The 57,155-nt window shown below is 42.4% G+C and carries 64 protein-coding genes and 1 riboswitch (2 of these 65 running past the window's edge); of the genes, 50 read left to right on the top strand and 14 right to left on the bottom strand.

The genetic code is table 11. From position 1 onward, the window contains the following. Positions 1-1,012, bottom strand: partial view of a HAMP domain-containing sensor histidine kinase gene (locus tag NSS78_RS15315; protein ID WP_106032222.1) — the 5' portion only. It extends 320 nt beyond the left edge of the window; the window shows 1,012 of its 1,332 coding nt (coding positions 1-1,012); the start codon lies at positions 1,010-1,012; its stop codon lies off the left edge, out of view. Then, the gene (locus NSS78_RS15310; RefSeq protein WP_212045524.1) at positions 1,009-1,686 is read right to left on the bottom strand and encodes a response regulator transcription factor; all 678 of its coding nucleotides are present in this window, start codon (positions 1,684-1,686) and stop codon (positions 1,009-1,011) included. Before NSS78_RS15310 ends, NSS78_RS15315 begins: the two co-directional genes overlap by 4 nt. A gap of 336 nt (positions 1,687-2,022) precedes the next feature. Between NSS78_RS15310 and NSS78_RS15305 the strand changes: the two genes are divergently transcribed. Next, on the top strand, positions 2,023-3,393 hold the full coding sequence (locus NSS78_RS15305; RefSeq protein WP_342468153.1) for a trypsin-like peptidase domain-containing protein: 1,371 nt from the start codon (positions 2,023-2,025) through the stop codon (positions 3,391-3,393). Positions 3,394-3,438: 45 nt separating this feature from the next. On the opposite strand, the gene NSS78_RS15300 is transcribed toward NSS78_RS15305, so the two are convergent. Then, positions 3,439-4,284, bottom strand: coding sequence for an oxidoreductase (locus NSS78_RS15300; RefSeq protein ID WP_212045523.1), 846 nt, complete (start codon positions 4,282-4,284; stop codon positions 3,439-3,441). A gap of 111 nt (positions 4,285-4,395) precedes the next feature. On the opposite strand from NSS78_RS15300, the gene NSS78_RS15295 reads away from it, so the two are divergent. The 3 genes from NSS78_RS15295 to NSS78_RS15285 all read left to right on the top strand — a co-directional run bounded on the left by NSS78_RS15295 (position 4,396) and on the right by NSS78_RS15285 (position 6,144). Continuing rightward, positions 4,396-4,842, top strand: coding sequence for a YusW family protein (locus NSS78_RS15295; RefSeq protein ID WP_212045522.1), 447 nt, complete (start codon positions 4,396-4,398; stop codon positions 4,840-4,842). Between the two features lie 148 nt (positions 4,843-4,990). Continuing rightward, positions 4,991-5,821, top strand: a complete 831-nt coding sequence (locus NSS78_RS15290) for an ABC transporter ATP-binding protein (RefSeq protein WP_003213584.1) — start codon at positions 4,991-4,993, stop codon at positions 5,819-5,821. Between the two features lie 71 nt (positions 5,822-5,892). After that, the gene (locus tag NSS78_RS15285) at positions 5,893-6,144 is read left to right on the top strand and encodes a YusU family protein (protein WP_003213733.1); all 252 of its coding nucleotides are present in this window, start codon (positions 5,893-5,895) and stop codon (positions 6,142-6,144) included. Positions 6,145-6,177: 33 nt separating this feature from the next. Here the strand turns inward: NSS78_RS15285 and NSS78_RS15280 are convergent, their stop codons facing one another. From NSS78_RS15280 to NSS78_RS15270, 3 genes are read right to left on the bottom strand one after another with little or no spacing between them, the layout of a single operon-like run. Then, on the bottom strand, positions 6,178-6,525 hold the full coding sequence (locus tag NSS78_RS15280; RefSeq protein ID WP_058013724.1) for a spore coat protein: 348 nt from the start codon (positions 6,523-6,525) through the stop codon (positions 6,178-6,180). Positions 6,526-6,536: 11 nt separating this feature from the next. Next, entirely contained in the window at positions 6,537-6,770 is a 234-nt protein-coding gene (locus NSS78_RS15275; protein ID WP_223250686.1) for a hypothetical protein, read from the bottom strand. A gap of 44 nt (positions 6,771-6,814) precedes the next feature. Continuing rightward, complete coding sequence (locus NSS78_RS15270) at positions 6,815-6,952, bottom strand: YuzL family protein (protein WP_003212904.1); 138 nt, start codon at positions 6,950-6,952, stop codon at positions 6,815-6,817. Between the two features lie 199 nt (positions 6,953-7,151). On the opposite strand from NSS78_RS15270, the gene NSS78_RS15265 reads away from it, so the two are divergent. From NSS78_RS15265 to sufB, 19 genes are all read left to right on the top strand, one after another. After that, positions 7,152-9,539: a 3-hydroxyacyl-CoA dehydrogenase NAD-binding domain-containing protein gene (locus NSS78_RS15265; protein WP_327839844.1), complete on the top strand. Its 2,388-nt coding sequence runs from the start codon at positions 7,152-7,154 to the stop codon at positions 9,537-9,539. Positions 9,540-9,551: 12 nt separating this feature from the next. Then, positions 9,552-10,727 carry an acetyl-CoA C-acetyltransferase gene (locus NSS78_RS15260; protein WP_050944090.1) on the top strand — a complete coding sequence of 392 codons (1,176 nt, stop codon included), beginning with the start codon at positions 9,552-9,554 and terminating at the stop codon, positions 10,725-10,727. A 14-nt stretch (positions 10,728-10,741) separates the two neighbouring features. After that, the gene (locus NSS78_RS15255) at positions 10,742-12,523 is read left to right on the top strand and encodes an acyl-CoA dehydrogenase family protein (RefSeq protein ID WP_003213312.1); all 1,782 of its coding nucleotides are present in this window, start codon (positions 10,742-10,744) and stop codon (positions 12,521-12,523) included. 109 nt (positions 12,524-12,632) lie between these two features. After that, a complete protein-coding gene (locus NSS78_RS15250; RefSeq protein ID WP_003213086.1) occupies positions 12,633-12,989 on the top strand; it encodes an arsenate reductase family protein in 357 nt (118 codons plus the stop codon). Positions 12,990-13,055: 66 nt separating this feature from the next. Continuing rightward, a complete protein-coding gene (gcvH, locus tag NSS78_RS15245; protein ID WP_003213614.1) occupies positions 13,056-13,439 on the top strand; it encodes a glycine cleavage system protein GcvH in 384 nt (127 codons plus the stop codon). Between the two features lie 44 nt (positions 13,440-13,483). Next, positions 13,484-13,720: a YusG family protein gene (locus NSS78_RS15240; RefSeq protein ID WP_003212882.1), complete on the top strand. Its 237-nt coding sequence runs from the start codon at positions 13,484-13,486 to the stop codon at positions 13,718-13,720. Positions 13,721-13,848: 128 nt separating this feature from the next. Then, positions 13,849-14,193 carry a toprim domain-containing protein gene (locus tag NSS78_RS15235; protein WP_003213068.1) on the top strand — a complete coding sequence of 115 codons (345 nt, stop codon included), beginning with the start codon at positions 13,849-13,851 and terminating at the stop codon, positions 14,191-14,193. A gap of 12 nt (positions 14,194-14,205) precedes the next feature. Beyond that, entirely contained in the window at positions 14,206-14,508 is a 303-nt protein-coding gene (locus NSS78_RS15230; RefSeq protein ID WP_003213095.1) for a thioredoxin family protein, read from the top strand. A 120-nt stretch (positions 14,509-14,628) separates the two neighbouring features. Beyond that, positions 14,629-14,970 carry an SCP2 sterol-binding domain-containing protein gene (locus NSS78_RS15225; protein WP_003212918.1) on the top strand — a complete coding sequence of 114 codons (342 nt, stop codon included), beginning with the start codon at positions 14,629-14,631 and terminating at the stop codon, positions 14,968-14,970. Positions 14,971-15,072: 102 nt separating this feature from the next. Continuing rightward, positions 15,073-15,181: riboswitch (SAM riboswitch) on the top strand. A gap of 154 nt (positions 15,182-15,335) precedes the next feature. Continuing rightward, positions 15,336-16,361, top strand: coding sequence for a methionine ABC transporter ATP-binding protein (locus tag NSS78_RS15220; RefSeq protein WP_212045520.1), 1,026 nt, complete (start codon positions 15,336-15,338; stop codon positions 16,359-16,361). Continuing rightward, the gene (locus tag NSS78_RS15215) at positions 16,354-17,022 is read left to right on the top strand and encodes a methionine ABC transporter permease (RefSeq protein WP_024423401.1); all 669 of its coding nucleotides are present in this window, start codon (positions 16,354-16,356) and stop codon (positions 17,020-17,022) included. The genes NSS78_RS15220 and NSS78_RS15215 overlap by 8 nt, the downstream gene beginning before the upstream one ends. A 14-nt stretch (positions 17,023-17,036) precedes the next feature. Continuing rightward, a complete protein-coding gene (gene metQ / locus NSS78_RS15210; RefSeq protein WP_003212678.1) occupies positions 17,037-17,858 on the top strand; it encodes a methionine ABC transporter substrate-binding lipoprotein MetQ in 822 nt (273 codons plus the stop codon). Between the two features lie 104 nt (positions 17,859-17,962). Next, entirely contained in the window at positions 17,963-18,331 is a 369-nt protein-coding gene (locus NSS78_RS15205; protein ID WP_003212803.1) for a carboxymuconolactone decarboxylase family protein, read from the top strand. 215 nt (positions 18,332-18,546) lie between these two features. Then, positions 18,547-18,684 (top strand): hypothetical protein, encoded by a 138-nt coding sequence (locus tag NSS78_RS15200; protein WP_162839378.1) that lies wholly within the window; start codon positions 18,547-18,549, stop codon positions 18,682-18,684. Between the two features lie 211 nt (positions 18,685-18,895). Continuing rightward, positions 18,896-19,681, top strand: coding sequence for a Fe-S cluster assembly ATPase SufC (sufC, locus tag NSS78_RS15195; protein WP_003213654.1), 786 nt, complete (start codon positions 18,896-18,898; stop codon positions 19,679-19,681). 18 nt (positions 19,682-19,699) lie between these two features. Further along, on the top strand, positions 19,700-21,013 hold the full coding sequence (sufD, locus tag NSS78_RS15190; protein ID WP_050944088.1) for a Fe-S cluster assembly protein SufD: 1,314 nt from the start codon (positions 19,700-19,702) through the stop codon (positions 21,011-21,013). Beyond that, a complete protein-coding gene (locus NSS78_RS15185) occupies positions 21,013-22,233 on the top strand; it encodes a cysteine desulfurase (protein ID WP_212045519.1) in 1,221 nt (406 codons plus the stop codon). The genes sufD and NSS78_RS15185 overlap by 1 nt, the downstream gene beginning before the upstream one ends. Beyond that, complete coding sequence (gene sufU / locus NSS78_RS15180) at positions 22,223-22,669, top strand: Fe-S cluster assembly sulfur transfer protein SufU (protein ID WP_003212941.1); 447 nt, start codon at positions 22,223-22,225, stop codon at positions 22,667-22,669. Before NSS78_RS15185 ends, sufU begins: the two co-directional genes overlap by 11 nt. 17 nt (positions 22,670-22,686) lie before the next feature. Beyond that, positions 22,687-24,084, top strand: a complete 1,398-nt coding sequence (gene sufB, locus NSS78_RS15175) for a Fe-S cluster assembly protein SufB (protein ID WP_003213112.1) — start codon at positions 22,687-22,689, stop codon at positions 24,082-24,084. A gap of 63 nt (positions 24,085-24,147) precedes the next feature. On the opposite strand, the gene NSS78_RS15170 is transcribed toward sufB, so the two are convergent. Further along, positions 24,148-24,798: an NAD(P)H-dependent oxidoreductase gene (locus NSS78_RS15170; protein ID WP_309215918.1), complete on the bottom strand. Its 651-nt coding sequence runs from the start codon at positions 24,796-24,798 to the stop codon at positions 24,148-24,150. Between the two features lie 83 nt (positions 24,799-24,881). Here NSS78_RS15170 and NSS78_RS15165 point away from each other — a divergent pair, with 83 nt between their 5' ends. Beyond that, entirely contained in the window at positions 24,882-25,814 is a 933-nt protein-coding gene (locus NSS78_RS15165; RefSeq protein ID WP_327839850.1) for a WYL domain-containing protein, read from the top strand. A 76-nt stretch (positions 25,815-25,890) separates the two neighbouring features. On the opposite strand, the gene NSS78_RS15160 is transcribed toward NSS78_RS15165, so the two are convergent. Next, on the bottom strand, positions 25,891-27,090 hold the full coding sequence (locus tag NSS78_RS15160) for a DUF418 domain-containing protein (RefSeq protein ID WP_251191398.1): 1,200 nt from the start codon (positions 27,088-27,090) through the stop codon (positions 25,891-25,893). 252 nt (positions 27,091-27,342) lie between these two features. Between NSS78_RS15160 and NSS78_RS15155 the strand changes: the two genes are divergently transcribed. The 10 genes from NSS78_RS15155 (at position 27,343) to NSS78_RS15110 (ending at position 36,768) form a co-directional block, all read left to right on the top strand. Next, entirely contained in the window at positions 27,343-28,038 is a 696-nt protein-coding gene (locus NSS78_RS15155) for a response regulator transcription factor (RefSeq protein WP_050944081.1), read from the top strand. Then, the gene (locus tag NSS78_RS15150) at positions 28,025-29,332 is read left to right on the top strand and encodes a HAMP domain-containing sensor histidine kinase (protein ID WP_309215914.1); all 1,308 of its coding nucleotides are present in this window, start codon (positions 28,025-28,027) and stop codon (positions 29,330-29,332) included. The genes NSS78_RS15155 and NSS78_RS15150 overlap by 14 nt, the downstream gene beginning before the upstream one ends. 37 nt (positions 29,333-29,369) lie before the next feature. Continuing rightward, positions 29,370-29,798 (top strand): phosphate-starvation-inducible protein PsiE, encoded by a 429-nt coding sequence (gene psiE / locus NSS78_RS15145; protein WP_003212694.1) that lies wholly within the window; start codon positions 29,370-29,372, stop codon positions 29,796-29,798. Between the two features lie 220 nt (positions 29,799-30,018). Beyond that, positions 30,019-30,564 (top strand): PadR family transcriptional regulator, encoded by a 546-nt coding sequence (locus NSS78_RS15140; protein WP_212045517.1) that lies wholly within the window; start codon positions 30,019-30,021, stop codon positions 30,562-30,564. Continuing rightward, on the top strand, positions 30,557-31,303 hold the full coding sequence (locus NSS78_RS15135; RefSeq protein WP_212045516.1) for a transporter: 747 nt from the start codon (positions 30,557-30,559) through the stop codon (positions 31,301-31,303). Before NSS78_RS15140 ends, NSS78_RS15135 begins: the two co-directional genes overlap by 8 nt. 581 nt (positions 31,304-31,884) lie before the next feature. Further along, on the top strand, positions 31,885-32,793 hold the full coding sequence (locus NSS78_RS15130; RefSeq protein ID WP_240792621.1) for an alpha/beta fold hydrolase: 909 nt from the start codon (positions 31,885-31,887) through the stop codon (positions 32,791-32,793). A 139-nt stretch (positions 32,794-32,932) separates the two neighbouring features. Continuing rightward, entirely contained in the window at positions 32,933-33,886 is a 954-nt protein-coding gene (locus NSS78_RS15125; protein ID WP_050944077.1) for an iron-siderophore ABC transporter substrate-binding protein, read from the top strand. 70 nt (positions 33,887-33,956) lie between these two features. Beyond that, complete coding sequence (locus NSS78_RS15120) at positions 33,957-34,973, top strand: iron ABC transporter permease (protein ID WP_003213394.1); 1,017 nt, start codon at positions 33,957-33,959, stop codon at positions 34,971-34,973. Next, a complete protein-coding gene (locus NSS78_RS15115) occupies positions 34,966-36,003 on the top strand; it encodes an iron ABC transporter permease (RefSeq protein ID WP_003212627.1) in 1,038 nt (345 codons plus the stop codon). Before NSS78_RS15120 ends, NSS78_RS15115 begins: the two co-directional genes overlap by 8 nt. Positions 36,004-36,024: 21 nt before the next feature. Then, on the top strand, positions 36,025-36,768 hold the full coding sequence (locus NSS78_RS15110; RefSeq protein ID WP_327839860.1) for an IucA/IucC family C-terminal-domain containing protein: 744 nt from the start codon (positions 36,025-36,027) through the stop codon (positions 36,766-36,768). A 15-nt stretch (positions 36,769-36,783) separates the two neighbouring features. Here NSS78_RS15110 and NSS78_RS15105 read toward each other — a convergent pair whose 3' ends face one another. Continuing rightward, positions 36,784-37,662, bottom strand: coding sequence for an endonuclease (locus NSS78_RS15105; protein ID WP_137054439.1), 879 nt, complete (start codon positions 37,660-37,662; stop codon positions 36,784-36,786). Positions 37,663-37,831: 169 nt separating this feature from the next. Here NSS78_RS15105 and NSS78_RS15100 point away from each other — a divergent pair, with 169 nt between their 5' ends. Together NSS78_RS15100 and NSS78_RS15095 are read left to right on the top strand one after the other, a co-directional pair. Then, entirely contained in the window at positions 37,832-39,067 is a 1,236-nt protein-coding gene (locus tag NSS78_RS15100; RefSeq protein WP_327839863.1) for an alanine--glyoxylate aminotransferase family protein, read from the top strand. 159 nt (positions 39,068-39,226) lie between these two features. Further along, a complete protein-coding gene (locus NSS78_RS15095; protein WP_342468152.1) occupies positions 39,227-40,417 on the top strand; it encodes an MFS transporter in 1,191 nt (396 codons plus the stop codon). Positions 40,418-40,471: 54 nt separating this feature from the next. Here the strand turns inward: NSS78_RS15095 and NSS78_RS15090 are convergent, their stop codons facing one another. Both NSS78_RS15090 and NSS78_RS15085 read right to left on the bottom strand, forming a co-directional pair. Continuing rightward, positions 40,472-41,629, bottom strand: a complete 1,158-nt coding sequence (locus NSS78_RS15090; protein ID WP_212045511.1) for an oxalate decarboxylase family bicupin — start codon at positions 41,627-41,629, stop codon at positions 40,472-40,474. A 64-nt stretch (positions 41,630-41,693) separates the two neighbouring features. Beyond that, the gene (locus NSS78_RS15085; RefSeq protein ID WP_212045510.1) at positions 41,694-42,854 is read right to left on the bottom strand and encodes a helix-turn-helix domain-containing protein; all 1,161 of its coding nucleotides are present in this window, start codon (positions 42,852-42,854) and stop codon (positions 41,694-41,696) included. A 320-nt stretch (positions 42,855-43,174) separates the two neighbouring features. Here NSS78_RS15085 and NSS78_RS15080 point away from each other — a divergent pair, with 320 nt between their 5' ends. From NSS78_RS15080 to NSS78_RS15060, 5 genes are all read left to right on the top strand, one after another. Further along, positions 43,175-44,026, top strand: a complete 852-nt coding sequence (locus NSS78_RS15080; protein WP_003212748.1) for a DUF72 domain-containing protein — start codon at positions 43,175-43,177, stop codon at positions 44,024-44,026. Between the two features lie 63 nt (positions 44,027-44,089). Continuing rightward, positions 44,090-45,463: a bifunctional UDP-sugar hydrolase/5'-nucleotidase gene (locus NSS78_RS15075; protein ID WP_342468151.1), complete on the top strand. Its 1,374-nt coding sequence runs from the start codon at positions 44,090-44,092 to the stop codon at positions 45,461-45,463. A gap of 67 nt (positions 45,464-45,530) precedes the next feature. Next, positions 45,531-45,836 carry a YunC family protein gene (locus tag NSS78_RS15070; protein ID WP_050944071.1) on the top strand — a complete coding sequence of 102 codons (306 nt, stop codon included), beginning with the start codon at positions 45,531-45,533 and terminating at the stop codon, positions 45,834-45,836. A gap of 69 nt (positions 45,837-45,905) precedes the next feature. Next, positions 45,906-46,676, top strand: coding sequence for a sporulation protein YunB (yunB, locus tag NSS78_RS15065; RefSeq protein WP_080772989.1), 771 nt, complete (start codon positions 45,906-45,908; stop codon positions 46,674-46,676). Between the two features lie 126 nt (positions 46,677-46,802). Next, the gene (locus NSS78_RS15060) at positions 46,803-47,033 is read left to right on the top strand and encodes a hypothetical protein (protein WP_212045508.1); all 231 of its coding nucleotides are present in this window, start codon (positions 46,803-46,805) and stop codon (positions 47,031-47,033) included. A gap of 56 nt (positions 47,034-47,089) precedes the next feature. Here NSS78_RS15060 and NSS78_RS15055 read toward each other — a convergent pair whose 3' ends face one another. Further along, entirely contained in the window at positions 47,090-48,034 is a 945-nt protein-coding gene (locus NSS78_RS15055; RefSeq protein WP_249118194.1) for a M23 family metallopeptidase, read from the bottom strand. 327 nt (positions 48,035-48,361) lie between these two features. Here NSS78_RS15055 and lipA point away from each other — a divergent pair, with 327 nt between their 5' ends. Continuing rightward, positions 48,362-49,258 (top strand): lipoyl synthase, encoded by an 897-nt coding sequence (gene lipA / locus NSS78_RS15050; protein ID WP_034317455.1) that lies wholly within the window; start codon positions 48,362-48,364, stop codon positions 49,256-49,258. Positions 49,259-49,296: 38 nt separating this feature from the next. Here lipA and NSS78_RS15045 read toward each other — a convergent pair whose 3' ends face one another. Beyond that, positions 49,297-49,932, bottom strand: coding sequence for a YhcN/YlaJ family sporulation lipoprotein (locus NSS78_RS15045; protein ID WP_050944070.1), 636 nt, complete (start codon positions 49,930-49,932; stop codon positions 49,297-49,299). A gap of 120 nt (positions 49,933-50,052) precedes the next feature. Between NSS78_RS15045 and NSS78_RS15040 the strand changes: the two genes are divergently transcribed. Genes NSS78_RS15040 through NSS78_RS15030 form a run of 3 tightly spaced genes read left to right on the top strand, consistent with a single transcriptional unit; the run spans position 50,053 to position 51,574 of the window. Continuing rightward, a complete protein-coding gene (locus NSS78_RS15040) occupies positions 50,053-50,328 on the top strand; it encodes a YutD family protein (RefSeq protein ID WP_003213192.1) in 276 nt (91 codons plus the stop codon). A 19-nt stretch (positions 50,329-50,347) separates the two neighbouring features. Continuing rightward, complete coding sequence (locus tag NSS78_RS15035; protein WP_212045767.1) at positions 50,348-50,782, top strand: DUF86 domain-containing protein; 435 nt, start codon at positions 50,348-50,350, stop codon at positions 50,780-50,782. An 18-nt stretch (positions 50,783-50,800) separates the two neighbouring features. After that, positions 50,801-51,574, top strand: coding sequence for a TIGR01457 family HAD-type hydrolase (locus NSS78_RS15030; RefSeq protein WP_212045766.1), 774 nt, complete (start codon positions 50,801-50,803; stop codon positions 51,572-51,574). Positions 51,575-51,616: 42 nt separating this feature from the next. Here NSS78_RS15030 and NSS78_RS15025 read toward each other — a convergent pair whose 3' ends face one another. Continuing rightward, positions 51,617-52,117 (bottom strand): phosphatidylglycerophosphatase A, encoded by a 501-nt coding sequence (locus NSS78_RS15025; protein WP_003213652.1) that lies wholly within the window; start codon positions 52,115-52,117, stop codon positions 51,617-51,619. A 132-nt stretch (positions 52,118-52,249) separates the two neighbouring features. On the opposite strand from NSS78_RS15025, the gene yutH reads away from it, so the two are divergent. The 5 genes from yutH to thrB all read left to right on the top strand — a co-directional run. Beyond that, a complete protein-coding gene (gene yutH, locus NSS78_RS15020; RefSeq protein ID WP_034620180.1) occupies positions 52,250-53,260 on the top strand; it encodes a spore coat putative kinase YutH in 1,011 nt (336 codons plus the stop codon). A gap of 85 nt (positions 53,261-53,345) precedes the next feature. After that, the gene (locus NSS78_RS15015) at positions 53,346-54,329 is read left to right on the top strand and encodes a D-glycerate dehydrogenase (protein ID WP_212045506.1); all 984 of its coding nucleotides are present in this window, start codon (positions 53,346-53,348) and stop codon (positions 54,327-54,329) included. A 208-nt stretch (positions 54,330-54,537) separates the two neighbouring features. After that, positions 54,538-55,839, top strand: coding sequence for a homoserine dehydrogenase (locus NSS78_RS15010; protein ID WP_003213524.1), 1,302 nt, complete (start codon positions 54,538-54,540; stop codon positions 55,837-55,839). Next, complete coding sequence (gene thrC, locus NSS78_RS15005) at positions 55,839-56,900, top strand: threonine synthase (RefSeq protein WP_044140848.1); 1,062 nt, start codon at positions 55,839-55,841, stop codon at positions 56,898-56,900. The genes NSS78_RS15010 and thrC overlap by 1 nt, the downstream gene beginning before the upstream one ends. After that, positions 56,897-57,155, top strand: partial view of a homoserine kinase gene (gene thrB, locus NSS78_RS15000; RefSeq protein ID WP_034620114.1) — the 5' portion only. The gene runs 674 nt beyond the window's last position; the window shows 259 of its 933 coding nt (coding positions 1-259); its start codon is at positions 56,897-56,899; the stop codon falls past the right edge of the window. Before thrC ends, thrB begins: the two co-directional genes overlap by 4 nt.

Genomic DNA, 57,155 nt, shown 5'->3' with positions numbered 1-57,155 from the left:
CAAGAGCAGCCTCATCATCTAAGTCCACGTTCCACTGTAATTCATTTTTCGACCAGCGTATTCGGTCGACCACTTCCAGCATCGTATTACTGAGTAGGAAGGAAGCATGTGCAGGGTGTTGATTTGATAAATAATCAAGCTTTGTTAAGTACAGCAAATCCTTGATTTTCTTCTCAAGCTTTTCCGCTTCACCTTCAATGACTTCCACTGTTTGTTCAAGATCCCCCTTAGGAAAAATACCATCTTTAATCGACTGCGTATAGCCGCGGATGACCATGACAGGTGTCTTTAAGTCATGTGATATATTTTGCAAAAGAGTCCGTTCTGTTTCATCCTTTTGAATGAGTTTTTGTCTCATTTCTTCAATGGTATGACCAAGCTTTCCGATTTCATCTTGCCGGTCAACGATGACAGGATCGTCCCAGTCCTCTTGTGCAATCCGCTTCACGTGCTTTTCAAACGCAACGATTGGACGGGATAAGTAGCGGGCAAGCCAAATCGATGGAATCCAGCTTAATAAAATAACGGTGCCCAAGATAAAGATCAGCTGTTTAAACAGCGTAAAGGACAGGTCATCTCGATAAGAGTCTGGCGCATAAGACAAAAGAATATATTGTGTATTGCCTGTTGATACTTTTTTGATGACAAAAAAGATGTGCTGGCCATTCACCTCTTCAGAATAGCGTTTCGTTGCGCTTTTTTGTTTTTTCACAAAGGCTTGGATTTTCTCAATAAAGGCGTGCGGGAAAAACTGCCCCATTTGGTTTAATTCATCTGACGGAATCAGAATGTGTTGCACCGAGCGGTTTTCCGGTGTCGACTTTGGCGAGCCGTCTCGGTTCAACGGATATTCTGTGAGCACCTGCTGTTCATTTTCGATATTTTTATAAATCTCATTCGTGAAAAAATTTCGTAATGTATTGGAAAATAGGATGATCAGAACAATCGAGATGGTGAGTAAAATACCAGAGATGACGATCCAAATTTGAAAAGCGAGTGGTTTGTTCTTCATCCTTTTAGCATCCTATAGCCAAATCCATAGATGGTCTCGACCTTTAAGTCGGGCATTTTTTTGCGCAATCGTCTGACAAGGTCATCCACCACACGATCTGTCCCAAAGTAATCGTGTCCCCAAATTTTGACGAGAATATCTTCACGAGAAAAAGCATGTCCTTGATGATGTGTAAATAAAAGCAGCAAGTCAAATTCCTTAGAAGTTAAGTTAATCAGCTGATCTCCTTCATACACCTCTCTTACATCCTCATGAATGACATAAGAGGAAACGGGTGTAACACTTTGTTGCTGCGGAGTATCGCTGTTTTTGTACACAAGCTCAAGCAGCTTTTGCACCCGAATGATCAGCTCGCGCGGAAGAAATGGCTTCGCAATATAGTCACTGCTTCCTAGCTCTAAACCGAGGACACGATCGATATCTGCGTCGCGTGCTGAAATGAAAATGACCGGTACGTTAGGTGATGCGGCTTTGATTTCTTTAATCAGTGTGTAGCCATCTGTATCAGGCAGCATGATATCTAAAATCCATAGATGCGGCGGCTTATTCATTGCTTCGCGTGCCGCTTCTCCGGTTAAAAAAGAGGAGACATTCCAATTTTCACTTTCTAAATATTTGGTTAAAAGTTCGTTTAAGTTTTGTTCATCTTCCACTAAATAAATGGTGTACGACAAAGTCTTCCACATCCTCTCAACGTCATTATAACGGGATACAAAGGCGGCATGTCAACAATCATATGCTTTTTTCACAATTTCACATATTCTTCTCATTATTATCCCATAATGTTTGTTTATGATAAGCTCAAGGGAAAAAAGGGCATAGACAAAAGGCAGATCAATAGGTGCTTTTCACGAATGTGCGCACCTTGCTTTTTTTCTATGAATAAGTATTATATAATTTGACATATTGTCATGTAGTATCTTCAATGATGTTGCCATTAAGAGGACATGAGTCCGATCTACACATATGAATCAAGCAAGTCATGAACATGATGTAAAGGAGTGTAAGCGATGGATTTCCGAAGAGAAGATGAAGAGAAGAAGTTGAATCAACAAGAAGATGTACATCAAGAGAATGAGAAACAAATAGACGAACCTGAAAAAGAAAAGGAACTCGTTTTTCAACCTCATGAAAACGAAGCTTCTGCCACTCAGGAGAGTGTGACAAACCATTCTCCTCAAATGGGGGATGACCGTGTGTCGAAAAAGGAGAAAAAGCGGAAAGCAGCATGGCTCAGTCCGATCCTTGGAGGAATTATTGGCGGAGGCCTTGTGCTTGGCATTACACCGCTTTTGCCGCAGTCACAGAACACAGCAGCAAACACTCAAACGCAAACAGCGTCAAGTGAACCGGCAGCCTCTGAAAATTTCTCAACAAAACAAATCACCAATGCCACGAATGTTTCTGATATGGTAGAAGATTTAGAGCCAACCATTGTGGGAGTCTCAAACTATCAATCTACCCAAAATTCGTTTGGCCTTAGCGGTGATTCAACAGAAGCTGAAGCTGGAACGGGTTCTGGTGTCATCTTTAAAAAAGATGGCAAAAAAACGTACATTATTACAAATAACCACGTAGTCGAGGGTGCCAATAAATTGAAGGTCACACTTTATGACGGAAAAACAAAAGACGCGAAGCTTGTCGGCAGTGACGTGATGACAGATTTAGCTGTTGTCGAAATCAATGCAGACGGCATTGATAAAGTGGCGAGCTTTGGTGATTCTTCTAAGCTCCGTGCTGGAGACAAAGTGATTGCAATTGGGAACCCGCTTGGTGCCCAGTTCTCTGGTACTGTGACAGAAGGGATTATTAGTGGTCTTGATCGTACAGTTGAAGCGAACACATCATCTGGTACGGTGGAAATGAATGTACTGCAAACAGATGCAGCGATCAATCCAGGAAACAGCGGTGGACCGCTTATCAATACAGATGGTCAAGTCATTGGTATCAATAGCTTAAAAATTAGCGAAAGCGGTGTGGAATCACTCGGCTTTGCGATTCCAAGTAACGATGTCAAACCGATTGTAGATGAGCTGTTGAAAAACGGAAAGGTTGAACGTCCTTATCTTGGCGTACAAATGATTGACCTTGAGCAAGTGCCTGAAACGTATCAAGAAAATACGCTCGGCCTATTTGATAAACAAATCGGCAAAGGGATTTACGTAAAGGATGTATCAAAAGGATCACCTGCACAAAAAGCAGGCTTGAAGTCTGGAGATGTCATCATCAAGTTTAAAGGGAAAAACGTGGCGAACAGCTCTCAGCTGAAAGAAATTTTGTACAAAGAAACAAAAGTCGGCGATAAAACGACAATGACTGTTATTCGTGAAGGGAAAAACAAGAACCTAGACATTACCCTCGGACAGTCTGAAACTGAATAAATGAAAAAACAGGTGGACGTTAAAGGTCTACCTGTTTTTTTATGCTTATTTTCTTGAAGAGAGTGTACGTAATATGATCTTTTCCCACATGCTCCAAGGTAGGAGCTGCTTTGCTGTGAATGAAAGCCGCACTCCTTTCCCAATCGGATATCTCAGCTTTTTCAGCCGCTTCTTCTCGGCTAATCGAATCACAAGCTCTGCGACTTCACGCGGGTCCCCGTAGTTTGATTTCTGGGCATTGATATGAGCCATCATTTTTTGATAGAGGTGTATGTATTTCGAGCCTTCCTCTGGCTGCAACATGTGCTCGTTCATAGACGTGTTCCAAATATTCGTTTGGAAAGAGCCTGGCTCGATCAAGGCTGCCTGTATACCGAACGATGCCAGTTCAATGCGCAAGCTCTCTGTGTAGCCCTCTAAAGCAAACTTGGAGGATACATAAGGAGAAAGTGCGGGCATTCCCATTAATCCGCTGATGCTGCTCATATTGAATATCTTTGCACCATTTGTCATCAGCGGAAGGACGGCTTGTGTCACTTCCATGACTCCGAAAACATTGACATCAAATTGCTGGCGGTACGTGTCAACAGGAACCTCTTCAGCAAAACCCGCATAGGCTGTTCCAGCATTGTTGACAAGCAAGGTAATGGGGGCGTAAGTATGCAACTTTTTCTGAAATGCTTGAATTGACTGCGTGTCTGTCACATCTAATGCTTCAATATGTATCGCTTCGGCTAACGAGGCTTGCTCGATTTCTTCAGCAAGCTTTTTCGCATTGGCTTCCTGCCTGACACCTGCAATCACTGTATAGCCTTGCTTGGCGAGCCCTATCGTGATGAGCTTGCCAAAGCCGCTATTGGCACCAGTTACAATGGCTGTCCTTTTCATCATCTCGTACCTCCTTTTTGTTTCAATTTACCATAGACCGCTCTTTTATTGAATAACGAAAAGAAGGATGGAGAAGAATAAAAAGCGATGATAAGAAATAGGAGGAAGCGCATGATGTGTTGGAAGAAGGCGGGACAAATAGGAGTGCTGCTTTTTATGCTGTCTGGCTGCCAATCGATTGAGCCGCTCCAGCAAACAAAGGAAGCGGAAGCAGAGAGTCTCTCAGCGGTTCAAATGAAGGAACTTCCATTTGAGCATCTCCACCTGCATGTTCAATACGGGCAGAAAAGCGAATTATACGAAGCCACCTATCGTCAGGCGAAAGGAAAAGAAGAAGCACTGATTCGTGATCATATGAACGGTGTCCGCTATGAAGGTGAAGAAGCTTTACGCGAGATGAAGATGAAGCTAAATGATATGTCGATTCCTAGTACGAAGATCAATGAAACGTATGTCAATGAGCTATTAGCTGCTTTTAATTTAGACGATGATTATCAGCGAATTCAGGTCGATATGAAGCTTGAAGATGGGACCAAACGTACATTCCAAAAGAAGAAGTAAAACGGAACTTTCTCATTTTTTAATTGAAAATGATTTTCAAAATCACTTAAATCTGATACACTAAATTGAGATAAGTGATCTTTTGCGTCTATATATAGACGATATTTCATATAAAAAATTTGCATGAGAAAAGGAGCGTTTGAGCGGAATGAGTGCCATTTCTACTGAAGGTTTAAGCTTAGGCTACGGAGAAACAATGATCATAGATGAACTAAATGTATCGATCCCTAAGGGTGAAATCACAGTATTTATTGGCAGCAATGGATGCGGTAAATCCACGCTACTTCGCTCTTTGGCCCGTCTCATGAAGCCAATGGGTGGGTCTGTCCTGCTTGAAGGTCATTCCATTGCCAAATTACCAACAAAGGAAGTAGCGAAACAGCTCGCTATTCTTCCGCAAGGACCAGAAGCGCCAGAAGGATTAACCGTGCATCAGCTAGTGAAGCAAGGCAGATATCCTTATCAAAATTGGCTGAAGCAGTGGTCAAAGCAAGACGAAGAAGCGGTGAATCGTGCACTGAAGTCAACAAAGATGGAAGACCTCGCTGATCGAACGGTCGATTCATTATCAGGTGGACAAAGGCAGCGTGCATGGATTGCGATGACGTTAGCGCAGGAGACGGATATCATTTTGTTAGATGAGCCGACGACGTATTTAGATATGACGCATCAAATTGAAATTCTCGACCTTCTGTTTGACTTAAATGAAAAAGAGCAGCGCACGATTGTCATGGTTCTTCATGACCTGAATCTCGCATGTAGATATGCTCATCACCTTGTAGCGATTAAAGACAAGACGATTTATGCAGAAGGAAGACCAGAAACGGTCATTAATTGTGATCTTGTGAAAAATGTTTTCGATATGAACTGCCAAGTGACAACAGATCCTTTATTCGGAACTCCATTATGTATTCCGCACGGCAGAGGACGCTGTATTGTGCAGCAAGCGCAAGCGGAGACATTTCTCGCTGCAAGATAATTGTATGTCAAAAGCCTGACATCTGTTACGTACAGAGTCAGGCTTTTTTCTGAAAAAGGAGCGGAAGATCAATGGGAAATGAACTAGATGAAAAGCTGGAAGGCTTGCTTGAGAAATATACTGAGCTACTCCTTGGCGAATCAACAGACGCACTGAAACAAGATGTGAAACAATGGGTGATCTACTCTCATATCGCAAAAAGCATGCCGCCTCTAGCAAAGCATTTTAATGAATCGTATCCAGAGGCTAAGGAAGAAATCAAAGAAACCATTCAGCGAATCAAACAAATGAACGAAGCTCATCGAGCGAATCAAGATCGTTAAAAAAACTGCCAGCTACATACTGGCAGTTTTTCTTTATGACATCTGTGATGGTCCGTATGGAGATTGTTCTGTCAGTGTTTGCTGAAATTTCTGGTGCGCCTGCTGGAGCTTTTGCTGTTCAGCGGCTTCAACAGAATACCAGCCATATCGGAACATGACATCATATAAATGTCTTTGTGTTTTCTGAGTTTCTAGCGCAATTCGCTGAATATCCTGATAAAGAGATTCATGACTGAATTCATTGAGCGCTGTGTTGTATCCGCTTGTCATATATTTTTCAGTCGACAAGAGATCTGTGACAAAATCACGATCATTCATGTTTGTTGTCGTGGGAACCGGAGTTTGAGGATTCCCGATTTTTTGTTGGTTTTGTTGTTCCATGTTTTTTCCTCCTATTGCATAAAGCCAGTAGACTGGCCTTGCCCTGAGCTGCCTAAATGCTGAAGAATTTGTGTGTAATGCTGATGGTGCATTTGGCCCACTTGATTTAATTCTTGTTTCAATGTTTGATCCTGGCAATGCTCGGCCATAAAGTGAGCCTTTTTCATAGCGATCAAGTTCCAATTCAGCATATCCTCTAAGTACAAGGAATCTTTCACTGAAATGACTTGCGGGGGCATATTCATTTGCTGATTGTTCAAGGTGTGTTCCTCCTTACAATTTTGTTTCCTTACTGATTTTTTTTATATTGTTGATTTTGACTAGTCTTTTTGCCGCCTAGGTCTGCTTCCTGTGATGGACCTGCGTTTCCTTTTACACTTGCAGCACTTACGCCTGCTTTCGATGGGTTTTTCTTCAAACGAGACATGTGGACATCACCTCCATTCTTACAATGCCCTCTCATCTTTAATTCATACGCCGCAAAGTAAGGCACATGAGAATGTGTAAATTTTTGAAATCCGCTCTTGAACTGTTTCGGAAAATCTTTTAAGATAAAGAAAGAGGCATCGCTTTTTTTTGGACAAAAAATGAATGACTGTTCATTCAAAATGTTTAGGGGGATATTTATGGGCAAACATATTCGTAAGGCGGCTGTCATTGGTTCAGGTGTCATGGGCTCAGGCATTGCTGCGCATCTAGCCAATATCGGGATACCAGTAACATTGCTAGATATTGTGCCAAACGAACTGACAAAGGAAGAAACGGCAAAAAAGCGAACGCTTGATCACCCTAGTGTTCGGAATAGATTAAGTCAAGAAGCGATGAAAAAATTGTTAAAGCAAAAGCCAGCACCTCTTACTTCAGCAAAAAACCTATCATACATCACACCGGGAAATCTCACAGATCACCTTTCCTTATTACATGATGCTGACTGGATCATTGAAGTCGTCACTGAAAAGCTCAGCATCAAACAACATGTATTCTCTCTCATCGACGAACACCGCAAAGAAGGCAGTATCGTATCAAGTAACACATCTGGAATTTCGGTTGAAAAAATGGCAGAAGGCCGATCAGAGGATTTTAAACGCCACTTTTTAGGTACACATTTTTTTAACCCAGCTCGTTATTTAAAGCTTTTAGAAATCATTCCTATTCAAGAAACAGATCCAGAAGTACTCCAATTTATGAAAACGTTTGGCGAGGATGTACTTGGTAAAGGCGTCGTTGAAGCGAAAGATACGCCGAATTTTATTGCCAATCGTATTGGTACTTATGGACTCCTTGTGACAGTGCGTGAAATGCTTGAAAACAAATACACCATCGGAGAGGTGGATTCGGTCACAGGACCCCTCATTGGAAGACCGAAAAGTGCGACTTTCCGTACACTTGATGTCGTAGGGCTCGACACGTTTTTCCATGTAGCCCGCAACGTATATGACCAAGTAGAAGGAAAAGAAAAAGATATTTTCCAGTTGCCTGAGTTTATTGAAAGAATGCTTGAAAAGGGATGGATTGGCAGCAAGGCAGGGCAAGGATTTTATCAAAAAAATGGAAAGACCATTTTAGAACTTGATCCTGTGACGCTCACATACGGAGAACGAACGAAGCTGCAAGATCCAGGCATTGAGATGGCGAAGCAGCAAAAGGGAACGAAAGCGAAATTGAAAGCGCTTATTTATCAAGATGGTCGTGCAGGACAATTGCTCTGGAACATGACGGCACCTGTGCTCCTTTACTCAGCTCAGTTAACAGGCGAAATTGCGGATGATATTCAGTCCATCGATAACGCAATGAAGTGGGGATTTGGCTGGCAGCACGGTCCATTTGAGCTCTGGGATGCAATTGGTGTGAAAAAAGCAGTCGAGCGTATGGAAGCAGAAGGTCACAGCATCCCGCAGTGGGTGCAAGACATGCTGTCAGAAGGACACGACACATTCTATCAAGAAAATGCTGATGGAGAGCGTGCATTTTATCACAATGGGGCTTACGAACAGGAAAAAGGAAACGACAAGAATATTTCCTTAGCGAAATTGAAAAAGAAGAACGGCGTGATTTTCAAAAATGCTGGTGCGAGCTTGATTGATATCGGTGATGATGTCGCCTTGCTCGAATTTCACTCCAAAAGCAATGCCATTGGACTAGATGTCATTGACATGATCAATCGCGCTGTCGATGAGGTGGAACAGAATTATAGAGGGCTTGTCATCGGAAACCAAGGGAAGAACTTCTGTGTTGGTGCCAACCTTGCTCTCATTTTAATGGAGGCTCAGGACGATAATTTCTTTGAAATTGACTTTGTGATCCGCCGCTTCCAGCAGGCAATGATGAAGGTGAAATATAGCGACCGTCCAGTCGTTGCTGCTCCGTTTGGTATGACACTTGGAGGCGGAACAGAGGTTTGTCTGCCGGCAGCAGCTATTCAGGCGTCGAGTGAAGCATACATGGGTCTTGTCGAAGCGGGAGTTGGACTGATTCCAGGCGGCGGTGGAAACAAAGAATTATACCTTCGCCATCTGCAAGGATCAGCGAAGCCATCGCAGACCGCTATACAAGACGCCACGATGAAAACATTTGAAACAATTGCAATGGCGAAAGTATCCACTTCGGCAGAGGAAGCGCGGGATATGAACATGCTGCGCGCGAGTGACCGAATCAGTATGAACGGTGATCACCTGATCTATGATGCGAAACAACTTGTGCTCTCTCTTGATGAAGCAGGTTATCGTGCGCCTCTCAAGCAAAAGGTACCCGTCATGGGAGAAACAGGCTATGCAGCGATGATATTGGCGGCTGAAAATATGAGATTATCTGGATACATTTCAGAGCATGACATGACCATTGTTAAAAAATTAGCTCATGTTATTTCCGGCGGAAAACTGCCATTTGGAACAGAGGTAGAGGAGCAATACTTATTAGAGCTTGAAAGGGAAGCCTTTTTAAGTCTTGTAGGAGAAGTGAAATCACAAGCACGCATGCAGCACATGCTCGTCAAAGGAAAACCTTTACGTAACTAAGGGGGAGTCAAAATGAGAGAAGCAGTCATTGTCGCTGGCGCGAGAACACCAGTAGGGAAGGCGAAAAAAGGATCGTTAAAACATGTTCGGCCTGATGATATGGGCGCATTGTGTGTAAAAGAAACATTAAAGCGTGCCGGTGATTACGACGGACAGATAGATGATTTGATCATCGGATGTGCAACACCAGAAGCAGAGCAGGGGTTAAATGTGGCTCGGAATATTGGGGCGTTAGCAGGACTTCCGTATACAGTCCCTGCCATCACCATCAACCGCTACTGCTCATCTGGTCTTCAGTCAATCGCTTATGCAGGTGAGCGGATTATGCTCGGTCAGGCAGAAACGATCTTAGCTGGAGGAGTCGAATCGATGTCACAGGTGCCGATGATGGGTCATTCCATTCGTCCGAATGCTCAATTGGCAGAACAAGCGCCTGAATACTATATGAGCATGGGGCACACGGCAGAGCAGGTGGCGCAAAAGTATCAGGTCACACGTCAAGATCAGGACGCCTTTGCGGTAAGAAGTCATCAAAAGGCAGCCAAAGCATTACAGGAAGGAAAATTTTCAGATGAAATTGTCTCCGTTGATGTAACAGAGCGGCGGGTAGGAGAGCAATATCAATTAGAAGAACATCAATTCACGTTCTCACAGGATGAAGGCGTAAGAGCAGGGACAACGGAGGAGATTCTTTCCAATTTGCGTCCGGCTTTTTCAACAAAGGGCACGGTAACCGCAGGAAACTCTTCACAAACAAGTGACGGCGCTGCGTGTGTGATGATGATGGATCGTGAGAAAGCATCCTCACTTTCCCTTCAGCCGCTCGCCAAGTTCCGGGCGTTTGCTGTTGGCGGTGTACCACCTGAAGTGATGGGAATTGGTCCAATTGAAGCCATTCCGCGTGCGCTGAAAATCGCTGGACTTGAGCTGAAGGATATCGGGCTGTTTGAATTAAACGAAGCGTTTGCCTCTCAGGCCATTCAAGTTATTCGTCATTTAGGGATTGATGAAGAGAAAGTGAATGTCAATGGCGGGGCAATCGCGCTAGGACATCCGCTCGGCTGTACAGGAACGAAACTGACACTGTCACTCATTCATGAAATGAAGCGGCGAAACGAGCAATTTGGCATCGTCACAATGTGTATCGGCGGGGGCATGGGAGCAGCAGGAATTTTTGAATTGATCTAAAGGGGGAAAACAGAATGAAAGCAATGGAAGAGGTAAAAAAGGGTGGAAGCTTCTTAATTGATGAGACGAATTATGAGCATATCTTTACACCAGAGGATTTCTCTGATGAGCATCAAATGATTGGAAAGACAACAGAGGATTATATTTTACAAGACGTTGTTCCATATATAGATCAAATTGAAAACCATGAATTTGAGCATTCCGTCAGGCTTCTCAAAAAGGCTGGAGAGCTTGGGCTGCTAGGAGCTGACGTGCCTGAAGAATTCGGCGGGCTCGGATTAGATAAAATCAGTTCAGCCATTATTACCGAGAAATTTTCCAGAGCAGGGAGCTTCTCGCTTTCATATGGCGCCCATGTCGGCATTGGGTCTCTGCCAATCGTGCTGTTTGGAAATCAAGCGCAAAAGGAAACATATCTTCCTGGACTCGCTTCTGGAGAAACAATTGCAGCGTACGCCCTCACTGAGCCAGGATCAGGCTCTGACGCCCTTGGAGCAAAGACAACTGCGGTCTTAAATGAAGCCGGAACTCATTATGTGCTGAATGGGGAAAAACAGTGGATCACAAACTCCGCATTTGCCGACGTCTTTGTCGTATATGCGAAAATTGATGGTGAACACTTCTCTGCTTTTATCGTAGAAAAGGATTTTCCAGGTGTCAAAACGGGACCTGAAGAGAAAAAGATGGGCATAAAAGGTTCATCGACAAGAACGTTAATTCTCGAAGATGCTCAAGTGCCGAAGGAGAATTTACTAGGTGAGGCTGGCAGAGGTCATGTCATTGCCTTTAACATTTTGAATATCGGACGCTACAAGCTGGCTGTCGGAACAGTTGGTGCGTCAAAACGTGTCATTCAATTATCGGCAGAATATGCAAACCAACGTAAGCAATTCCAAACGCCAATTTCTCGATTTAGCTTAATTGGTGAAAAAGTAGCCAACATGTCGGCAAAGCTCTATGCGATGGAAAGTGCTGTTTACCGCACAGTCGGATTATTTGAACAGCGCATGGGTCTATTAAGTGAAGAAGAGCAAAAGGATGGCAAACAAATTGCCCAGTCCATTGCAGAATATGCGATTGAATGCTCTCTTTGTAAAGTGCTTGGCTCTGAAACTTTAGACTATATAGCGGATGAGGGCGTGCAGATTCACGGCGGATATGGATTCATGCAAGAATACGAGGTCGAAAGAGCCTATCGTGACTCGCGGATTAACCGTATTTTTGAAGGGACTAACGAAATCAACCGTCTGCTTGTACCAGGCACATTCTTGAAGAAAGCGATGAAGGGAGAGCTTCCGCTGCTTCAAAAGGCGCAAACCTTACAGGAAGAGCTCATGATGATGATGCCGGAAGAGCCAGGTGATCAGCCGCTCGATCAAGAAAAATACTTGCTCGCCCATGCGAAAAAGATCGCCTTAATGGTATCTGGAATGGCGGCGATGAAGTATGGAAAAGCATTAGACAAAGAGCAAGAGATTCTTGTGAACATAGCGGATATCGTCAATGAAATTTTTGCTGCTGAATCGGCGATTCTGCGTACTGAAAAGGCAATCGCTGCATCAGGGCTAGATAAGAATACTCAAAAGCTTGCTTACACACAAATTTTCACGCAGGAAGCCTTCTTAAAAATTGAAGCTCATGCAAAAGAATCCTTGATCGCGATGGAAGAAGGAGATGCACTCCGCATGAGTCTGTCAGCTCTTCGCAAACTGACAAGATTCACCCCGATCAATGTCATCGCCAAAAAGCGCGAAGTGGCGAAACGAATCTTTGAAGCAGAGAAATATATCGTATAAGACGGCTGAAAAGGTGCGGGTATCACTCCGCACCTTTTTTAAGCATACATTTAGGTTTTTAAAATATTTTGTGATAAAATGTTCTCACTACTTGCAGGAGGTGAAAATAGTGGCTTTAGATTTTTATGAATACCCATCTTGCGGTACATGCCGAAAAGCAAAAAAATGGCTGGAAGAACACAATAAAGATATCAACAGCATACATATCGTCGAAGAGACGCCTGATAAAGAAACATTAAAAGCGCTTTACGAAAAAAGTGGCTTAGAGCTGAAGAAGTTCTTTAATACAAGCGGACAGAAATACCGAGAGCTACAGCTGAAAGATCAACTTCCTGCAATGTCAGAAGGCGAGCAGCTAGAATTACTCGCATCTAACGGAATGCTGATCAAGCGCCCGATTACAACAGACGGTAAACGAGTCACAGTTGGATTTAATGAAGATACATTTAAAAGCGTCTGGAAATGATGTAACTTTCATTCAGATTGTGGTATCTTCAATATAGATTGAAAGAAAAGACTGGAGGGGTATTGAATGAGCACACCAAAAGATTTACGTTATTCAGAAGAACATGAATGGGTCAAAGTAGAAGGAGATAAGGTGCGTATCGGTATTACGCATTTTGCTCAATCTGAGCTAGGCGATATCGTGTTCGTTGAGCTTCCTGAAGTAGGAGACAAAATTACAGCGGACGAGCCTTTCGGAAGTGTAGAATCTGTGAAAACAGTTTCTGAGCTTTACGCACCGATCAACGGTACAATCGTCGAAGTGAACGATGAGCTGGATGACAGCCCTGAATTCGTCAACGACTCTCCATACGAAAAAGCATGGATGATCGTGGTAGAGCCAGCTGATACATCTGAAATTGAGAACTTGATGACTGCTGAGCAATATGAAGAAATGACAAAAGAAGACTAATTCACGTGAAATTGGACACTCTACCTTTATGGGGGGTGTCCAATTTGTCTTTTCAAAAAGAACATGTGGATATAACAGATCATGTCACTGGACGATTCAAAGAAAGCGGCATGGTGCTGTATCATCAAAATGAAGAGATTGGCACGATGATTAGTGAAAACCAATATGAGTTAAAATCAGGTTATTCCTATGAGCAAAATCGTTTTTATCGTCTGACGGATACATTGACCCACGGAACAGAAAAATATGTAGACTGTGATGATGAAAATGGCTGGTGCTAATCACAGATGAGGCTGCAGTGAGCATAAGCTGCAGTCTTTTTAGTGCAAGCGCCCAATCTTTACAACCTGAATGAAAAATTGTAATCTAAGGGAGAAGTGAACAACGTCAAAAGGGCCGGGTGATCGTGATGAATGTAGAGGTAGAAAAGGTCATCATTGTAGAAGGTAAAACAGACAAACAAAAGCTAAAAGAAGTCATAAGTGAACCTGTTACCATCATTTGCACCAATGGCACGATCAGTACATCGAAGCTGGATCAGCTCGTAGACGAATTATTGGGGAAAGACGTTTACATATTAGCAGACAGTGACGATGCAGGCGACAAACTGCGGAAGCAATTTCGAAAAGAATTCCCTGAAGCATTTCATCTTTTTGTCGACAGAACGTACCGCGAAGTGGCCGCTTCACCGTCAGCCCACATTGCATCTATCCTATTAGCTGCAAACATTGATGTTCATTCGAAATATTTATGAGGGTGGACGTATATGAAAGAGATTGAAGAACACGAATTCAAGGAGATAAAGGACGATTTATTTCTTTTATACTTATATACACCGTTTTGCGGAACATGTCAGCTGGCAAAGAAAATGCTGGCTGTCGTAGACACCATGCAGCCGGATGTACCTTTTTATGAAAATAACTTAAACTACTCACCAGGCTTTGCGAAGGCTTTTGAGATCGAAAGCGTTCCTTGCTTTCTACTGTTTAAAAAAGGTGAGCTGGTGCAAAAAGGCTATGCCTTTCACTCCGTACCATATCTTCATGAAATGATTGAAACCGCTAAATAAAGCGGTTTTTTGTCATATTTCAAGCAATTCATCTGAAAATTTGTCGAGTTATTTATAAAGGACAAGCGAATGTTTGTAGAGAAATGTTATGTATAACCAAATGACAGGGAGGTTATACATGTGGAAAAAGTGAAAACCCATGGAAACACAGGGCAGCGATTATTGCTGAAACCGCTGCTCTCATCATCATCCTTGAAGATTACATTTGAGGCGGAAACTGACTCTTGTACATTGATTGTGGATGAGCGTGGTGAAGTGAAGAAACTACCTGCAATTGAGTTATCGGATCTCATCTTTTATGGTGAGAGAAAAGAAATACTTCAATTATTAGATGGAGATATGTCCTTACAGCAGTTAATTAGCAGGGGACAAGTGAAAGTAAAAGGGTCATTCCGTGCGCTCCTAAGACTAGAGGCGGTACTTTGGCTGACGAACGGTTTTTTTCGAAAAATGATAACTTAGTCGTTTACTTGGAAATTAGCGATTTACAGCGTTGACATATCTCGGGTAGCATGATATTCTACGTTAGTAAAAACATGAACATCACATAAAACAACATATTTTCTCTTATTAAGAGAGGTGGAGGGACGTGCCCTATGAAACCCGGCAACCGTCAGCATAGCTGAAATTGGTGCCAATTCACTCAAAGCCGCAATGCTTTGAAAGATGAGAGAAAGGCGTATTGAACATAAAAGGCCTTTCTGCTTGCATTGCAGTTAGGTCTTTTTTACTGACCTCACGTCAGGCACGAGGCATGGCAGCAGGAAGAATAAATAACGTATGTGATGGCAACCTATAGATTCAGCAAGAAAGCAGGTGAACAGACTGTGATCCATTTACAGAATGTATCAAAAACGTACCACTCAAAAAGCGGAAATGTTGATGCCGTGAAAGACGTCAACTTGGATATCGATAAAGGTGAAATATTCGGAATTATCGGGTATAGCGGTGCCGGAAAAAGCTCGCTTATTCGCCTATTAAACGGTCTGGAGCTGCCAACAGCAGGAATTGTTGAAGTGGCAGGCAACCGGATCAATGAAGTATCGAATGCGAAACTTCGGAAAGCAAGACAAGAAATCAGCATGATTTTCCAGCACTTTAACCTACTTTGGTCAAGAACAGTGAGACAAAATATTATGTTCCCGCTTGAGATCGCAGGTGTACCTACATCGAAACGGAGAGAGCGTGCGAATGAACTGATTAAATTAGTCGGTTTAGAAGGAAAAGAAAATGCGTATCCGTCTCAGCTTAGCGGCGGACAAAAGCAGCGTGTGGGGATTGCGAGAGCATTAGCAAATGATCCAAAGGTTCTTCTTTGTGACGAAGCGACGTCAGCGCTTGATCCGCAAACAACGGATTCTATCCTTGATCTTTTAGCGGATATCAATAAACGTTTAGGGCTGACAATTGTGCTCATCACACACGAAATGCATGTCATTCGCAAAATTTGTCATCGGGTGGCAGTGATGGAGAATGGACGCATAGTCGAAGAAGGCGAAGTATTACGCGTCTTCAGACAGCCGAAGGAAGAAATGACGAAACGATTTGTCCAGCAGCTGGCTGAACCAGAGGAAGCGAAAGAAACAATCGAGCACGTCTTAGAGCGAGTAAAAGAAGGTCAGGTCGTACGGTTGTCCTTTATCGGAGATTCTGCCGAGCAACCGCTGATCACTGAAATCATTCGATCCTTCAATGTCGATGTAAACATCCTTCAAGGAAAGATTTCTCAAACGCAGGAAGGCGCGTTTGGAACACTCTTTATCCATATAAATGGAGAAGAGACCGAGGTAGAAAAAGCCATCGCCTATATCCAAAGCAAACAGGTTGAAATTGAGGTGATGACACATGTTTGAGAAATGGTTTCCGAACGTTGATCTAGACGTCATCTGGAGTGCAACAGGTGAAACAGTGTATATGACACTCATTTCATTGGCATTTGCTTTTGCAATCGGGATTATCCTAGGACTCCTGCTCTTCCTTACAGGAAAAGGCGGTCTTTGGGAAAATAAACCGATCAATGCTGTCATCGGTGCAGTCGTCAACATTTTCAGATCGATTCCTTTTATCATTTTAATTATTCTTTTATTAGGGTTCACGAAATTCTTAATGCATACAATTCTAGGTCCAAATGCAGCACTCCCTGCCCTTGTCATTGGGTCAGCTCCATTCTATGCACGTCTTGTCGAAATTGCACTGCGTGAGGTAGACAAAGGAGTCATTGAAGCAGCACGGTCAATGGGAGCGAAAACGTCGACCATCATTTTCAAAGTATTGCTGCCAGAATCATTGCCAGCCCTCATTTCAGGTATTACCGTAACAGCGATTGCTTTAATTGGCTCAACTGCGATTGCGGGTGCAATTGGAGCAGGCGGACTTGGTGACCTTGCTTATGTGGAAGGATACCAATCTGGTAATACAGATGTTACACTTGTTGCCACTGTGTTTATTCTCATCATCGTCTTTATTATTCAAATAATCGGTGATTTGATTACAAATAAAATTGATAAACGTTAAGGGAGGATTTATTCATGAAGAAATTGATTTTAAGTGCACTATTTCTAGCATTTGCAGGCATCTTAGCTGCATGCGGTTCATCTAATAACGCAAGTGATAGCAAAACCATTACGGTTGCCGCTTCAAAAACACCCCATGCCGAGATTCTTGAAGAAGCAAAACCACTTCTAAAAGAAAAAGGCTACGATCTAAAAGTGAAAGTACTTAGTGATTATAAAATGTACAACAAAGCGTTAGCTGAAAAAGAAGTGGATGCGAACTTTTTCCAACATATCCCTTACTTAAATGAAGAAAATAAATCAAACAAAGATTACAACCTAGTTAGTGCTGGTGCGGTTCACCTTGAGCCTTTCGGTATCTACTCTAAGAAATACAAATCAGTAAAAGATATTCCAAACGGCGGCACGATCATCATGACAAACAACGTAGCTGAACAAGGCCGTATGCTTGCACTATTGCAAAATGCTGGTGTCATTAAGATTGATCCTAAAGTTGATACAATCAACGCAACAGTAAAGAACATCAAAGAAAACCCGAAGAACCTAAAGTTCAAAAAAATCGCTCCTGAACTAACAGCGAAAGCTTATGAAAACAGTGAAGGCGATGCTGTGTTTATTAACGTCAACTATGCGATTCAAAATAAATTGAATCCGAAAAAAGATTCAATTGAACTTGAGCAAACAAAGAACAACCCATATGCAAACATCGTGGCGGTTCGCAAAGGTGAAGAAAAATCAGATAAGATCAAGACATTAATGGAAGTTCTTCACTCTGATAAAATCAAAGAATTCATCGACAAAAAATATGACGGTGCTGTACTACCGGTATCTGAATAACAATGTGTTAACCTCGCTTTCATCAAAGCGAGGTTTTTTTGTGTATTTTTTCAAATCTCGCTCATAATAAAAATGTACAAATGACTTGAAGGGATGGAATGAAGATGAATGAACAGCATATGAGCGGATCCATGCAACAATCACTGACTGATTATAAAACGGCAATGGGTGAATTTCAGAAGAAAATGCCGGTGTTTGGGAAGAAATTCAATGAATTCACGGAGCAGTGCTTTCAGAGCGATTCATTAACGCAAAAGGAAAAACAAATGATTGCCCTTGGCATCAGTATTCATGCACAGGATGAATACTGCATGATTTATCATACAAAGGGAGCGCTCGACCAAGGCGCGACAGAAGAGAATTTGCTAGAGGTCGTCAGTGTGGCGGCAGCGTTCGGCGGCGGTGCTGCACTAAGTCAAGGCATCACAGTTGTTCAGCAATGTATTGACGAATTTGGAGGACAGACGCATTAAGGGAAGGATAAGATGGCATTTATCCATATCAGGGAGTTGAGTCCTTCTCAGCCGATTGTGTGAGAAAATATGCCAGCATAGCGTGTCATATCCCTTTTGAGTGAAGCCACATGTCTTTGATACAATGAAGCTACACTCAAAGAAGGGAATGGTTTATTATTTGTTCGGACCATAGTACACTGGGATTGGATTATACCGCCGAGATGGAAAAGGCCATGCATAAGGCTCATGGCATGAGCTATGCAGAGTACGAAAGAGACCATGACTTACGGATGAAAGTGGAATATAAACGAGAGCAGTCCTATCGAGATGAGAAAAGACAGCTCGCAAAAATGAATATACGAGGCTATTAAATAGCTAAGGGGCGGGGAGAACAGATTCCCGTCCTTTCTTTATGAAAACAGTCTTTTCGACATAAATCCTTTTATCTACCGGCTTTTTTTGTTAGAATTTTGAGAGCATCCTCTCACGCATATCGTGAATGTGTTGTATTCAGTTTTAATTTGTTATAAAATTAGAATGAGAATAAATTGAGAATAATGATTATTTTGGAGGTATCGATATATGACTGCTTCGACATTAACAATTAAGGACTTGCACGTTGAGATTGAAGGGAAAGAAATCTTAAAGGGTGTAAACCTCGAGATAAAAGGTGGAGAATTCCACGCAGTAATGGGACCAAACGGTACAGGTAAATCAACTTTATCTGCTGCCATTATGGGTCACCCTAAATATGAAGTAACAAAAGGTAGCATTTTGCTTGATGGCGAAGATGTACTTGAAATGGAAGTAGATGAGCGCGCTCAAGCAGGTCTTTTCCTTGCGATGCAATACCCATCTGAAATTAGTGGTGTGACAAATGCGGACTTCCTTCGTTCTGCTATTAACGCTCGCAGAGAAGAAGGCGATGAAATCTCTCTAATGAAATTCATCCGCAAAATGGACGAAAACATGGAGTTCCTTGAAATGGACCCAGACATGGCGCAGCGCTACCTAAACGAAGGTTTCTCAGGCGGAGAGAAAAAACGCAATGAAATTCTTCAATTAATGATGATTGAACCTAAAATTGCGATCCTTGATGAAATCGATTCTGGTCTTGATATCGATGCGTTGAAAGTGGTTTCTAAAGGAATTAACAGAATGCGCGGCGAAAGCTTCGGCTGCCTAATGATCACTCACTATCAGCGTCTACTGAACTACATCACACCAGATCACGTTCATGTCATGATGCAAGGACGTATCGTGAAATCTGGCGGACCAGAGCTTGCACAACGTCTAGAAGCAGAAGGCTATGACTGGATTAAAAAAGAGTTAGGAATTGAAGACGAAACTGTTGGTCAAGAAGCGTAAGCGTTAGGAGGATTATTGATGACATTAGAAACGAAATTATCAGTAGATCAAGATTATGTCAAAAGCTTCTCCGAGAAGCATCAGGAACCGGCATGGATGAGTTCCCTTCGCTTACAGGCTCTTGAAAAAGCAGAAGACCTTCCAATGCCAAAGCCTGACAAAACGAATATTTCTAAATGGAATTTAACCAATTTCAAACAGCATACAGTCGAAAGTGCGCCATTTGGATCATTAGAAGAGCTTCCTGAAGAAGTGAAATCTCTCATTGATTTAGAGGACACGGATAAGACAGTCTACATTCAGCGTGATCAAACGCCAGCATACTTGTCTCTTTCAACGGAAGCGAAAGACAAAGGCGTGATCTTCACTGATCTTCATACAGCGCTTCGCGAACATGGTGATCTAGTGAAGAAATACTTCATGACGGATGCAGTGAAAGTAGATGAGCATAAACTAACAGCTTTACATGCTGCTTTAGTCAATGGCGGAGCTTTCCTCTATGTACCAAAAAATGTAGAACTTGAAGCGCCAATTCAAGCCGTCTACCTGCATGAAAATGACGACACGACTTTGTTCAACCATGTCATCGTCGTAGCAGACGATCATAGTGCAGTGACATATGTAGAAAACTACATTAGTACAGCAAAACCTGAAGAAGCAATCTTCAATATCGTGTCCGAAGTGTTCACGGGAGCTAATGCCCGCGTCACATACGGCGCAGTAGATAACCTTTCAGAAGGTGTCACAGTCTATGTGAACAGACGCGGTATGGCAAATGGCCGTGACAGTAAAATCGAATGGGCGCTTGGCCTTATGAATGATGGAGACGTCGTGTCTGAAAACATCACAAAGCTTATGGGCGACGGGACATTCGGTGATACAAAATCAGTTGTTGTCGGCCGCGGGAATCAAACGGAAAACTTTACAACAAGCATCATCCACTTCGGTAAAAACTCTGAAGGGTATATCTTGAAGCATGGTGTGATGAAGGATCAAGCATCCTCTATCTTTAACGGAATTGGTAAAATCGAGCATGGCGCAACGAAGTCAAATGCCGAGCAGGAATCACGTGTTCTCATGCTGAGTGAAAAAGCACGCGGTGATGCAAACCCAATTCTATTAATTGATGAAGATGATGTAACAGCAGGGCATGCTGCTTCTGTTGGACGTGTCGATCCAATTCAACTCTATTACCTCATGAGCCGCGGGATTTCCAAAGAAGATGCAGAAAGACTTGTGATTTATGGCTTCTTAAATCCAGTCGTCAAAGAACTGCCGATTGAAGGAGTTAAAAAGCAGCTCGTTTCTGTGATTGAAAGGAAAGTAAAATAATGAATATCAAAGACGTTCGTGAGCAATTTCCAATCCTTCATCAGCAAGTGAACGGACATGATTTGGTGTATTTGGACAGTGCAGCGACTTCTCAAAAACCAAGAGTGGTCATTGATGCAATGAATGAGTATTACCGGTCTTACAACTCGAACGTCCACCGGGGTGTTCATACCCTTGGCACAAAAGCAACGGACGCATACGAGGGTGCGAGAGAGAAAGTTCGTGCATTCATCCGTGCTTCATCTGTCCAAGAAATTATTTTTACTAGAGGTACAACAACTGCACTAAACACAGTGGCGATCAGCTATGCTAGAGCAAACCTCAAAGAAGGCGATGAGATTGTCATTACGCACATGGAGCACCATGCAAATATCATCCCTTGGCAGCAAGCAGCAAAAGCAACTGGCGCCACATTGAAATATATTCCGTTACAGGAAGACGGCACGCTATCGCTGGAAGATGTGAAGCAAACAATCACACATCAAACGAAAATCGTCGCTGTCACACATGTTTCAAACGTATTAGGAACCATCAACCCGATTAAAAAAATCGCCAAAATAGCCCATGATCATGGGGCAATCATTGTCGTCGATGGTGCACAAAGCACGCCGCATATGCAAATTGATGTTCAGGATCTAGATTGTGACTTTTTCGCATTCTCCGGGCATAAAATGTGTGGACCGACTGGCATCGGTGTGCTTTACGGGAAGAAGGACCTTTTGAATAATATGGAGCCTGCTGAGTTTGGCGGTGAAATGATCGACTTTGTGGATCTGTATGATTCTACTTGGAAAGAGCTCCCGTGGAAATTTGAAGCGGGAACACCGATTATTGCCGGAGCAGTTGGACTAGGAAAAGCGATTGATTTCTTAAATGACATTGGTATGGAGGAAGTCAGCCGTTACGAGCATCAGCTTGCCACTTATGCGCTTGAGCGCTTCAAGGAGCTTGAAGGTGCGACTGTTTATGGACCGCAGCACCGAGCTGGGCTTGTGACGTTTAATTTAGATGACGTCCATCCGCATGATGCGTCGACTGTTCTGGATACGGAAGGTGTCGCCATTCGTGCTGGACATCACTGTGCACAGCCGCTCATGAAATGGCTTGGTGTATCAGCGACTGCAAGAGCAAGCTTCTATCTGTACAATACAGAAGAAGAGATTGACAAACTCATTGCAGCGCTCCGTAAGACAAAGGAGTATTTTACGAATGTCTTTTAATGTAAACTTAGACACACTGTATAGACAAGTGATTATGGATCATTATAAAAATCCGAGAAACAAAGGTGTGTTAAACGACAGCATTGTCGTCGATATGAACAACCCAACGTGTGGTGACCGCATTCGTCTCACGATGAAAATCGAAGACGAAAAAGTCATGGATGCGAAATTTGAAGGAGAAGGATGCTCCATTTCGATGGCATCTGCCTCTATGATGACGCAGGCGATTAAAGGGAAAGATATTGAAACAGCTTTGAAAATGTCTCAGATTTTCTCCGATATGATGCTAGGAAAAGAATACGACGATTCCATTGATCTTGGTGACATTGAGGCGCTGCAGGGAGTGGCAAAATTCCCTGCCCGCATCAAATGTGCAACATTATCTTGGAAGGCGCTTGAAAAAGGCGCATCTGCCGAAGATAACGGCAAATCATAAGATTGGAGTGAAAATGGATGGCTAAAAAAATGCCAGATGTTGGTGAATATAAATACGGCTTTTCTGATAAAGACGTTTCCATTTTCCGTTCAGAGCGCGGACTGACAAAAGAGATCGTTGAAGAAATTTCTCGTATGAAAGAAGAGCCTCAGTGGATGCTCGACTTCCGTTTGAAATCTCTTGAGCTCTTTTACAACATGCCGATGCCACAATGGGGCGGAGATTTAAATGCATTAAATTTTGATGAAATTACGTACTACGTAAAGCCATCAGAGCGCTCTGAGCGTTCTTGGGATGAAGTACCAGAAGAAATCAAAGAAACCTTTGATAAGCTTGGGATCCCTGAAGCAGAGCAAAAGTACTTAGCAGGTGTATCTGCTCAGTATGAATCTGAAGTTGTGTATCACAACATGAAGCAAGACCTTGAAGATCTAGGTATTGTGTTTAAAGATACAGACAGCGCATTAAAAGAGAACGAAGACATCTTCCGTGAGCACTGGGCAAAAGTCATTCCTCCGACTGACAACAAATTTGCTGCGCTTAACTCGGCTGTATGGTCTGGTGGTTCATTTATCTACGTACCGAAGGGCGTCAAAGTAGATACACCACTTCAAGCATACTTCCGTATCAACTCTGAAAACATGGGTCAGTTCGAGCGTACACTGATCATCGTTGATGAAGGCGCACATGTGCATTACGTGGAAGGCTGTACAGCACCAGTTTACACAACAAACTCACTTCACAGTGCGGTTGTTGAAATTGTCGTGAAAAAAGGCGGCTACTGCCGTTATACAACGATTCAGAACTGGGCAAACAACGTCTTCAACCTTGTCACAAAACGTACGGTATGTGAAGAGAATGCGACAATGGAATGGATTGATGGAAACATCGGTTCTAAGCTGACAATGAAATACCCAGCGGTCATCTTAAAAGGTGAAGGCGCACGTGGTATGACATTAAGTATTGCCCTAGCAGGTAAAGGTCAGCACCAAGATGCAGGTGCAAAAATGATTCACCTTGCACCAAACACATCTTCAACGATCGTATCGAAATCGATTTCCAAACAAGGCGGTAAAGTCACATACCGCGGAATCGTTCACTTCGGACGTAAAGCAGAGGGTGCACGCTCAAACATCGAGTGTGACACACTCATCATGGATAACAAATCAACATCTGATACGATTCCTTACAATGAAATCTTAAACGACAACATTTCATTAGAGCACGAAGCGAAGGTATCAAAAGTATCAGAAGAGCAGCTATTCTACTTGATGAGCCGCGGAATTTCTGAAGAAGAAGCAACAGAAATGATCGTCATGGGCTTCATCGAACCATTCACAAAAGAACTGCCAATGGAATACGCCGTTGAAATGAACCGTTTGATTAAGTTCGAAATGGAAGGTTCAATCGGCTAATAATAAAAGACCAAAAACGTGAAATCAAACGTTTTGGTCTTTTTGTTTTTGAAAAAACAAATCTTACATCCCGCTAGGCGAGTAAAACGCATCAAAGGCTTTAGACAAATCGTCAGCTGCAGATGACAAGATCGTTTCTTCTTCTAAAATCGCTGTTCCTTGTGCTCGGACAATATGAAATTGTTGAAAGCCCATCAAGTTTTGGAATATCTCTTTTAGGTAGAAATGTGAAAATTCCAGAGGTGTGTATCGATCGTTATCTGTGAAAATTGAGCCACTTGCTTGAAGCAAAAGTACACGATAATCGTCAGTCATCAGACCAACTGAACCATCTTCTGTATATTTAAATGTTTCTCTAGCAATAAAGATATTATCTATATAATCTTTCATACGTGAAGTCACATTAAAATTATGAACAGGTGATACAATCACGATTCGATGATGTGCTTTGAATTGAGCCAATAAAGCAGATGAAGCAGCAGCGATTTTTTCTTCGGTAGCTGTTAATGTTTGTTCAGATGCTTGCTTATCCCAAATACGTAGCAGTTGGTCTTTTTCGATACGAGGAATTTCAGTTTCATGTAAATGTAAGATTGTTGGTTCTTCATGAGGGAATCTTTCTTTAAACTGTTCTAAAAATAGTGTTTGCAGTTTGTTTGAATAACTTTTTCGATGAGTGAAATCAGGGTGCGCATTAATGATTAATGTTTGCATATACATGCTCCTTTTCTTTTGATAAACTGAGTATAAAATATAAAGGTGACAAAACATGTCACCTTTTTTAAAAGGAAATTCAAATGAAAAAATCAGAACGATTAAACCAAGAGCTTATTTTTTTAAGTGATAAATACTCATTTCAATTAAAGGATTTAGAAACCGAATTTGGCATATCGAAACGTACGGCTTTGAGAGATATGGAAGAGCTAGAGTCCATGGGCTTAGCTTTTTACGTTGAAAATGGCAGACATGGAGGATATCGACTGGTGAAACAATCTCCAATGGTCCCTATTTATTTCAATACCGATGAAGTTCAAGCTATTTTTTTCGCGCTTAAAGCGCTAGACCTGGTGTCAGCAACACCATTTAAAAAGTCCTACTCACAAATTCGGCAAAAACTGTTTGCCACAATGTCTGATGAGAGAAAACAAATGATCACGGAGACTTTGGATGTGATTCATTACTATAATGTCGCACCAGTTAGTGAACAAAATCATTTGGAATTGATTTTACAGGCGATGATGGAAGATCAAATCGTGAAGATGACGTACACGCAATATGAAAATAAAAGGATCAGGCTGCAATTTCTTGAGTTGTTTTATCGAAATGGGATTTGGTTCACCAAAGCATATGATGTTCAAAATAAAAAGTGGGGCATCTATAGATGTGACTTTATGAAGGACTTGATCATTGAAGAAGAAGGCAGAGGCACCTTTACGAAGGAAGAATTAAAAACACTGCAGCTCGAGTACGAAAAAACTTATCATGATATCTCATTTAAATGTCGATTAACGGAACAAGGAAAAGAAAAATTTCTGAAGAATCATTATCCGAATATGAGATTGGAGATCATTGATGATACTCCATATATTATGGGTGGGTACAACCAAGAAGAATTATCGTATATGACTCACTATTTGATCTCATTTGGGAAGCATGTGAAAATTGAATACCCAGATGAATTAAAAGAGAGTTATTTGACTCAATTAAAAGAAATGATTGAGCAGTATTGAAAGTGAACGGATTGTCTCTGAATCAGAAACTTAACATATTAGAAAAGGCGAACTGTAGCCATTCGCCTTTTTTCTTTTACTTCGCCGCATGAAATGTATTGGTTTTCGATCTGTCATTGACCTTCCCATAAGTCAGCTGACGCCAAATAAATTCCATCGGTCCATACTTAAACCGCTTTAACCAAAACGTACTGAAAAGCACAAGGAAGACATACACGCCAATAGCCATGAAGAACGTACCAGCCGGCTGAAGATGATCGACAAGCCCCGCTCCATATTTTAGAAATAGCATGGTTCCAATGATCGAGTGAAGCAAATAACAGGTCAGTGACATCCGTCCGACTTTGGTAAAGACCATCAAAGCACCTCGCAGCTGAGGAACGTGCAGAAACAGCATCGCAAGTGTACTCATATAAAACATACTGCCAGTTAATCCCCCGTTTTGTTCCAGAGCAGTGGCCATGTTCACCCAGAGTGTATGTTCAAAAGGATTGACCGCTGCTATAATCGTACTGCTTTGTGTGATGAGAAAAGCGATGGTACAAATGATCCAAATGCGATTCCAAATCGTTTTTTTCGCCTCCATGTTTTTGAAAAACGCCATTTTCACAAAATAAACACCAAGCAAAAACATGAAGAACATGGAATAGACGATTGAAAATGAGCTGGAAGCCATCGTCACCATATCTGTCCATCGGTCACCAATAGATGCTAAATAAGTCAGACTGTTGTGGCTGGTCAAATCAAAATCGGCAAAGTCCGGCTTGCCCGATGAGCCTGTACTGATGGTATGAAGCAGCATTGTGAAAAAGGGTGTGAGCAATTGAATCATAAAGAGTGTGATCAGCCAGTATCGGATGGTTTTAGCTGTACGTTTGTAAAAGAAAAGTAATAAAAAGCCAGCGACTGCATAATACGCTAAAATATCACCAATCCAAACAAAGGTGACATGCAGAAGGCCAAACCCTAAGAGAATGGTTAATCTGCGGGCAAACAGCTTGTTCGGACTGTCCACCTTCTGAGCAGCGCGGTCCATAAAAATCATAAAACCAACCCCGAATAGAAAGGAGAACAACGTAATAAATTTCCCTGAGGCGAACCAATTCACCAAGTTGTGAAAGACATCATTTGCTTCCATATCGAACCCCTTCGCCGAATCCACGATCAAAAAGTAATTCACCAGAATAATTCCCATTAAGGCAAATCCCCGTACGATGTCTAAGAAATGAACCCGATCCTTCAAACTCATCGCGTGTTCTACTTTGTTTGCATTCATATCCATGCTCCTTTTCTTGTTATGATAAATGTCATTCGGATCAATCCATCGATCCTTACAATGAATCAATATACGTCCCAATTCTTAACAATTTATGAAGATCCAATTTTTTGAAAATAAATGTGACAAATTGATGGAAGATGGTCAAATTCATAAACTGTTAAGATTTCTGCTGTATCTTTTCACATAGCTAGATGATATATAGTAAAGACATAAAAGAAAGTACATCACGTATCATGAGGTGAGAGAAACATGACGCATCGAATATTAGTCGTAGAAGATGATCAGGATATTGGAGACCTTTTGCAGGAATCCCTTACACGTGCTGGATATGAGGTGCAAAGAGCGATGAATGGCGAGCAAGCATTGAAGTTTGCGGACGATTCGCTCGATTTGGTGATTTTGGATGTGATGATGCCAGGCATATCAGGCATCGAAACGTGCCGGCAAATGAGAGCCTCTTCTAACGTCCCGATTCTATTTCTAACAGCTAAATCAAGTACATTCGATAAAACCGAAGGCTTACTTGCCGGCGGGGATGATTATATGACAAAACCCTTTTCACAAGAGGAGCTTCATGCTAGAGTCATTGCACAATTACGCAGGTACACCGTCTATCAGGAAAAGAAGGAACAGGAAGAAACGTTTCTTGTTGGGGGCAAGCTAAGGGTGAGCGAAGAATTTAATGAAGTGTGGAAAGAAAATCAACAAATCAAGCTTTCTGATTTAGAATACCGTATGTTGAAGCTGCTCATGAGCAGGCGAAACAAAATCTTTTCAGCCCAAAATATTTATGAGAGTGTATGGGGACAGCCTTATTTCTATTGTTCCAACAATACGGTGATGGTGCATATTCGAAAGCTGCGTGCCAAAATTGAAGATGATCCTGCACGTCCTGTATATATCAAAACAGAATGGGGAAGAGGATACCGATTTGGCACATCGTAAATATACACTAGCCAAAAAGCTAGCACTATTGATTTTGACAGCTACGGTCGTGAGTGGACTTGTCTTTTTGACGCTGCAAAAGATCACCGATGACCTCATTGACGGATATTTGAGTTCGGACGAGTATTACGAGGCGGAGTCAGCCAGATATATTCAAAAATTCAGCCGCTATGTGTCTGAGCATGAGCTGTCTTCTACAGATCGACAAGCGTTTGGTGAGTGGGTGAAAAAAGAGAATTACATTAATTTGACCATCTTCAAGGATGAAGTGCTGCAATATGACTCCATCTATTCGTCTGCTGATGAATCGGCGTATGGAAAAGAAAAGGTGACCCAGTACGCTGAGCATCATTCGTATCCAGTTCAGTTTAGCGATGGTGAAGGCCGGGTTATGGTGGATGGTTTCTATTCGTCTCGTTACCACGATCTCGCCTTTACACTCGAGCTGCTTGGGGCGACGCTTATTTTTCTCCTCATTGTTCTGCTTGGCATTCGCAAAAGTTTACGCTACCTGCAAACGATTCACCAAGACATTCATATTCTTGAAGGCGGCGAGCTGGACTATGAGATGACGGTGAAAGGGCATGATGAATTAGCGATGATTGCCAAAAGTATTGAGGATCTTCGTAAAGCTTTTCTGGACAAGCTCCAAGCCATTGACGAGCTACAAGAAGAGAGTCGCAGCTTGGTTACTGAAATGTCACACGATATGAGAACACCGCTGACATCGCTAATGATGAATTTAGAGTTTGCGAAAAAAGAGGCGGATGGGACGGATACACGTAAAGATCAATATATAGCAAGTGCTTATGAAAAAGCACTGCAATTGAAAAATCTGTCCGATAATCTGTTTGCCTATTTTCTGCTTGATAAAGAACATGAACCTGAGCTTGAGACCGTTGCAGTCAAAGAGGTCATTTACGATCTCCTATCAGATCAGGTGGCGATCTTGCAGCAAGAGACATTCAAGGTTCATCTTTTAGGAGAGCTGCCAGACAGCTATATCAACGTGAATGTCGAGGAGCTAGGCAGAGTGTTTGATAATCTGATGTCGAACATACTGAAATACGCCGATCCGAAAAAAGACATCAATCTCACGTGTCTATCCGATCAAGAAATCTTTGAGATCCATGTGAGCAATGCGATAAAAGAGACAAATGACACACAGGAAAGCACTGGACTTGGTGAACGAAGCATTAAACGAATGATGTCCCGCATGCACGGGCAGTTTGAAAAGATGGAAAAAAGCGGTGTTTACTACATCGTGCTGCGATTCTGGCACATCAAAATATAGATGACAAATGAATAACATGGAATGGAGAGACAATCTAATGAAACGATTCAACAACTTCCAAAAGGTACCCGATCTCTTGCAAGGTCTTCTGAATATCTGTCTATTCTTTCTAGCCCTTGCTTTAAGCGTCCTCTTAATTAGTGAAACTTGGTATATTGTCCAATTTGTCTACAAGAATGTGGTCAACAAAGGAGAAAGCTATTATGAAATGCTTGGTGAGCTGCTGATCTTCTTTATGTACTTTGAGTTTATTGCCTTAATTATTAAGTACTTTAAATCAAACTTTCATTTTCCGCTTCGCTATTTTATTTATATTGGCATCACAGCCGTCATCCGTTTGATTATCATCGATCATAAAGAGGCTGTGTCGACCTTCTGGTGGGCGCTGACCATTCTAGCCATGACCGTTGCACTCTTTATCGCCAGTAAACGACATGCGGTTCAGGAGCATGAAGAAGTGAAGTGAGGGGAGAAGACGAACGGTTGCCGTTCGTCTTTTTTTTGTTTGATCGAGGTGGCTCACTCATCGTATTGCACACCTCTATAAACATCACGCTAACGCTTGCTTACAGGATTTTTTGAGAGCTCTGAAAAAGTGCTTAACATGAAAGAAAATTTAAATCTAATCTTGAAATAATACTCAATGTTGAGTATTGTGTAAATAGATATTGAATAGGAGGAGTCTGATGACGGACTTATATATATTAGGATTAATATCGATGAAACCGATGTCAGGGTATGATGTTGAGCAGAATTTAAAAAATACAATGGTCGATAGATGGGGAGGAATTCTAGTTGGCTCAATCTATTATGCGCTAAATAAATTAGAAAAAGGAAACTATATAAAAGTTTGTGAAACTAGGACGGTAGGGAAAAAGAGTACTAAAATTTACAAAATTACAGAACTTGGAAAAGAACGCAAGAAAGAATGTGTGATGAAATGTCTTGTAGAACCTCAAAATACTTATCCAACTCAACTTTTTGCTGGACTAATGTTTGCTGACGAAATTGAAAAACAAGAAGCTGTTAAATCATTAAATATTCAAATTGAAGCGCAAAAAAGACATTTAGCAGAAATAAAAAAGGGTGAAGAAGAAAAAGAGAAACAAATGAATCTACCTCCATTAACAAGACTAACGTTTGATTACATTTATGAAATGGAAGAAATGAAAATGAAGTATCTTTATGAAGCTATTCATTTAATTAAGCCGAGGGAGTTAACCGATGAATAAAATCGATCATATTGTTATCAATGTTGATGAGAAATATCAAAAAGACAAAAAAATGATAGATATGATGCAACAAAATGGTTTTCCGTATGCACCTAAAAAAGGTAAAAGAACAAAAGGCTTTAAAATAAGCAATCTTTGGATTGGAAAGGAGTATCTTGAATTAGTGAATATAACACAGAAGGATGGCGGTGGCTGGAAAAAAGATTGGACAGAGTTGTATAATCGAGGCACAAGAGGAGCAATATGCTTAATGATTGATGTATCAGATATTGATTATTTACATCAATCGCTTTTAGACAAAGCATTTGATGTACAAACGCCAGAAAGAATCGAATATAAATTATTTGGACTACTTAAAATTTCATCACGATGGAGAAACATGTACTTACCTTATTTTGAAAAAGAGGCCTTTCAAATTGGATTTCAGCAATTAGATAACGAAGATATTTCTGAAAAATTTCAAAAGAAAATGATCCCCAATAGTATCAGTCATAAGATAATGGGGATGACCAAAATTATAATTAATGGCAAGTGGACTGAATTAGACTACAATATGATTGAGAATACCTTTCGTAATACTCAAAAAGAAGGCAATGCATTAAAAATAAAACTTAATAATGGAAGCGATATAATTTTTGTTAAAAACAATGATTTTTCCCTTTACGTAGAAATGGATAATCACAGTTTTCAATCTAAGTCTATAACAAAAATAGAAAATGTATATTTAGTAAACAATTAGATTCAATACATATAGATAATCATAAAAAAATGATTGTTTTTCTGAAATTCATCAGCATATGGCTTATTGTTGTGACCGCCGGGTGAAATGAACATCATTAACTGGAAAAAAGCATGTTATCATATCTAGTGAAAAAGTATCTCATTCTGCTCAGCGGTCACAATAATATGTATAAAGAGAATGGTGATATTTTTCTTTATTAAAATGCTAAAAAGTCATAGTGGGTAATAATAAATTCATTACTTGTTACTTAAAAGTTGGTATACAATAGGACAATAAATAAGAACGATATCAATGGATTTATTCATGAAGAATTATCGTTAAATGCGGATTTAGCAATTGATGCTGAAAATTAAAAAAGCTTTATAGAAATATTGTCATTGCACTGCCCAAAAAAGCATGAAAAGCGATGAAATAAATTACGTCTTTCCTATACCCGAAGCATAAAAAGCGTTAAAACAAATTGTTGCCATTACTCAAAGCAAGACCTTTCCTTTGCGGGATATTACTTAATAGAATGTAGTCATGAGAATGGCCAGTATCGCTTGCCATTCTCGTTTCTGTTTGAAGGAGCGAAAAAATTGACAGACACGAAGACAGAACCATTTTCATTTACAAGTATGCAGCAGGCAGCTCCTGTTCATATTCCAGAAAGACAATTCATGCCATCACACGACGGCACAAGCCTTGCGTATTATCCGTTTTTAGCAGAAAAAAAGAACGTGGCAAATGTCATCTTGATCCATGGTGGAGGCGCTCACAGCCTAGCTGGTTACGAGCATATCGCCTATACGCTGCAACATGATTTTCATGTGAATACGTTTTTAATCGATTTAAGAGGTCACGGCTATTCTGATGGAAAAAAGGGTGATACACCTAGTGTCACAGATGTGTGGCACGATATTTCGCAGTTTGTGAATATGGTCAAACAGCAGCATAAAGGAGCTGTTTATCTTTGCGGGCATTCATCTGGAGCGGGATTACTGCTAAACTACCTATCTTGGCCGAAAAAAAGAGAAGTAGACGGTTACTTTTTTATTGCCCCTGAATTTGGCTATAAATCAGGTACTGCGAGCCCTAATCAAATCCCTTTTGCAACCGTTCAAGTATGGAAATTCGTTCTGTCTGTCATGACAAAAGGATTGCTGATGAGTCATTCTGAAGCCGTTCGTTTTCACTATCCAATATGGGCAGTCGAGCAGGATCCGCTTTTGTTGACAGCCATCACCGTCAATCTAGCACTTGCCTTAACCCCATCTGCACCTAAAAAACAATTTGCGATGATGGATCGGCCATATGCGATGTTAGTAGGAAGTGAGGATGAGCTGTATGATATAGAAAAATTTCCTGCCTATCATGAGCTGCCCGATGAAACGATCAGAAAACAATCAGTCTATGAAGTGATGGATGGACATACCCATTTGTCGGTGTTACTAGAAGCGGGAAAACAGATTGGAAGGACCATCCAAATGTGGAATCGTTCTATTTAGTATGAACAACTAGTCAACACTCTCCCTTTTTCTTAAAAATTTACATTGACACCATCCTTTTCTATGATAAAATCATAGTGTGATAATGAGAATCGTTATCAAACGATATGACTACATATAGAATGGATAGGTGAGGTACATGTTCAAAAAATCTTTTTGGTCGCTATTAGTTGTGCTCTCCATCGTTTTACTTGCAGCTTGCGGCAGCAATAGCAGTGAAGGCAAGTCAAACAGTAAAGAAAAAGCAAGAACTGTTGAAAGCGCTATCGGTTCAACTGAAATTAAAGGATCGCCTAAACGTGTGGTGACGCTGTACCAAGGAGCAACAGATGCAGCAGTCGCGATGGGCATTAAACCAGTGGGTGTTGTAGAATCTTGGCTTGAAGCACCTACGTATAAATATTTAAGAGATGATTTAAAGGATGTCAAAATTGTTGGACAGGAAATACAGCCAAACTTAGAGGAAATTGAAAAACTTAACCCAGACTTGATCATTGCATCAAAAGTCCGCCACGAGCAAATTTTTGATCAACTGCAAGAAATCGCTCCAACTGTTGCAACAGAAACAGTGTTCACATTTAAAGATACAGTGAAATTAATGGGTGAAGCGTTAAACCAGCAAGACAAATCAAAAGAATTGCTAACGAAGTGGGATGACCGCGTCGCTGACTTCAAAGAAAAAGCGAAAAAAGACATCAAAAACTGGCCAATGAGTGTGTCTGTAGTGAACTTCCGTGCAGATCATGCTAGAATCTATCAAACTGGATTCGCAGGGTCAATTTTAACAGAGCTAGGCTTTGAAGGACCTAAGAATGTCAAAGATAAAAAGCAAGACATCATTACACTGACAGACAAAGAGAGCATTCCGCAAATGGATGCAGATGTCATCTATTACTTCATGGATGATCAGGATAAAGCCGTTGAAAAAGCATATAAAGAGTGGACGAGTCATCCTTTATGGAAGCAGCTTGACGCAGTGAAAGCGAAACAAGTGCATAAAGTGGATGAAATCACTTGGAACATGGGCGGCGGTATTATCGCTGCAAACATGATGCTTGATGATATTGATGATCGTCTCGGAATTGATAAATAAGGATAACAGAGGAGAAAATGTGAAAAACCATTTTCTCCTTTTTCCATAACAGATTGAAAGCGGGAATCAGATGAGAAGTTTATTAAAAAAGGATTCGAGCAAGGCGCTGCTGTTTGCTGGATTCGTCGTATTGATGGTGGTCTTTTTTATACTCAGCATTTCTCTTGGGCAAACCTCGATTTCCCTCAAAGCCACCATCCATGCGTTTCTTCATTTTGATGAATCGGATCCAAACAGTGTCATTGTCATGACATCCAGATTATCAAGAGCTTTAATTGCAACAGTTGTTGGATCAAGTCTAGCGATTTCAGGTGCACTGATGCAGGCATTAACGAGAAATCCGCTTGCAGCGCCAGATTTGTTAGGAATTAATGCAGGTGGACTATTTTTTATCGTCATTTCAATTGTTTTCTTTTCAACAGAGTCATTAACAGGCTATATGTGGACAGCCTTTCTAGGTGCGGCAATTGCAGGGATGCTCGTTTTTCTCTTGGGCTCCATTGGAAGAGATGGATTGACACCGGTCAAAATTGTCCTTGCAGGTGCGGCGATATCTGCACTGTTTGCGTCCTTTACACAAGGTCTTTTAATCGTGAATGAACAGTCGATTCAAAGCATCCTGTTTTGGATGGCGGGTTCAGTTTCTGGAAGAAGCATTGATATGCTGCTGCCTGTTTTGCCTTATATTTTAGGTGCGACAGTTGTCGCGCTGCTTCTTGGACGCTCCATCAATGTCCTTTTGTCAGGAGATGATATTGCGAAGGGACTTGGTCAACGTACGCTGGCGCTGAAAATCACGATGGGAGTTCTCGTCGTCTTTTTAGCGGGTGGTTCCGTCGCTGTCGCAGGATCGATTGGATTTGTTGGTTTTCTAGTGCCGCATATTGTGAAAAAGCTTGTCGGACCTGACCACCGCTGGGTACTGCCGTATTGTGCCGTTGTGGGGGCGTCGCTTTTACTTGTCGCAGACCTTGCGGCTCGTTTTCTGATCATGCCGCAGGAAGTACCGATTGGTGTCATGACGGCGGTAGCAGGAGCGCCTCTATTTGTTTATCTCGTGCGCAAGGGGTTGAAGACAGGTGGCTAAAACATATACAGTGCGTTCAAAGGGCGGGCGCATTTCATTTCAATTTTCAAAGCGGACGTTTTTGATTTTACTTTTATTGACGGCCATTGCTTTTGGGTTGTTTATTCTCAGTCTCTGTATGGGCAGCCGATTTATTTCGCCTGTGGATGTGCTTCTTCATATAATCGGTCAGGGAGAGGGAAATACCTTTGTGCTCAATACACTGAGGATTCCAAGAACATTGCTGGCTGTCTTAGTGGGAGCCGCACTTGCGGTATCAGGGCTTATTTTGCAAGGGTTAATTCGCAATCCGCTTGCATCGCCTGACATCATCGGGATTACGAGTGGTGCTTCGTTCGGTGCGATTATGTTTATTGTTTTTTGGATGGGCACTGTGCCTATTGCGTATCAATCGTTATGGGCGATTGCAGGTGCGTTTGCTGTCTCGTGTCTGATTTATTTGCTTTCATGGAAAAAAGGGGTCAAGCCGATCACACTTGTCCTAATGGGCATTGGGATTTCTGCCATTATGAAGGCGTGTGTGACGTTTACTCTTGTTCTTAGTGATACGATGACAACGACAAAATCATATATTTGGCTGACAGGCAGTTTATATGGTTCTACGATGAAGGACGTCACGTCGATGCTTCCTTGGATCATGATCATTTTACCGATTGTCATGGTGTTAGCAAGAACGATGAATGTGAAGGAGCTTGGAGATGATCTTGCAACAGGTCTCGGGGTAAAAGTGCAGGCAAAACGGTTATTCTTTCTGCTGATGAGTGTGACATTGGCAGGGATTGCTGTTGCCTTTGCTGGCGGTATTGAATTTGTTGGACTGATGGCGCCGCATGTTGCACGGATGATCATCGGCCGTTCCTTCATTGCGCTGGTCCCGGCATCTGCGCTTGTTGGAAGTATTCTCGTGATGCTCGCAGATTTAGTCGCTAGAACGGCTTTTCTACCGTTAGATGTACCAGCAGGTGTATTCACAGCTGCAATTGGGGCACCGTTCTTTATTTATTTGTTATACCAGCAGAGAAATCGATAAACGAAAGATGGAGGTTTTGATATGAGGCCAGAGTGGGTTGAGAGAGAATTACTTGATTTCGGGGTACACATCACAAATGGACCAATGACATCTGATCGCACACTTGCTGCGCTTTTTTCAGAAGCATCTGTCCTGCGTTTATTAGAGGCTGAAAAGGAAGCTATGCATGCACCGAATGTGGCGGTAGCAGCGTCGATGTTTTCAAAGCGTTATGCCTACTTAGCGGTCAGTTCCTCTTTGTACATGATGACGCTGTATGACGGTGTTTATCAGTTTCCACCAGAGGCATGTGTCTTTAGAGAGGATCGGAAAATCGAAATTGATGAGTCATTGTGTTCGTTTGTTCCATTAGAAGGAGATCGGAATGAATGGAGAGAGCAGGCTGTGCATGCGCTGTTTACGGAGTGTGTCACACCTCTTTTAGATGTACTGAAGCGTACGTCAAGACTTCCGTATACCATTTTGTGGGAGAATATAGCAGTTCGCATCAATTCTCTTTATCGCAGCATGATGCGAGAGGCTGAAGACCCTGCGGTGAAGCAGCGCGTGCGAGAGGATTATCTGTATCTGAAGCAAGCAGCTGGTGATGTATTTGGAGCAAAACAAAATCCATTTCATCACAGCTTAAACTTAGATGACAGTTTACTAGAAACATCCAACCGAAAGACTTGCTGTATGTATTATAAGCTCGAGAAAAAATCTGAGAGTCTCGATTATTGTCTTGTCTGTCCTCTTGATAAAAAGAAAGGCACTGCTTGTTCGTAGCAGTGCCTTTCTTTTTTATTCCCAAATCGCACTTGCCCATTCTGGGTGATCGATAAAGGGATTGCGGTTGTTCTGATACGTTTCATAAATAATCTCGTTGCGGTTTCGTTCGATTTGATCGACAGGATCTTGTTTGTGCCACTTGAGAAGTACGGACATTTTGCCGTGAAGAGGGGCGCTACCATTATTCACTTTGTCGTTTAATTCTAAATCTGGAAAGCGGTCATCCCCTTCGTATCGCACCGCCATATAAAAGAGCATTCTTGCCACATCCCCTTTCACCCGGCTGTGAGGTTCGAATGAGTCGCTATCGTAAAAATTTCCCGGCGCTCCCTTGTATTCATTTCCGCCCAGATCAAAATCTAAATTTCCTCGTGTGCTATTCGTTTGCACGTCTGTTGCTCGCAGATGATGGAGATCTGTACCAGGGCCCTGGCTTGTCCCAAAATTGCCGTGTGACTTAGCCCACACATGCTCCCGGTTCCACTGGCCAACATTTCCGCCATTCGATTGCTTTGAGCGGGAGACACCGCTATAGAGCAAGAGCACGTTGTTTGGATTTTTTGGATCTTCATCTGTTTTCTTTAAGGCATCCCAAACTTGGCTGTAGGATAGCTGCTTATGATCATCAATAATATCGTGTAAAGCTTTCTTTAAAGCGGGTCCTGATTTGCCATTAGCAGATTGATAATAGGAATCGATTTGACTTGTAGCGGTTGTTTTCGCTTGTTGTGTAGATGTTTCGTTTTGAAGCTGTAACGGGGAAAATGTGATGGTTTGGCTCGTTTCATTCAGAGTAAAGCTTTGAGCATTCGCAGTTTGCGGCAGCGGGGCGGCTAACGTACCGAATATCATGATTCCGGCAGCCACAGTTCCAAATAAGGTTCTCTTCATTCGATTTCCTCCTTGATAGGGAATGTATTCTCTTTATTTCTATCATAATGTCAGAAAGAAATAAATGGATTTCTCGTAAATTTTATGTAATGAGTTCATAGGAAAAGAGATTGCTATTTTATCAGCATTACTGTATAAGTGGGCATATAGGATGACAGCAAGGGAAAGGATGGATAACGTGAAAGAACTGCAAATACCTTCAAGAACGATTATGACACCAGGACCTGTTGAAGTAGATCCCAGGGTACTCCGTGTAATGAGTACACCAATTCTCGGTCAATTTGATCCAGCATTTACACATATCATGAATGAGACGATGACCTTATTGCGGTCCCTTTTCCAAACAGAAAATGAATGGGCTTTTCCAATTGACGGCACGTCTCGTTCAGGGCTTGAAGCTGTGCTTGCCAGTGTCATTGAGCCGGGAGATTCGATGCTTGTGCCTGTCTTTGGCCGGTTCGGTCATCTTCTCATTGAAATAGGGCAGCGCTATGGTGCTGAGGTACATACAATGGAATGTGAATGGGGAACCGTTTTTGACCCTAGTGATATCATTCAGAAAATGAAGCAGGTCAAGCCTAAAATCGTTGCGTTGGTCCATGGTGAAACATCCACCGGGCGATTGCAGCCACTTGAGCAAATTGGTGAAGCGTGCCGGGCACTGGATGCATTGTTCATTGTAGACGCTGTAGCAACCATTGGCGGGGTTCAGGTGAAAGTGGATGAATGGAAGATTGATGCGGCGATTGGCGGTACGCAGAAGTGCTTGTCTGTTCCATCAGGCATGTCCCCTATCACGTATAATGACCGGGTTGCAGCTGTCGTTGAATCGAGAAAGAAAGTGGAAAAGGGAATTGCGACACAGGATGAATTGCAGGAGCAAATGGATATTTTTCCAATTAAAAGCAATTACTTTGATCTCAGCCAGCTTCAGGATTATTGGAGCCCTAGGCGATTAAATCATCATACAGAAGCGACAACGATGCTCTATGCACTTCGAGAAGGGGTTCGTGTTGTGCTGGAAGAAGGTCTGTCTGAGCGTTTCCAAAGGCACGCATATCACGAGAAGGCCTTGATGAAAGGACTTGAAGCGATGGGACTTGAATTGTTCGGTGATCCACATTGTAAAATGCCGGTTGTGACATGTATTGAGATTCCAAGTGGTATGGATGGAGAAGCGGTACGTGCCGATCTGCTTAAGCATTTTGGTATCGAAATTGCCAGCTCCTTTGGACCGCTAGCCGGACGTATATGGAGAATTGGCACAATGGGCTATAGCTGCCGAAAAGAAAATGTGCTGTTTGTGTTAGCAGGGCTAGAAGCAATTTTAATCAAGCATGGTGCATCCATCCATTGCGGCGCAGGGCTTCAGGCGGCTCTTTCTATCTATGAACAAGGTGAATAAAGTCATAAGGATACTCGCTATTTGCGGGTATTTTTTATTTGGAAAAGAAAACTAAATTTTGAAAAACTAGACTTATAGACAGTGATATCGCTATACTGAAGAAGTTCTGATCATTTTTGTCATCATTTTCATTTATTTTGCAGAAAGAGGTTTTTTGATATGAAGAAAATGGGCAGATTATACATTTTGATGCTCAATATTTTTATTGCCATGCTTGGCTTTGGCCTCATTGTCCCTGTCATGCCAAGTTACATTGAAGCCTTTGGCGCAACAGGAAAAACACTCGGTTTTCTTGTCGCTGCAACAGGTCTTACACAGTTTGCTTTATCGCCGGTCGCAGGCGCATTGACCGATCGATTTGGACGTAGAAAATTGATCATTGCCGGGATTGCCGGCTTTACGATTGCCCAGTTTATTTTTGCATTTGCTGATCAGCTTTGGATGCTGTTTGTGTCACGATTTTTAGGCGGTGCTGCCGGGGCTTTACTCATGCCAGCCATGTTTGCATACATCGCTGATATCACAAGTGAGAAGGATCGAGGGAAAGGAATGGGGCTATTTAGTGCTGCAATGACGTTAGGTTTTGTCATTGGACCAGGCGTAGGCGGCTATTTGGTCGAGTACGGAATCGCTTTTCCTTTTCTCATCGCAGGTTCCTTTGCAGCTCTTTCTACCCTATTGTCCATCCTGTTTTTACCTGAAACATTAACAAAGGAAAAGCAGGAAGAAGCGAGGTTAAACAAAGACATTCATTTCAACCCGTTTGTACAAATGCTGCAAGCTTTAAAGACATCCTACGGTTTTTTGTTTATATTGGTGTTTGTCCTCAATTTTGGCATCATTCATTTTGAATCGATTTTCGGCTTATATGTAGACCAAAAACATGGATTTACACCGAAGGATATTGCGTTTGTGATTACGGTTGCGGGTCTTGCAGGCGTGCTTGTCCAAGGTGCGTTGGTGAATGCCTCTGTGAAACGATTTGGTGAAATGCGCGTCGTGCGTTATGCACTGCTAGGAGCGGCTTTGATGCTCATCGTCTGCCGTGTTGCACCGTCCTTTTGGCTAATCTTTGCAGGCTCTATTTTATTTTTGTCGGCTACATCATTTGTTCGTCCAGCCCTCAATACATTGCTGTCCAAAATGGCAGGTAATCAGCAAGGAGTAGCGGGCGGCCTCAATACATCCTTTATGAGCCTTGCCAATATTGTCGGACCGAGCCTTGCGGGCATTTTATTTGATGTGAATATTGAGTTTCCTTTTATGCTCGGAACACTGGTGCTTTGCATAAGCTTCATTGCATCCATCGTGTGGGGGAAAAAAGTGCAGCATCCTTCGACAGTTTCTTAAAATTTGTTTATAAAAAACCGATCAGTACGGCTTGATCGGTTTTTTTGATGCGCATCATCTCTTATATTTCACGACAGGTGATTTTTCTTTATGAAGCGCTCGAATCATGGCATCATCTACATGCAAATGCTCTTTCACTAATTGAGGAGGTGTTAAGGCCATCCACTGATTCAACGAAATATCTGCAAAGCGATCACTTTTAAACATTTCTAAAAACCAAAGGCTCGTTTGGCCGATATTTTGGATGTAATGTCCCATACCAAAAGGAACATATCCGACATCACCTGCTCTGTAATTAAAGGTGCGGGCAGTGCCCCCGGCTCCAAAGACCGTCATTTTGGCTGTACCGGTTAAATAGTATTGCCACTCATCATTATTAGGGTGCCAGTGCATTTCTCTCATGCCGCCAGGCTTTACTTCAACAAGCGCAGCTGCAATGGTTTTTGAAACAGGGAAATTCCGTGAATCGACAATGCGGACAGTTCCCCCAGAGGTCGTCAGCGGTTTTTGGCGAAGCAGCTGGTACGTAAATGGCGGCTCGATGCTTCCGTATGGATCAGATACCGTTTGGCTTTCTATTGATGCTGGCGGAGAGCCATGAAACATGTAGCGCTGCTTATTCGGAATATGGTCAAACAGCTTCTTAGGAACGCCAAAATTGTCGGAGAGAATGTTTTTCGGTGTATGGGCAAACCAGTCTGTGATGGTGAACGTATCAAATTCAGAAAAAGCGCCATCATCAAAGACTAAAAGAAATTCACACCCGTCCTCAAGTCCTTGAATGGAGTGCGGAATACCTGGGGGGAAATACCATAAATCTCCTTCTGCTACATCAGCGATCATATTTCGCCCTTCTGCATCTACAGAGGTGATGCGGGCTTTTCCTAAAATCATATACGCCCATTCAGCCTGCTTATGCCAATGGAGCTCTCGCACTCCGCCTCGAGTCAGCCGCATGTTGACACCCGCAATCGTTGTGGAAACAGGCAGCTCTCGCTTCGTAATTTCTCTCGACCAGCCGCCATGATTTAAATGCATATGTGTATCGGAATATGAAAATTTTAAATTAGGAATGATTCCGGCATCGGTTTTAGGTGGAACAAGCATATCTGGGTTCTCGATATCTCGAAGGACGTCCCGCGGGCCTAGATCGGTGGCACCAGCACCATCCTCTCGAATTGGCTGCGGGATGTGACGCAGCTCATCATCCATTTATCATCCCTCCTCTTGTATCATTTTTCTCCTCCAAACTATATGAAACTTCGGAAGAAAACATTCACTCAGGATGGGGTGAAAGAAGCATGTGAATACGTAATGCTAAGCGCAGCCTTAATGTGGTTTCAGGGTCTTTTAAGCTGATCCGCAGCAGCTCCTCACACTTCTCCAATCGATAAATGACCGTGTTGCGATGAATAGACAAACGTTTCGCTGTTTCTGAAACGTGGCAATGCGTTTCTAAATAGACAGATAAGGTGTGGAGGAGATTTTGACCGGCTTCATATAACGGGTGAAGGTGCATCTGGTGAAACGTGACTAAATCCTTTCTTGGAATAAGCTTTAATAAATCTGGCACATCCTTTGCCTGATAGAAGTGTATATATTCCGACTGCGCCGAGAGATGTCCGGCTTGAAGCGCTTCTAATGCTTCTCTGTACCCCTCAGACAGGTAATTGATGCGACAACTAGTCAAGCTCGCGCCAAAGGAAATGGTGTGATTCACTTGAATGCTAACGAGCATCTGCAGCTGTTTCAAAAAAGAAAGGAGTCTTTCACTCATCTCTGACCAACTGCCCGTCTCTTCCATTAATACAATGCCCATATCACCTTTGACAAATAAAAAGGAAGGGAAAGGAGAGCTTGGAAGTGCGCTGTCGAGCAGATCAACGACTTGTTCTAACATCAGTTGCTGCTTCAAAAAATGAGTGGTCTCATGACACTGATCAAGCTGACAGATCATACATAGATAGCTGCTATCTACATTTAATCCAAACGCCTTCGCAATGTTTGCAGCGTCTTGCTGAGAATACGATGAACCCTCTATCCATCTGCGAAATCCTTCATTTCTGGCACGCTTGGCCGTTTGCTGGGCAGAATATTGTCTCATTCGCGCAATCGAGATTTCGTGTACTGCTTGTTCAATGATGACTTGCAGTGTTTCATCCAGCGGAAGGATGAAGGAAGGAATGACCACATACTCACATGTTTGTTCGGTTAGATCAATCGGAAAGACAGAAAAGGTTTGCTTCGTATCTATTATTGAAAAATAATGGGGTGTCCGGCTTTTGAAAAAGGGGAGAATGCGAATCCAATCTGGGCTCGTGATGATGATGTGCGAGTTGCAGAGAAGGCGCCCATGCTGGTTACACAAATAGACAGGCTTGTGAATCCTTTCGGCGATTTTTTGCAATGCTTCAAACTGGTTATCGTCTAAGTTCATATCCACTAAGTCTCCTTTATTGAGAACTTTAGTTCTTGGTGAAGATGAATAAATAAATGGACAATCACTGTTCACTTCTCTGATATGCATTTTATGTTATCAGCTCAAATCATTTAAGATAGAAAGTTGTCAACTAATATCACAAACAAACAGAGTTCTTGATAAAATCACGCACCATCAGTCATCTTCATTCAGAATTACGGGCAAATATGATATGTTGTAGACAGAAGAATTTCTTTCAGAAAGATGGGTATGACAAGAGAAAAAGGCTTTCATGTGAGGAAGCCGTCTATACATGAGAGTGGCAAGAGGTGAGAAACATGATTTATATCGGATTAACTGGCTGGGGTGACCATGACAGTCTTTATCCGCCGAAAATCGGCAGCGCGCAAAAGCTGTTTCACTATTCGTCTACGTTTCCCATTGTGGAGCTGGATGCCAGCTTTTATGCAGTTCAGCCTGAACGTAATCATGAAAAGTGGATCAAAGATACGCCAGATACCTTTCAATTTGTCGTGAAAGCATATCAAGGAATGACCGGTCATCAGAGAGGCGAAATTCCGTTTGCTTCGAAGGAAGAGATGTTTGACGCATTTATTCTTTCATTGACTCCGCTTATTCGTGAAGGGAAACTAGCCATGGTTCTATTTCAATTTCCACCATGGTTTGATTGCAAAAAAGAGCACGTCCTTTATTTAAGATGGTGTAAAGAGAAGATGGGGGACATTCCGTGTGCCCTCGAATTCCGTAACCGCACATGGTTCTCAGATGAATTTTATGAGCAGACCTTGTCCTTTATGGAAAAAGAAGGCTGGATTCATTCTGTTTGTGATGAGCCGCAAGTTGGAGAAGGCTCCATTCCGCCAGTCATACAAGCTACGCACCGTGATAAAACATTGGTCCGTTTTCACGGAAGAAATAAACAGGGCTGGCTTCACCCAGCAGACCATGAGAATTGGCGTGAAGTGCGATACTTATATTTATATAATGAAGCTGAATTAAAAGAGTGGAAAAAGAATCTCGACATCCTGCATCAGCAATCAAAAGATGTGTATGTCGTGTTTAATAATAACTCCGGCGGAGATGCAGCGGCGAATGGTCAGCAGATGATTGATTTGCTGGATATTACGTATTCAAGCCTTTCTCCGAAGCAGTTAGATTTATTTAGTTAAATGAGAGCTGCGGCTTTCAACCTGAATGAGACGGTTCAGTGACAACTTGAGGGAGAGATCAACATGCTGCAGAAGCTATGGTTATATCATACAAACGATTTGCACAGCCACTTTGAGAACTGGCCAAAAATCGCAGCTTATATTGAAGAAAAGCGTCAAGTTCACGATCAGATGCTCTTGTTTGATATTGGCGACCATATGGACCGAGTGAACCTCGTGTCAGAAGCTGATTATGGAAAGGTAAACGTCAAGCTCCTCAATCAGCTTGGCTATGACGGGGGCACAATTGGAAATAATGAAGGCATTACGCTGCCTCATGATCAGCTGGATCAATTGTACGAGCATGCACAATTTCCAGTGGTCCTGTCTAATTTATTTGAGAAAGGCAAAAGGCCAGCGTGGGCAAAGCCCTATCATATGATCCAAATGGAAAACGGACTGAAAATATGTCTCTTAGGCGTGACCATTGCGTATACACCTGTCTATGAAAAGCTGGGCTGGGAAATAACAGATCCGTTTGACAGCATACGGGACATGCTGCAGGAAGTGAAGGGACAAGCGGATATCATTGTGCTCTTATCCCATCTTGGTATCATCCATGATCGGGAGGTCGCCCATGATTTTCCTGACATCGACATCATCCTAGGCTCACACACGCATCATTTGTTAGAACAGGGTGAAATGGACAATGGGGTACTGCTTGCATGCGCTGAAAAGTATGGGCATTATATTGGCTGTGTCGAGCTGACCATTGACACAGTGAGCAAAGAGCTGATCGAGAAAAAAGCGACAGTGCAGTCAGTGGATCAGCTGATCAGTGAATCAGATGAAGCCATTACTACCCTACAACAAGCAGAGAGAAGAGCGAAAGCCCTCATGCAGGAGAAAGTAACTGCGATTGAGTCAAGGCTAGAAACGAAGTGGTTTGATGAATCCCCGCTTCCGCAGCTCTTAACAGATGCCATTAAAGATTGGTGCGGGGCAGATATCGGCATGATGAATGCAGGCATGGTGCTTGATTCATTAGAGGCAGGAATCGTGACTAGAGAAGAAGTCCACCGAATCTGCCCGCACCCAATTAACCCAATTAGGGTGACGCTTTCCGGTCAACAGCTTATCGAAACCGTTCGGCGTGCCTGTGAAGAAAAAATGGAACAGCTACGCATCAAGGGCTTCGGCTTTAGAGGTGAGTTGATGGGGAAAATGCTGTATAGCGGCCTCACCTATACAGTAGAAGAAGGTGAAACCAAACGAGTAGAGGATGTTTTTGTGCATGATCAATTGATCAGAAAAGACGCCTTATATACGGTTGGCACAGTCGATATGTATACATTAGGCTCTCTATTTCCTCATATCCGTGACCATGAACACATTGAATATTTCATGCCGGAATTTTTACGTGATGTGCTTACTTGGCGCCTGAAGGAAGCCACATGAAATCCGCTTTAGCCTAACAACACTCGCCCTCTTGTCACATAGATTGTGATGAGAGGAGTGAAGGGATTTGGTGAATTTAACACCTATTAATATTGATGGACATTCCTTTACAGCCGTCACCGTCAAACTGCCGAAGACGAATTTTATGGCAGTGACAAATGAACATGGGTATATTATGTGCGGTGCACTGGATGTCGGGCTCTTAAATGAAAAGCTTGCAGATAGAGGTATTATCGCAGGGAGAGCAGTTGGTGTGAGAACGATAGAGCAATTGCTTGATGCCCCTTTAGAATCTGTGACATACGCTGCAGAAGCGTTAGGCATTACAGTTGGAACCATTGGAAGAGACGCCTTATTAAAAATGGTGAAATAAAATGAAGAGATGATTCCTATCCCCCCGCCTGTCTGCATACACTTGTAATGGAGAAGGGGGGATTTTTTATTGAGAATGAACCGCCGCTATCGCCCCTATAAAAAGGGCCCTTTGCCATTCCGATACGTCATGCTGCTTGCGATCTTATTCTTTGTACTCTCAACCGTCATAAGTCTATTTTTTATTAACCGCTCCATTAAACCAACCCTTATACACATTGCTGAACTAGAAACAGAGCGTATCGCCAATCATCTGATTCAATATTCCGTCCAAGACTTTGCAGAAGATCAGGAGAATATGAAGGATATGGTGGTTATGAATACAAGTGAGAACGGAAAAGTAACGACCATCGATTTTAATGCGCAAGCAACATCTAAAGCAATGGCTGACCTATCACGTCATCTTCAAAAAAATTTAGAGGACATTGAAAAGGGGAACTTTCAAAAAGAGGCAAAAGAAGCATTAAAGGATCAAACAGATGGACATGACGGCATTATATATAACATTCCGCTTGGGCAAGCGTCCGGAAATGCACTCATCGCCAACCTAGGACCAAAAGTGCCTGTACGGTTTAGTGTCATTGGCGATCCGCATACGGACGTTGAAAAAAACATTAAGCCTTATGGCATCAACAATGCCTTGATTGATATTAGTGTTCTAATCGAGGTCAAGGTGAGAGTCATCATCCCGTTTGCATCTGAAACAATCGTGGTCAAAAACTCAGTTCCCGTCTCCATCCAAGCCGTTCAAGGGGACGTACCAGATTATTACAATGGCAGCGGAACGAACTCAGGCGCTCCATCGATTGTTCTCCCAGAGAAAAAGGAGAAGAAAGAATAACAGCCCAAGGAATGATTGGGCTGTTTTTTGATGTGCAGTCATTGGAAATAAAAACCTCATTCACTACTTGATTCCATATAGATGAATGTGTCATGATCAATTTTAATTGTTATTAGGGGGAGCTTTATGAAGAAACTTTATGTAAGTGGTATTTGTTTTTTGATTTTTGCTATAGTATTTAGTGCTAAATATATCACAGCATCCATTTTACTGGTCAGAAATGAAAGCTTAAGTATCAATATTTTTAGAGGTATGTTTGACATGATTCCATTGGAAGTAACCGTTGTGTATTTCATTTTTCTCATCATGGGAATTCTATTTTTAATTTTAGGTTTGAAGGAGAAAAATGAGCAGTAACTTGCTTAGACATGAAAAAGGAGAAGGGTGCGAAAACGCTAAACTTCTCCTTTTCTTTAATGTCGTTTTCGCTCAGCTCTTTCCCACGCCCTTAAATGAGGGTATGGATCAAAAGACCATTCAGTTCTGCCATTGTCTTTATACATGCCATAGTGAAGATGCGGCGGAAATTTTCCTGCTGTGCCTGGAGGGCCATAACCGGAGCTTCCGACAGATCCAATGACCTGTCCGGGTTCAACAATTTGACCTGTTTTGAGTCCTTTTGCAAAGCCATTTAAATGAGCGAAGTAATGATAATGGTTATGAATATCTCGAATCCCAATCCGCCAGCCGCCAAAGCGGTTCCAGCCTTTCATTTCAATCACGCCATACGATGTCGCACGAACGGGAAGTCCATAATGGGCAAATAAATCCGTACCCTCATGAATTCTTCTGCCTCCAAATCCTCTTGCATCTCCCCATGTACTCCGGTAGCTGTAGTCAGCTCCGACTGGAAGAGGGAAAGCGTGCTTTCCGAGGTCAAGATGACCATAGTGCTGATATAGCTTCATAAAAGATGAAATGATTCCAACGGTTTGATCTCGTCCATAATAGTCCCATAAAGCAATTTTTAATTGATCAATGCTGTTGCCGTAATGAAGCAAGTATTGAGCAAACGTGAATAATACATCCTCATCGTCATCGCTGTTCGCTTTTCCATCCCCGTTGCCATCAAGTCCAATTCCATCAAACACTTTAATGCTTAAAGGAGAGGTATCCTGCTTATTCGGGTTTTCAGGGCCGATCCACATTTCCCGGGGAATGTAGATGCCAATGACGCCTTTTTGTTTCGGTAAATCTCTTCTGCTTTTTCGAATATTGTGCTCATACTGATCAACCGCAGCAAGTACATACCATGGAACCTGTGTCGTGATGGCGACTTTTTCGTAAAGTGCCATTCGCTGCTTCAGTACATCTGGCTGCTTGCCTTCCCCCTGCGTATGAACAGGTAAAGGAAGCATTGAAAGAGCGATCATGATGGCTAAAACCACTTTCACAAACGTCCATCTCCTTTCATCAAGCATCGTCTTCTACCGTTTAGTGTGGTTAGATCACCCTATTTCATAAGAAGAAAATGTTAGTAATTTTCTTGTGATTTTTTTAGGAGGCTTTTGGGTATTTTTGCAGCTCATTCCCTTGTTGTTCAATCTGTACTATGTTAAAGTGTCTAAAGAAAAGGCTTTAGGCCGAAGATTCAATTTTTTGCAGCTTCTTAGCTGCATCCATCGTATATAGCAGGAAGATTTTTGTAGATGCACCTTTAACGAATTCATATGGAGATGATGGAATTGGCAAAGAAGGAAGAGCACGTAAGAAAACCGGACTGGCTTAAAATTAAGCTGAATACGAATGAAAACTATACCGGTTTGAAAAAAATGATGCGGGAAAACAACCTGAATACCGTTTGTGAGGAAGCAAAATGTCCGAATATTCATGAATGCTGGGCAGTGAGAAGAACCGCTACATTTATGATCCTTGGATCTGTTTGTACGCGCGCATGCCGTTTCTGTGCGGTGAAAACTGGACTTCCAACTGAGCTAGACCTGCAAGAGCCAGAACGCGTGGCAGATTCAGTGGCTTTGATGAACTTAAAGCATGCTGTCATAACAGCGGTTGCAAGGGATGACCAAAAGGATGGCGGAGCAGGTGTGTTTGCTGAAACCGTTCGTGCCATTAGAAGAAAAAGCCCATTTACGACAATTGAAGTTCTCCCTTCAGATATGGGCGGCAATTACGATAATTTGAAGACGTTAATGGACACACGTCCTGACATTTTAAATCACAATATTGAAACAGTTCGCAGATTAACGCCAAGGGTTCGTGCGCGTGCTACATATGATCGTTCATTAGAATTCTTGCGCCGTGCAAAAGAAATGCAGCCCGACATTCCAACGAAATCAAGCATTATGATTGGACTCGGTGAAACGAAGGAAGAAATCATTGAAGTCATGGATGATCTTCTTGCTAACAACGTCGATATTATGGCGATTGGTCAGTATTTACAGCCTTCGAAAAAACATCTAAAAGTTCAAAAATACTATCATCCGGATGAGTTTGCAGAGCTGAAAGAAATTGCCATGTCAAAAGGCTTCAGCCATTGTGAAGCTGGACCGCTTGTGCGCTCTTCCTACCATGCAGATGAACAAGTAAATGAAGCGTCTAAAAAGCGTCAGGCGCAAGCATAACAAGAAAACGCCAGAGCTCTCTGGCGTTTTTTCTCGTATTAATTTTGGCCGTAAGGGGCGTTTCTTCTCATGGTACGGTCGGAATTCGTCATACCATTTGCATCTTCTTTCGTAGAAATATCTCCACCTTGAGGAGAATATTTCATTTGTTGAATTGTTTTGGTTAAGATTTGATCAAAATCACGTGAATTGGTTTGAAGACGTGAAAAATTGGCAATGGATTGAAAGTGCTCTGGATTATCAGAGACGTATACATGATAATAACGAGGGAGAACAGAAACCGCCGTTTTCTTTACTTGATCGGCAGATTCATCCCGGTTTTTGTTGCCTGTTCGATACACAATCAGTGCATCCTCATCTGTCACAAGTGTGGCTGCATCTTTGATGTTTGGGAGCTGCACAGTTAAACTTGTGATGACGTGGGCAAGATGCTCGCGATTTAAAGCAGGTGTTCTTTCTTTCTGATCCGTTACTTGCTGGTGCTGATAACGAACATACCCTGCTCTGTTTGTGTCTGCTTCTGGCATGTTGGAATTATTTCCTTCATGACGATCCGACAGACGGATGGTTTTACTTGAAGAATCTTCATCCACTTGCCGGTTCATACCTGATTGAAAGCCGCACCCGCCTAAAAGCATGCTGAGAAGAATCGCGGCTGTCAGTTGTTTCTTCATAAAAGTGACCTCCTTTTTTCTTTAGCTTCGGCTAAATCTGAAAAAACATGCTTTAGCAATTGATGGAGTTCTTCCAATGAATTATCATTAAAGATGGATCGTTTAAAAAGAGGTGAGAAGATGATCGTCATTCAGAATGCTACTTTTGATCTTGTAAGAGATATTAAAGACGGTTTTGATGAAGAAGCGTTTAAAGCAAGGTACTCAGATATTTTAAATAAGTATGATTATATTGTGGGGGACTGGGGCTACAATCAGCTGAGATTGAAGGGGTTCTTTGATGACCAAAACCAAAAGGCCACATTTGATACAAAAATCAGCACACTCGATGAATACATTTATGAATACTGTAATTTTGGCTGTGCCTATTTTGTCTTAAAACGAATCAGAAAATAACGCAAAGGGGAGCGTCATGATGTATTTCGTAGACAGAAAAAAAATTGAAGAGACATTACGTTTTTTCGAGGAGCAATATGAGTTGATGCGTAGTCATCAAACATGGACAAGTCCACTAGAGAAAAAAGCGCTGGAACGAATTGTCCATTTGCTCGTCGAATGTATTCTTGATACGGGAAATGACATGATTGATGGCTTTATTATGCGTGATCCAGGAAGCTATGATGACATCATGGATATTCTTGTTGATGAAAAGGTTGTACCAGAAGAGGAAGGCAGTCAGCTGAAAAAGCTTGTCTCGTGCCGCAAAACACTTGTACAGCAATACCAAGAAGTGGCTCATCACGACTTGCTGCAGGTGATCAGCGAGGTTGAGCATGCGCTACAGGTTTTCCCAAACCGCATCCGTACCTACTTAGAGCAGGAGCTAGGCCCAGTATCAGCGTTTAAATAATCCATTGGAGTTGTGAACATCATGAAATACAAAGGCTATTTAATTGATTTAGATGGAACCATGTATAAAGGAACAGAAAAGATCGAAGAAGCAGGTCAATTTGTTCAAAAGTTAAATGAGCTAAACATGCCCTACTTGTTTGTCACGAATAACTCGTCACGCACGCCAAAGCAGGTAGCAGAAAAACTTGTTTCATTCGATATCCCAGCAACAGAAGAACAAGTCTTTACAACAAGTATGGCAACAGCCAATTATATTGCCGAACAAAAGAAAGACGCGTCTGTTTACGTCATCGGTGAAGAAGGAATCAAGCAGGCCATTGAAGAAAAAGGGCTGACGTTTGGTCAGGAAAACGCTGATTTCGTTGTTGTTGGAATTGATCGCAGCATTACATATGAAAAATTCGCAGTCGGTGCGATTGCCATCCGTCAAGGCGCACAATTTGTCTCAACAAATGGAGACATTGCTATTCCAACCGAAAGAGGGCTTTTGCCAGGCAACGGCTCGTTAACATCTGTATTGACCGTGACTACTACAGTCCAGCCAACATTTATCGGGAAGCCAGAATCGATCATCATGGAACAAGCCATGCGAGTGCTCGGGACGGATGTGTCTGAGACGCTCATGGTAGGCGATAACTATGATACGGATATTATGGCAGGGATGAATGCAGGAATGGACACATTGCTCGTTCATACAGGCGTGACAACAAAAGAGCTGCTTCACAAATATGACAAACAGCCAACCTATGTCATTGATTCATTATCTGAGTGGATTGAACGATTATCATAAAAAAAAGAGGACAAGCGTTATGCGCGCGTCCTCTTTTTTGCTTTATTCCACATTTCTCGCACTATGTGCCAGCCTGCTTGATGCTGCAGCAGCAATGGCGCCGACAATGTCATCTAAAAAGGTGTGGCACTCCCCTGTGGATTTATCGTTGAGTATCCCGAGAATTCCTGGTTTTTCTTTATCGATATATCCGTAATTCGTAAAGCCGATCGAACCATAAATATTGACGATAGCAAACGATAAAATTTCATCAACACCATACAGGCTTTCGTCTGTTTCTAGAATAGACTGAAGCGGCTCGGTCAGTTTTTTTTGCTCGGCGAGTACGTCTAGTTCGACGCCAGTTAATATCGCATTTTGGACTTCTCGTTTTGCGATGACACGCTCCACATTGTGGATGCATTCTGTCATGTCTAAGCCAGGATGATATTTTTCCTGTAAAAAGTAGACAAGGTCTGCTATATCTTGAATGGATACGCCTCGTTCTTGTAAACGGCGTCTTGCTGTTTTTTCTACTTCGTTCATCTCATGATGATGCGGCATATATTCCTCACCCAATCCTCGTAATTTGTCCACAACGTGTAAAAAGCTTCGGATAGTAAATAGTATTCATAAATCCCTCAACCTGCGACTACGATATGATAAGAGATCGATCATATGAACGCAGGTGAAAACATGAAAGAAACCATTTATCACACATTTGGTATTGATGTGCGTCAACTTATGCCATATGGCAGTTATCAGAGCTTTCAAACGTCGGAGGCTCTCTTTATCATTGTTCCTGTGTCTCACTTGCGAGAAGAAGAACTCACAGAGCTGTTTCATATCAGTCAGTATTTACTGAATGCCGGAGACCCATACGTCGCTGTGTTTGAATTAACAAATGAAGAGAAGCCCACCTTTACTCATGGAAAGGAGCTGTATGCTTTATTAAAGGCAGCACCGCCGATCTCGAGCCGCTCGTTTCAACAGGCGTCAGAGCTGGCGGCCTTTCATGTCAGGGGAAGAGGATTTCCATATGAGGTGTCTGAAACAAAACGTGTGGGAGCGTGGAAGGAATTATGGGCAAAACGGCTAGATCAGCTTGAAGGCTTTTGGATGCAGCAAATGCACCAAAAACCACTGGAACGGTTTGAAAAAAAATTCATCGAATCCTTTCCGTATTATCTTGGATTAACGGAAAACGCCATTCAATATTTAGTGGATACTGAGCTGGATGATGAACCGAAAGAATGTGACTCAGGCACTGTCTGCCACCAGCGTTTTTCGCGAAGGACATGGCCGCATGAGCAGCCGCTTCGTTTACCTGTAGATTGGGTCTTTGATCATCCAACCCGGGATATTGCCGAATACTTAAGAGAAACCTTTGTCCAGCATAAGGAAGATTTAATTGAGGAGGGCTTCTCTTTTCTACAGCAATATGAGCAGGTGACACCACTTTCTTCCTTTTCTAAGCGTTTGTTATACAGCCGCCTGTTGTTCCCGCTTCATTACTTTGAAATTGTAGAAGGCTACTACATGTCGGGAGAAAATGAAAAATCATATTATGAAGAACGGCTAGATTACGTCTTAAATGATGCCAATCGCTATGAATACTTTCTCAAGGTCTTTCAAGAAATGAGTGCCATGCGAAGCGGCGGGAGCCTCATTCCACCTGTTGGCTGGATCACAGGTCCACTGATTTGAAGTTTCAGTGAACAGATGAAACGTCTCTTTTCTCTTGAGGCGTTTTTCGTTATGCTTAAAGAAATCAATCAAAGGAGTGTTCTTCTTGACGAAACCTTATGTCTATATCACAAGAAAGCTGGATGAAGCATCACTTACACCACTAAAAGAAGTCGCTCATATCGAGATGTGGCCAAGCGAAGATGAGCCATGTCCACGAGAAGAATTAGAAAAACAAGCAGCGAAAGCGGATGCGCTTCTCACCATGCTGTCAGATCAAGTAGATGAAGCCCTTTTATCAAAGGCTCCACATGTTAAGGTGATCGCAAACCTTGCTGTGGGTTATGACAATATTGATCTTGAAGCCGCTAATAAGCGCAACATCACCATTTGTCATACGCCTGATGTATTAACGGAATCCACGGCTGATTTAGCTTTTGCCCTTCTGATGGCGTCAGCTAGACGGATTGTCGAGGCGAGTGATTGGATTAAGGAAGGAAATTGGACAGGCTGGGGACCGCTTCTTCTTTCAGGAGCTGATGTTCATCACAAAAACCTTGGAATTGTCGGCATGGGCAGTATCGGAACAGCGCTTGCCAAGCGGGCAGCAGGCTTTGACATGAAGGTGCTGTACTATAACCGGTCAAGAAAGCCAGAGGCAGAAGCGCAGCTCGGCGTGACCTATGCGGCTTTTGAGGACTTGCTCACGCAGTCTGATTTCATCGTCTGCCTGACGCCGTTAACCCCAGAAACGAAAGACATGTTTAATGAAAAGGCATTTGATCTGATGAAGAACTCTGCTTATTTTATTAACGTATCAAGAGGACAGACTGTGGATGAGGATGCTTTATATGAGGCAGTCACGACAGGAAAAATTGCCGGCGCTGGTCTGGATGTATTTAGACAGGAGCCTGTCAGCCCATCTCATCCGTTAACAACATTACGTAACGTCACGGTTCTCCCTCATATTGGAAGTGCAAGTGTCGAAACGAGAAAAACGATGATGCGTTTATGTGCTGAGAATATTGCGCTTGTCCTACAAGGTCAGCAAGCCAAAACGCCGGTTCGTTCATCATTTCAGGCTCCCTGAGTTTCGGGAGCTTTTCTGACAAAAATATTTTGAAAATATAGAATCTTGATATAAATAGCTGTTAAGCGGTTTCATTCTAACAATCTCATATTTTATTACCTTGTCAAAATGAGGATACCCCTTTATAATGTGTGTACATTGAATGTCTGTGTTAGGTTAACAAATGTCTTTTTAGAGAGGACATTGACGGAGAAAGGTGGAATTTCAGGTGAAGGCAATTCGAGTTGGACTATTAGGATTAGGAACAGTGGGAAGCGGTGTCGTCAAGATTATCCAAGATCATCAGGATAAATTAATGCACCAGATCGGCTGTCCGGTATTAATACAAAAAGTGCTTGTGAGCAATCCCGATAAAAAGAGAGATGTGGATGTGGCAAGAGAAGTCTTCACAACTGAAGTATACGATGTGATTAGAGATCCAGAGGTCGACGTCATTATTGAAGTGATGGGCGGCATTGAAGAGACAAAACAATATTTAATAGATGCGTTAAATGAAAAGAAGCATGTCATTACCGCCAATAAAGATTTAATGGCACTTTACGGAACAGAGCTTTTACATGTGGCGAAAGAAAATGGCTGTGATCTTTATTATGAAGCAAGTGTCGCCGGAGGAATTCCGATTCTGCGTACGCTGGAGGAAGGATTGGCATCTGACCGAATTACGAAAATGATGGGAATTGTGAACGGCACAACCAATTTTATATTAACGAAAATGAACGTCGATAAAAGCGCATATGAGGATGTCTTAAAAGAAGCGCAGGATCTTGGCTTTGCAGAAGCAGACCCGACAGCTGATGTAGAAGGACTGGATGCAGCAAGGAAAATGGCGATTCTTGCAAGACTCGGTTTTTCCATGAATGTGGAATTAGACGATGTGAAGGTCAGAGGCATCTCTGACGTTTCTGATGAAGACATTAATTTCAGTAAACGATTTGGCTACACAATGAAGCTGATCGGAATTGCCCAGCGGGACGGAGAGAAAGTGGAAGTCAGTGTCCAGCCAACCTTACTCCCTGATCACCATCCGTTATCATCAGTCAACAATGAATTCAATGCGGTGTATGTCTATGGGAGTGCTGTAGGGGAAACGATGTTTTACGGACCTGGAGCTGGAAGTCTGCCAACGGCAACCGCTGTTGTATCAGACTTAGTCGCAGTCATGAAAAACATGCGTCTTGGCGTGAACGGAAGCGGATTTATCGCACCGGAGTTTGAGAAAAAGATCAAATCACCGTCGGAAGTATTTGCTCAGCAATTTTTAAGAATTCATGTTAGAGATCAAGTCGGGGCATTTTCCCGCATTACATCTATTTTTTCTGAAAGAGGCATCAGCTTTGAAAAGATCCTTCAGCTTCCTGTGAAAGGGCATGATGAGCTGGCTGAAATTGTGATTATTACACACCGGACCTCAGAAGAAGATTTCTCAAATATCCTGCAAAAATTAAACGATCTCGACGTGGTGGTTCAAGTGAAGAGCACGTACCGAGTAGAAGGGAACGGTTTAAGCTGATGAAGTGGAATGGACTTATTGAAGAATTCCAAGAATTCTTACCAGTAAACGAATCAACACCAAAACTAACATTAAATGAAGGGAATACACCGCTGATCCACCTTGCCAAGCTTTCGGAAAAGCTAGGGATTGAGCTTCATGTGAAAACAGAAGGCGTCAATCCAACAGGCTCTTTCAAGGACCGCGGGATGGTCATGGCTGTTGCAAAGGCAAAAGAAGAAGGCAATGATACGGTCATGTGTGCTTCGACAGGGAATACTTCTGCAGCGGCAGCGGCTTATGCTGCTCGTGCTGATATGAAATGTATCGTCATCATTCCAGACGGAAAAATTGCCTTTGGCAAGCTTGCACAGGCTGTGATGTACGGAGCAGAGATCATTGCAATTGACGGTAACTTTGATGATGCACTGAAAATCGTCCGCAGCATCTGTGAAAAATCGCCGATTGCCCTTGTTAACTCTGTCAATCCGTACCGAATTGAAGGACAAAAAACGGCGGCATTTGAAATCTGTGAGCAGCTAGGCTCGGCCCCGGACGTACTGGCGATTCCTGTTGGAAATGCGGGGAATATTACCGCCTACTGGAAAGGCTTCAAGGAATACCATGAGAAAAAAGGAACTGGACTGCCTGTTATGCGCGGCTTTGAAGCAGAAGGCGCAGCAGCGATCGTGCGAAATGAAGTGATTGAACAGCCAGAAACAGTGGCAACTGCCATCCGTATCGGAAATCCTGCAAGCTGGAAACAAGCTGTGGCAGCGGCAGATGAATCAAACGGAAAGATTGATGAAGTGACAGACGAAGAAATTCTCCATGCATATCAATTGATTGCTCGTGAAGAAGGTGTGTTTGCAGAGCCAGGCTCATGTGCGTCTATCGCAGGTGTGCTAAAGCAGGTGAAATCCGGAGAAATCAAGCCAGGCAGTAAAGTTGTTGCGGTATTAACAGGCAACGGATTGAAAGATCCGAATACGGCCATTGATATTTCACAAATTAAGCCGGTCACACTTGATGCAGATGAAGATCAAATTCTTGAACACTTAGAAAAGGCCGCGCGCGTATGAGTAAAGCCTCCATGCTTTTTTCAATCACAGTACCGGGAAGCACTGCCAATTTAGGACCAGGCTTTGATTCAGTTGGAATGGCGCTCAGCCGCTATTTAAAGCTATCGGTCTATGACCATGATAGCTGGCTGTTTGAAGCAGAATCAGATGTCGTGTCTGGAATTCCATCAGGCACCGACAACCTCATTTATCAAACAGCCAAAAAGGTCGCAGATCACTTTGGAAAAACACTCCCGCCTGTTTATGTCAAAGTGT

It is taken from the genome of Bacillus sp. FSL W8-0920 (assembly GCF_038593215.1).
GTDB lineage: Bacteria > Bacillota > Bacilli > Bacillales > Bacillaceae > Bacillus > Bacillus pumilus.
This window is presented reverse-complemented; position numbering and strand designations above follow the sequence as displayed.

Excerpts from the sequence above, each read along its gene's own strand:
- NSS78_RS15090 (WP_212045511.1), bottom strand. The coding sequence starts at position 41,629 with ATGGATGATGAGCTGCGTCACATCCCGCAGCCAATTCGAGAGGATGGT.
- NSS78_RS15200 (WP_162839378.1), top strand. The coding sequence starts at position 18,547 with ATGCATAAGGCTCATGGCATGAGCTATGCAGAGTACGAAAGAGACCAT.
- NSS78_RS15265 (WP_327839844.1), top strand. The coding sequence starts at position 7,152 with ATGGGCAAACATATTCGTAAGGCGGCTGTCATTGGTTCAGGTGTCATG.
- metQ (WP_003212678.1), top strand. The coding sequence starts at position 17,037 with ATGAAGAAATTGATTTTAAGTGCACTATTTCTAGCATTTGCAGGCATC.
- NSS78_RS15045 (WP_050944070.1), bottom strand. The coding sequence starts at position 49,932 with ATGAAGAAACAACTGACAGCCGCGATTCTTCTCAGCATGCTTTTAGGC.
- NSS78_RS15120 (WP_003213394.1), top strand. The coding sequence starts at position 33,957 with ATGAGAAGTTTATTAAAAAAGGATTCGAGCAAGGCGCTGCTGTTTGCT.
- NSS78_RS15085 (WP_212045510.1), bottom strand. The coding sequence starts at position 42,854 with ATGAACTTAGACGATAACCAGTTTGAAGCATTGCAAAAAATCGCCGAA.
- NSS78_RS15135 (WP_212045516.1), top strand. The coding sequence starts at position 30,557 with ATGAATAAAATCGATCATATTGTTATCAATGTTGATGAGAAATATCAA.
- NSS78_RS15155 (WP_050944081.1), top strand. The coding sequence starts at position 27,343 with ATGACGCATCGAATATTAGTCGTAGAAGATGATCAGGATATTGGAGAC.
- gcvH (WP_003213614.1), top strand. The coding sequence starts at position 13,056 with ATGAGCACACCAAAAGATTTACGTTATTCAGAAGAACATGAATGGGTC.
- NSS78_RS15295 (WP_212045522.1), top strand. The coding sequence starts at position 4,396 with ATGTGTTGGAAGAAGGCGGGACAAATAGGAGTGCTGCTTTTTATGCTG.
- NSS78_RS15185 (WP_212045519.1), top strand. The coding sequence starts at position 21,013 with ATGAATATCAAAGACGTTCGTGAGCAATTTCCAATCCTTCATCAGCAA.
- NSS78_RS15285 (WP_003213733.1), top strand. The coding sequence starts at position 5,893 with ATGGGAAATGAACTAGATGAAAAGCTGGAAGGCTTGCTTGAGAAATAT.
- NSS78_RS15040 (WP_003213192.1), top strand. The coding sequence starts at position 50,053 with ATGATCGTCATTCAGAATGCTACTTTTGATCTTGTAAGAGATATTAAA.
- NSS78_RS15025 (WP_003213652.1), bottom strand. The coding sequence starts at position 52,117 with ATGCCGCATCATCATGAGATGAACGAAGTAGAAAAAACAGCAAGACGC.
- NSS78_RS15300 (WP_212045523.1), bottom strand. The coding sequence starts at position 4,284 with ATGATGAAAAGGACAGCCATTGTAACTGGTGCCAATAGCGGCTTTGGC.
- NSS78_RS15215 (WP_024423401.1), top strand. The coding sequence starts at position 16,354 with ATGTTTGAGAAATGGTTTCCGAACGTTGATCTAGACGTCATCTGGAGT.
- NSS78_RS15235 (WP_003213068.1), top strand. The coding sequence starts at position 13,849 with ATGAATGTAGAGGTAGAAAAGGTCATCATTGTAGAAGGTAAAACAGAC.
- sufD (WP_050944088.1), top strand. The coding sequence starts at position 19,700 with ATGACATTAGAAACGAAATTATCAGTAGATCAAGATTATGTCAAAAGC.
- NSS78_RS15165 (WP_327839850.1), top strand. The coding sequence starts at position 24,882 with ATGAAAAAATCAGAACGATTAAACCAAGAGCTTATTTTTTTAAGTGAT.
- thrC (WP_044140848.1), top strand. The coding sequence starts at position 55,839 with ATGAAGTGGAATGGACTTATTGAAGAATTCCAAGAATTCTTACCAGTA.
- NSS78_RS15105 (WP_137054439.1), bottom strand. The coding sequence starts at position 37,662 with ATGAAGAGAACCTTATTTGGAACTGTGGCTGCCGGAATCATGATATTC.
- NSS78_RS15095 (WP_342468152.1), top strand. The coding sequence starts at position 39,227 with ATGAAGAAAATGGGCAGATTATACATTTTGATGCTCAATATTTTTATT.
- psiE (WP_003212694.1), top strand. The coding sequence starts at position 29,370 with ATGAAACGATTCAACAACTTCCAAAAGGTACCCGATCTCTTGCAAGGT.
- NSS78_RS15170 (WP_309215918.1), bottom strand. The coding sequence starts at position 24,798 with ATGCAAACATTAATCATTAATGCGCACCCTGATTTCACTCATCGAAAA.
- sufU (WP_003212941.1), top strand. The coding sequence starts at position 22,223 with ATGTCTTTTAATGTAAACTTAGACACACTGTATAGACAAGTGATTATG.
- NSS78_RS15140 (WP_212045517.1), top strand. The coding sequence starts at position 30,019 with ATGACGGACTTATATATATTAGGATTAATATCGATGAAACCGATGTCA.
- NSS78_RS15125 (WP_050944077.1), top strand. The coding sequence starts at position 32,933 with ATGTTCAAAAAATCTTTTTGGTCGCTATTAGTTGTGCTCTCCATCGTT.
- NSS78_RS15260 (WP_050944090.1), top strand. The coding sequence starts at position 9,552 with ATGAGAGAAGCAGTCATTGTCGCTGGCGCGAGAACACCAGTAGGGAAG.
- sufC (WP_003213654.1), top strand. The coding sequence starts at position 18,896 with ATGACTGCTTCGACATTAACAATTAAGGACTTGCACGTTGAGATTGAA.
- NSS78_RS15110 (WP_327839860.1), top strand. The coding sequence starts at position 36,025 with ATGAGGCCAGAGTGGGTTGAGAGAGAATTACTTGATTTCGGGGTACAC.
- NSS78_RS15060 (WP_212045508.1), top strand. The coding sequence starts at position 46,803 with ATGAAGAAACTTTATGTAAGTGGTATTTGTTTTTTGATTTTTGCTATA.
- NSS78_RS15280 (WP_058013724.1), bottom strand. The coding sequence starts at position 6,525 with ATGGAACAACAAAACCAACAAAAAATCGGGAATCCTCAAACTCCGGTT.
- NSS78_RS15075 (WP_342468151.1), top strand. The coding sequence starts at position 44,090 with ATGCTGCAGAAGCTATGGTTATATCATACAAACGATTTGCACAGCCAC.
- NSS78_RS15055 (WP_249118194.1), bottom strand. The coding sequence starts at position 48,034 with ATGCTTCCTTTACCTGTTCATACGCAGGGGGAAGGCAAGCAGCCAGAT.
- NSS78_RS15160 (WP_251191398.1), bottom strand. The coding sequence starts at position 27,090 with ATGAATGCAAACAAAGTAGAACACGCGATGAGTTTGAAGGATCGGGTT.
- NSS78_RS15255 (WP_003213312.1), top strand. The coding sequence starts at position 10,742 with ATGAAAGCAATGGAAGAGGTAAAAAAGGGTGGAAGCTTCTTAATTGAT.
- NSS78_RS15305 (WP_342468153.1), top strand. The coding sequence starts at position 2,023 with ATGGATTTCCGAAGAGAAGATGAAGAGAAGAAGTTGAATCAACAAGAA.
- NSS78_RS15270 (WP_003212904.1), bottom strand. The coding sequence starts at position 6,952 with ATGTCTCGTTTGAAGAAAAACCCATCGAAAGCAGGCGTAAGTGCTGCA.
- NSS78_RS15290 (WP_003213584.1), top strand. The coding sequence starts at position 4,991 with ATGAGTGCCATTTCTACTGAAGGTTTAAGCTTAGGCTACGGAGAAACA.
- NSS78_RS15100 (WP_327839863.1), top strand. The coding sequence starts at position 37,832 with ATGGATAACGTGAAAGAACTGCAAATACCTTCAAGAACGATTATGACA.
- NSS78_RS15275 (WP_223250686.1), bottom strand. The coding sequence starts at position 6,770 with ATGAATATGCCCCCGCAAGTCATTTCAGTGAAAGATTCCTTGTACTTA.
- NSS78_RS15230 (WP_003213095.1), top strand. The coding sequence starts at position 14,206 with ATGAAAGAGATTGAAGAACACGAATTCAAGGAGATAAAGGACGATTTA.
- sufB (WP_003213112.1), top strand. The coding sequence starts at position 22,687 with ATGGCTAAAAAAATGCCAGATGTTGGTGAATATAAATACGGCTTTTCT.
- NSS78_RS15205 (WP_003212803.1), top strand. The coding sequence starts at position 17,963 with ATGAATGAACAGCATATGAGCGGATCCATGCAACAATCACTGACTGAT.
- NSS78_RS15035 (WP_212045767.1), top strand. The coding sequence starts at position 50,348 with ATGTATTTCGTAGACAGAAAAAAAATTGAAGAGACATTACGTTTTTTC.
- yutH (WP_034620180.1), top strand. The coding sequence starts at position 52,250 with ATGAAAGAAACCATTTATCACACATTTGGTATTGATGTGCGTCAACTT.
- NSS78_RS15080 (WP_003212748.1), top strand. The coding sequence starts at position 43,175 with ATGATTTATATCGGATTAACTGGCTGGGGTGACCATGACAGTCTTTAT.